The sequence below is a fragment of the Phyllobacterium brassicacearum genome, assembly GCF_003010955.1.
Classification (GTDB): domain Bacteria; phylum Pseudomonadota; class Alphaproteobacteria; order Rhizobiales; family Rhizobiaceae; genus Phyllobacterium; species Phyllobacterium brassicacearum.
Map to the genome: position 1 here is coordinate 1 of NZ_PGGO01000021.1, position 57,671 is coordinate 57,671.

The 57,671-nt window shown below is 57.3% G+C and carries 47 protein-coding genes and 6 pseudogenes (1 of these 53 running past the window's edge); 30 read left to right on the plus strand and 23 right to left on the minus strand.

Annotated features, from left to right (window positions below; genetic code table 11):
* Nucleotides 1-143 (plus strand): annotated as a pseudogene (locus CU102_RS22175) (homoserine dehydrogenase); the annotation flags it as partial.
* Nucleotides 144-376: 233 nt separating this feature from the next.
* Nucleotides 377-736: a hypothetical protein gene (locus CU102_RS22180; protein ID WP_106713280.1), complete on the plus strand. Its 360-nt coding sequence runs from the start codon at nucleotides 377-379 to the stop codon at nucleotides 734-736.
* Here the strand turns inward: CU102_RS22180 and kynA are convergent.
* From kynA to CU102_RS22195, 3 genes are read right to left on the minus strand one after another with little or no spacing between them, the layout of a single operon-like run.
* Complete coding sequence (kynA, locus tag CU102_RS22185) at nucleotides 733-1,572, minus strand: tryptophan 2,3-dioxygenase (RefSeq protein ID WP_106713281.1); 840 nt, start codon at nucleotides 1,570-1,572, stop codon at nucleotides 733-735. The two genes, CU102_RS22180 and kynA, sit on opposite strands and share 4 nt — an antisense overlap.
* Entirely contained in the window at nucleotides 1,569-2,816 is a 1,248-nt protein-coding gene (gene kynU, locus CU102_RS22190) for a kynureninase (protein ID WP_106713282.1), read from the minus strand. Before kynU ends, kynA begins: the two co-directional genes overlap by 4 nt.
* 18 nt (nucleotides 2,817-2,834) lie before the next feature.
* A complete protein-coding gene (locus CU102_RS22195; RefSeq protein WP_166648578.1) occupies nucleotides 2,835-3,578 on the minus strand; it encodes a GntR family transcriptional regulator in 744 nt (247 codons plus the stop codon).
* 107 nt (nucleotides 3,579-3,685) lie between these two features.
* Here CU102_RS22195 and CU102_RS22200 point away from each other — a divergent pair, with 107 nt between their 5' ends.
* From CU102_RS22200 to CU102_RS22215, 4 genes are all read left to right on the plus strand, one after another.
* Complete coding sequence (locus tag CU102_RS22200; RefSeq protein ID WP_106713284.1) at nucleotides 3,686-4,660, plus strand: ABC transporter substrate-binding protein; 975 nt, start codon at nucleotides 3,686-3,688, stop codon at nucleotides 4,658-4,660.
* Between the two features lie 110 nt (nucleotides 4,661-4,770).
* Nucleotides 4,771-5,553, plus strand: coding sequence for an ABC transporter ATP-binding protein (locus tag CU102_RS22205; RefSeq protein WP_106713346.1), 783 nt, complete (start codon nucleotides 4,771-4,773; stop codon nucleotides 5,551-5,553).
* A 2-nt stretch (nucleotides 5,554-5,555) separates the two neighbouring features.
* The gene (locus CU102_RS22210) at nucleotides 5,556-6,467 is read left to right on the plus strand and encodes an ABC transporter permease (protein ID WP_106713285.1); all 912 of its coding nucleotides are present in this window, start codon (nucleotides 5,556-5,558) and stop codon (nucleotides 6,465-6,467) included.
* A 28-nt stretch (nucleotides 6,468-6,495) separates the two neighbouring features.
* Nucleotides 6,496-7,332: an alpha/beta hydrolase gene (locus tag CU102_RS22215; protein WP_106713286.1), complete on the plus strand. Its 837-nt coding sequence runs from the start codon at nucleotides 6,496-6,498 to the stop codon at nucleotides 7,330-7,332.
* An 84-nt stretch (nucleotides 7,333-7,416) separates the two neighbouring features.
* On the opposite strand, the gene CU102_RS22220 is transcribed toward CU102_RS22215, so the two are convergent.
* The 3 genes from CU102_RS22220 to CU102_RS22230 all read right to left on the minus strand — a co-directional run bounded on the left by CU102_RS22220 (nucleotide 7,417) and on the right by CU102_RS22230 (nucleotide 9,540).
* Nucleotides 7,417-7,677: a helix-turn-helix domain-containing protein gene (locus CU102_RS22220; RefSeq protein ID WP_106713287.1), complete on the minus strand. Its 261-nt coding sequence runs from the start codon at nucleotides 7,675-7,677 to the stop codon at nucleotides 7,417-7,419.
* A 494-nt stretch (nucleotides 7,678-8,171) separates the two neighbouring features.
* On the minus strand, nucleotides 8,172-8,816 hold the full coding sequence (locus tag CU102_RS22225) for a 3-oxoacid CoA-transferase subunit B (protein ID WP_106713288.1): 645 nt from the start codon (nucleotides 8,814-8,816) through the stop codon (nucleotides 8,172-8,174).
* A gap of 1 nt (nucleotide 8,817) precedes the next feature.
* Nucleotides 8,818-9,540, minus strand: a complete 723-nt coding sequence (locus tag CU102_RS22230; RefSeq protein ID WP_106713289.1) for a CoA transferase subunit A — start codon at nucleotides 9,538-9,540, stop codon at nucleotides 8,818-8,820.
* Between the two features lie 80 nt (nucleotides 9,541-9,620).
* Between CU102_RS22230 and CU102_RS22235 the strand changes: the two genes are divergently transcribed.
* Nucleotides 9,621-10,208: a PAS and helix-turn-helix domain-containing protein gene (locus tag CU102_RS22235; protein ID WP_106713290.1), complete on the plus strand. Its 588-nt coding sequence runs from the start codon at nucleotides 9,621-9,623 to the stop codon at nucleotides 10,206-10,208.
* Between the two features lie 5 nt (nucleotides 10,209-10,213).
* Here the strand turns inward: CU102_RS22235 and CU102_RS22240 are convergent, their stop codons facing one another.
* On the minus strand, nucleotides 10,214-10,762 hold the full coding sequence (locus CU102_RS22240) for a cupin domain-containing protein (protein WP_106713347.1): 549 nt from the start codon (nucleotides 10,760-10,762) through the stop codon (nucleotides 10,214-10,216).
* Nucleotides 10,763-10,907: 145 nt separating this feature from the next.
* On the opposite strand from CU102_RS22240, the gene aptA reads away from it, so the two are divergent.
* On the plus strand, nucleotides 10,908-12,236 hold the full coding sequence (aptA, locus tag CU102_RS22245) for an omega-aminotransferase AptA (RefSeq protein ID WP_106713291.1): 1,329 nt from the start codon (nucleotides 10,908-10,910) through the stop codon (nucleotides 12,234-12,236).
* On the opposite strand, the gene CU102_RS22250 is transcribed toward aptA, so the two are convergent.
* Nucleotides 12,233-13,447: an ROK family transcriptional regulator gene (locus tag CU102_RS22250; protein ID WP_106713292.1), complete on the minus strand. Its 1,215-nt coding sequence runs from the start codon at nucleotides 13,445-13,447 to the stop codon at nucleotides 12,233-12,235. The genes aptA and CU102_RS22250 overlap by 4 nt on opposite strands.
* Before the next feature lie 221 nt (nucleotides 13,448-13,668).
* Between CU102_RS22250 and CU102_RS22255 the strand changes: the two genes are divergently transcribed.
* From CU102_RS22255 to CU102_RS22285, 7 genes are all read left to right on the plus strand, one after another.
* Nucleotides 13,669-14,907 (plus strand): extracellular solute-binding protein, encoded by a 1,239-nt coding sequence (locus CU102_RS22255; protein ID WP_106713293.1) that lies wholly within the window; start codon nucleotides 13,669-13,671, stop codon nucleotides 14,905-14,907.
* An 89-nt stretch (nucleotides 14,908-14,996) separates the two neighbouring features.
* Nucleotides 14,997-15,878, plus strand: a complete 882-nt coding sequence (locus CU102_RS22260; RefSeq protein ID WP_106713294.1) for a carbohydrate ABC transporter permease — start codon at nucleotides 14,997-14,999, stop codon at nucleotides 15,876-15,878.
* The gene (locus tag CU102_RS22265; RefSeq protein WP_106713295.1) at nucleotides 15,878-16,723 is read left to right on the plus strand and encodes a carbohydrate ABC transporter permease; all 846 of its coding nucleotides are present in this window, start codon (nucleotides 15,878-15,880) and stop codon (nucleotides 16,721-16,723) included. Before CU102_RS22260 ends, CU102_RS22265 begins: the two co-directional genes overlap by 1 nt.
* Entirely contained in the window at nucleotides 16,720-17,742 is a 1,023-nt protein-coding gene (locus CU102_RS22270; RefSeq protein WP_106713296.1) for an SIS domain-containing protein, read from the plus strand. The genes CU102_RS22265 and CU102_RS22270 overlap by 4 nt, the downstream gene beginning before the upstream one ends.
* A gap of 5 nt (nucleotides 17,743-17,747) precedes the next feature.
* Nucleotides 17,748-18,683, plus strand: coding sequence for a carbohydrate kinase family protein (locus CU102_RS22275; protein WP_106713297.1), 936 nt, complete (start codon nucleotides 17,748-17,750; stop codon nucleotides 18,681-18,683).
* A complete protein-coding gene (locus CU102_RS22280) occupies nucleotides 18,680-19,756 on the plus strand; it encodes an ABC transporter ATP-binding protein (RefSeq protein WP_106713298.1) in 1,077 nt (358 codons plus the stop codon). The genes CU102_RS22275 and CU102_RS22280 overlap by 4 nt, the downstream gene beginning before the upstream one ends.
* A gap of 91 nt (nucleotides 19,757-19,847) precedes the next feature.
* Nucleotides 19,848-20,942 (plus strand): nucleotidyltransferase family protein, encoded by a 1,095-nt coding sequence (locus CU102_RS22285; RefSeq protein WP_106713299.1) that lies wholly within the window; start codon nucleotides 19,848-19,850, stop codon nucleotides 20,940-20,942.
* Nucleotides 20,943-20,952: 10 nt separating this feature from the next.
* On the opposite strand, the gene CU102_RS22290 is transcribed toward CU102_RS22285, so the two are convergent.
* Nucleotides 20,953-21,327 (minus strand): YbaN family protein, encoded by a 375-nt coding sequence (locus CU102_RS22290; RefSeq protein ID WP_106713348.1) that lies wholly within the window; start codon nucleotides 21,325-21,327, stop codon nucleotides 20,953-20,955.
* A 1,318-nt stretch (nucleotides 21,328-22,645) separates the two neighbouring features.
* Between CU102_RS22290 and CU102_RS22300 the strand changes: the two genes are divergently transcribed.
* The 3 genes from CU102_RS22300 (at nucleotide 22,646) to CU102_RS30125 (ending at nucleotide 23,634) form a co-directional block, all read left to right on the plus strand.
* A complete protein-coding gene (locus tag CU102_RS22300; RefSeq protein WP_106713301.1) occupies nucleotides 22,646-22,837 on the plus strand; it encodes a hypothetical protein in 192 nt (63 codons plus the stop codon).
* Nucleotides 22,838-22,934: 97 nt separating this feature from the next.
* Entirely contained in the window at nucleotides 22,935-23,243 is a 309-nt protein-coding gene (locus tag CU102_RS22305; protein ID WP_106713302.1) for a hypothetical protein, read from the plus strand.
* Between the two features lie 157 nt (nucleotides 23,244-23,400).
* Nucleotides 23,401-23,634, plus strand: a complete 234-nt coding sequence (locus tag CU102_RS30125; RefSeq protein WP_208113898.1) for a hypothetical protein — start codon at nucleotides 23,401-23,403, stop codon at nucleotides 23,632-23,634.
* A gap of 641 nt (nucleotides 23,635-24,275) precedes the next feature.
* Here CU102_RS30125 and CU102_RS31160 read toward each other — a convergent pair.
* Complete coding sequence (locus CU102_RS31160) at nucleotides 24,276-24,437, minus strand: hypothetical protein (RefSeq protein WP_425351590.1); 162 nt, start codon at nucleotides 24,435-24,437, stop codon at nucleotides 24,276-24,278.
* A gap of 557 nt (nucleotides 24,438-24,994) precedes the next feature.
* On the opposite strand from CU102_RS31160, the gene CU102_RS22315 reads away from it, so the two are divergent.
* Entirely contained in the window at nucleotides 24,995-26,740 is a 1,746-nt protein-coding gene (locus CU102_RS22315; RefSeq protein ID WP_106713303.1) for a calcium-binding protein, read from the plus strand.
* A 433-nt stretch (nucleotides 26,741-27,173) separates the two neighbouring features.
* On the opposite strand, the gene CU102_RS22320 is transcribed toward CU102_RS22315, so the two are convergent.
* From CU102_RS22320 to CU102_RS22340, 5 genes and pseudogenes are all read right to left on the minus strand, one after another.
* Nucleotides 27,174-28,112 carry a transglutaminase-like domain-containing protein gene (locus CU102_RS22320; RefSeq protein ID WP_106713304.1) on the minus strand — a complete coding sequence of 313 codons (939 nt, stop codon included), beginning with the start codon at nucleotides 28,110-28,112 and terminating at the stop codon, nucleotides 27,174-27,176.
* Between the two features lie 669 nt (nucleotides 28,113-28,781).
* Nucleotides 28,782-30,029 carry an adenylate/guanylate cyclase domain-containing protein gene (locus CU102_RS22325; RefSeq protein WP_106713305.1) on the minus strand — a complete coding sequence of 416 codons (1,248 nt, stop codon included), beginning with the start codon at nucleotides 30,027-30,029 and terminating at the stop codon, nucleotides 28,782-28,784.
* Nucleotides 30,026-30,415: a response regulator gene (locus tag CU102_RS22330; protein WP_106713306.1), complete on the minus strand. Its 390-nt coding sequence runs from the start codon at nucleotides 30,413-30,415 to the stop codon at nucleotides 30,026-30,028. Before CU102_RS22330 ends, CU102_RS22325 begins: the two co-directional genes overlap by 4 nt.
* The gene (locus tag CU102_RS22335) at nucleotides 30,412-33,465 is read right to left on the minus strand and encodes a GAF domain-containing protein (RefSeq protein ID WP_245425476.1); all 3,054 of its coding nucleotides are present in this window, start codon (nucleotides 33,463-33,465) and stop codon (nucleotides 30,412-30,414) included. Before CU102_RS22335 ends, CU102_RS22330 begins: the two co-directional genes overlap by 4 nt.
* Before the next feature lie 193 nt (nucleotides 33,466-33,658).
* Nucleotides 33,659-34,100: pseudogene (locus CU102_RS22340) on the minus strand (IS6 family transposase); the annotation flags it as partial.
* Nucleotides 34,101-34,546: 446 nt separating this feature from the next.
* Between CU102_RS22340 and CU102_RS22350 the strand changes: the two are divergent.
* The 7 genes and pseudogenes from CU102_RS22350 to CU102_RS22380 all read left to right on the plus strand — a co-directional run bounded on the left by CU102_RS22350 (nucleotide 34,547) and on the right by CU102_RS22380 (nucleotide 43,143).
* Nucleotides 34,547-37,915, plus strand: a complete 3,369-nt coding sequence (locus CU102_RS22350; RefSeq protein WP_106713309.1) for an AAA family ATPase — start codon at nucleotides 34,547-34,549, stop codon at nucleotides 37,913-37,915.
* 120 nt (nucleotides 37,916-38,035) lie between these two features.
* A pseudogene (locus CU102_RS22355) lies at nucleotides 38,036-38,412 on the plus strand (IS6 family transposase); the annotation flags it as partial.
* Between the two features lie 705 nt (nucleotides 38,413-39,117).
* The gene (locus CU102_RS22360; RefSeq protein ID WP_133624710.1) at nucleotides 39,118-39,411 is read left to right on the plus strand and encodes a hypothetical protein; all 294 of its coding nucleotides are present in this window, start codon (nucleotides 39,118-39,120) and stop codon (nucleotides 39,409-39,411) included.
* A gap of 124 nt (nucleotides 39,412-39,535) precedes the next feature.
* Nucleotides 39,536-40,999, plus strand: coding sequence for an efflux RND transporter periplasmic adaptor subunit (locus CU102_RS22365; RefSeq protein WP_106713311.1), 1,464 nt, complete (start codon nucleotides 39,536-39,538; stop codon nucleotides 40,997-40,999).
* Between the two features lie 11 nt (nucleotides 41,000-41,010).
* Nucleotides 41,011-41,754, plus strand: coding sequence for an ABC transporter ATP-binding protein (locus CU102_RS22370; RefSeq protein WP_106713312.1), 744 nt, complete (start codon nucleotides 41,011-41,013; stop codon nucleotides 41,752-41,754).
* Between the two features lie 55 nt (nucleotides 41,755-41,809).
* Entirely contained in the window at nucleotides 41,810-42,970 is a 1,161-nt protein-coding gene (locus CU102_RS22375; protein ID WP_245425477.1) for an ABC transporter permease, read from the plus strand.
* A complete protein-coding gene (locus CU102_RS22380) occupies nucleotides 42,967-43,143 on the plus strand; it encodes a BREX system Lon protease-like protein BrxL (protein ID WP_280951918.1) in 177 nt (58 codons plus the stop codon). The genes CU102_RS22375 and CU102_RS22380 overlap by 4 nt, the downstream gene beginning before the upstream one ends.
* Nucleotides 43,144-43,177: 34 nt before the next feature.
* Here the strand turns inward: CU102_RS22380 and CU102_RS22385 are convergent.
* From CU102_RS22385 to CU102_RS30505, 5 genes and pseudogenes are all read right to left on the minus strand, one after another.
* Nucleotides 43,178-43,879 (minus strand): annotated as a pseudogene (locus CU102_RS22385) (IS6 family transposase); the annotation flags it as partial.
* A 525-nt stretch (nucleotides 43,880-44,404) separates the two neighbouring features.
* Complete coding sequence (locus CU102_RS22390; RefSeq protein WP_166648579.1) at nucleotides 44,405-44,713, minus strand: phosphoribosyltransferase family protein; 309 nt, start codon at nucleotides 44,711-44,713, stop codon at nucleotides 44,405-44,407.
* Nucleotides 44,714-44,822: 109 nt separating this feature from the next.
* Nucleotides 44,823-46,190, minus strand: a complete 1,368-nt coding sequence (locus CU102_RS22395; protein WP_106713315.1) for a LysR substrate-binding domain-containing protein — start codon at nucleotides 46,188-46,190, stop codon at nucleotides 44,823-44,825.
* A 340-nt stretch (nucleotides 46,191-46,530) separates the two neighbouring features.
* Nucleotides 46,531-48,289: pseudogene (locus CU102_RS22400) on the minus strand (tetratricopeptide repeat protein).
* Nucleotides 48,290-48,628: 339 nt separating this feature from the next.
* Nucleotides 48,629-49,304 (minus strand): annotated as a pseudogene (locus CU102_RS30505) (adenylate/guanylate cyclase domain-containing protein); the annotation flags it as partial.
* Between the two features lie 549 nt (nucleotides 49,305-49,853).
* On the opposite strand from CU102_RS30505, the gene CU102_RS22415 reads away from it, so the two are divergent.
* Nucleotides 49,854-51,254 carry a selenium-binding protein SBP56-related protein gene (locus tag CU102_RS22415; RefSeq protein ID WP_106713316.1) on the plus strand — a complete coding sequence of 467 codons (1,401 nt, stop codon included), beginning with the start codon at nucleotides 49,854-49,856 and terminating at the stop codon, nucleotides 51,252-51,254.
* A 24-nt stretch (nucleotides 51,255-51,278) separates the two neighbouring features.
* The gene (locus CU102_RS22420; protein ID WP_106713317.1) at nucleotides 51,279-51,947 is read left to right on the plus strand and encodes a hypothetical protein; all 669 of its coding nucleotides are present in this window, start codon (nucleotides 51,279-51,281) and stop codon (nucleotides 51,945-51,947) included.
* 153 nt (nucleotides 51,948-52,100) lie between these two features.
* Here CU102_RS22420 and CU102_RS30135 read toward each other — a convergent pair whose 3' ends face one another.
* Nucleotides 52,101-52,493, minus strand: a complete 393-nt coding sequence (locus CU102_RS30135; RefSeq protein ID WP_210204792.1) for a hypothetical protein — start codon at nucleotides 52,491-52,493, stop codon at nucleotides 52,101-52,103.
* Between the two features lie 741 nt (nucleotides 52,494-53,234).
* On the opposite strand from CU102_RS30135, the gene CU102_RS22430 reads away from it, so the two are divergent.
* The gene (locus tag CU102_RS22430; RefSeq protein ID WP_106713318.1) at nucleotides 53,235-54,056 is read left to right on the plus strand and encodes a nickel-binding protein; all 822 of its coding nucleotides are present in this window, start codon (nucleotides 53,235-53,237) and stop codon (nucleotides 54,054-54,056) included.
* Between the two features lie 548 nt (nucleotides 54,057-54,604).
* On the plus strand, nucleotides 54,605-55,132 hold the full coding sequence (locus CU102_RS22435; RefSeq protein ID WP_106713319.1) for a c-type cytochrome: 528 nt from the start codon (nucleotides 54,605-54,607) through the stop codon (nucleotides 55,130-55,132).
* 294 nt (nucleotides 55,133-55,426) lie between these two features.
* On the opposite strand, the gene CU102_RS22440 is transcribed toward CU102_RS22435, so the two are convergent.
* The gene (locus CU102_RS22440) at nucleotides 55,427-56,335 is read right to left on the minus strand and encodes a formylglycine-generating enzyme family protein (protein ID WP_106713320.1); all 909 of its coding nucleotides are present in this window, start codon (nucleotides 56,333-56,335) and stop codon (nucleotides 55,427-55,429) included.
* Between the two features lie 139 nt (nucleotides 56,336-56,474).
* A protein-coding gene (locus tag CU102_RS22445) for an arylsulfatase (protein ID WP_106713349.1) crosses the window boundary here: on the minus strand, nucleotides 56,475-57,671 show its 3' portion. 1,191 nt of this gene lie beyond the right edge of the window; only the last 1,197 of its 2,388 coding nucleotides appear in the window; its start codon lies off the right edge, out of view; it ends in the stop codon at nucleotides 56,475-56,477.

Below are 57,671 nucleotides of genomic sequence, written 5' to 3' on the forward strand. Positions count from 1 at the left end.
CCTGTGGCCTTTTGCAGGGCGGCAGCGTCACCGCCCCGATCAAGAAGGGCGAACTGATCACCAGCGCCAATGCCGCCCCCGCGCAAGGCTCGAAGATCGTCGAACTCAGGGCTCGCCAGGACAAGCTCGTCTACGGGCTGTAGGAAACGAAATCGGATATCGGGAATTAGCCGCCTGGCCATGCGAGAACAGTCGTTTATTTCGCGCGCGAAACGAGCTTGATTTGTGTCGTGATAACAACTTGTTAGAGAAACGCCAGGTACTCCACTGAACGCAAATTTATCTGTGCAAAACTATCTGCTCCTTGAAAAAGACTGGTTCGCCATCAATATTAATAAATGGTTAACGACCGAGTCTTTGATGACGGGAGCATGGTGTGCCAGCCTATCAAGTCAAGTTCGCTTATCTGACAAAGTATAAACAGACACGTCATCTGTTCCATCAGCTTGTTATTGCCGAAGACGAGGCAAGTGCGCTGGCACGCGGCAGGACGATGATGAGCAAACGTTCGCCCAACGCCCGTATCGTGCACGAATCCTGTGTACTGCGACCAGACAGTTCCGAGGTCGAAAGTGCGACGGCGCAAGGATGGACACTCAACGACAATTGGTGGTCCCGTCCTATCAAACCGGATGATGATCTCGCTGCCATCGCCAAGCATGGCTTTGCGCACAGTAACCACATCCATGCCAAATCTGCCATGGATTGCGTTGCAATCGACAAACGAGCGGCTTAAAGATCCGTCCTTACGTTCCACAATTCAGGAAACAGTACGACGTCAAGCATCTTGCGCAGATAATTGACGCCTGATGTTCCGCCGGTACCAGTCTTGAAACCGATAATGCGCTCCACCGTCGTGACATGGTTGAAACGCCAGCGGCGGAAATAGTCTTCAAAGTCCACCAGTTTTTCCGCCAGTTCGTAAAGAGGCCAGTGTGCTTCTGGATTGCGGTAGATTGTCAACCATGCATCACGTACGCTGTCATTGGCGTGATAGGGCAGCGCGCAGTTGCGGTCGGTTACGGATTTGTCGATGGCAAAACCCTTGCGGACCAAAAGCCGGATCGACTGGTCGTAAATGCTGGGCGCCTGCAGGATTTCCTTGAGCCATGCGTGAATAGCCGGCCTGTGTTCGTGTGGGCGCATCATTGCCGCATTCTTGTTGCCGGCAAGAAATTCGATCGCTCGATATTGGAATGACTGGAAACCCGACGACATGCCGAGCGCTTCGCGAAATGTTGTGTATTCGCTTGGCGTCATTGTCCTCAAGACATCCCATGCTGAATTCAACTGGTCGAGGATGCGCGAAACGCGCGCCAGCATTTTGAAGGACGGGGCCAGATCATCCCTTGCAATGTGATCGCAGACCGATGTGAGCTCGTGGATGACCAGCCGCATCCAGATTTCCGATGCCTGATGCTGTACGATGAAAAGCATCTCGTCATGAGCAGCCGAAAGGGGAGATTGTGCGGTCAGAATCTTGTCCAGATGCAGATAATCCCCATAGGACATATGATCGTCGAACGACATCTGCGCGCCTTCAGCTTCCGGATCATAGGGTGTACGTGTCATGTGACGGCTCCCCTCACTTGAAATTCGGGTGCGTCCCAGGCGCGCGTCTCAAGGATATCCCTGAGTATCGCCGCCGCCTGTTTCACCTCTGCAAATTTCAGGTAGAGCGGCGTCATGCCGAAGCGAATAATGTCCGGTGCACGGAAATCACCGACGACGCCGCGGGCAATCAAGGCTTGCATGATGGCGTAGCCATTATCGCAGGAATAGGACACCTGACTGCCGCGCCGGTCCGCATCGCGGGGTGTCACCAGCTTCAATCCGAATTCATCGGCAAAGCTGTCGACTTCCTGAATGAATAGATCGCACAGGGTTACAGATTTTGCCCGCACCGCCGTCATGTCGACATCGTCCCAAAGCGACATCGCCTCATCCATGGCCACCATGGCGAGCACTGGAGGAGTTCCGCAGAGGTACTGCTCGATGTTGCTTGACGGTGCGTAGGACGGGTCAAAGTCGAACGGAGCGCGGTGCCCGAACCAGCCCGAAAGTGGCTGGCGGAACCCACCCATATGGCGCGGATTAACATAAAGAAACGCCGGTGCACCCGGGCCGCCGTTCAGGTATTTGTAACCGCAGCCAATGGCGAAATCGGCGCCTGCGCCCGTGAGGTCGACGGGCATGGCACCGGCCGTATGGCACAGATCCCAGATGACCAGGATGCCCTTGTCATGCGCCATCTTGGTGAGCGCTGCCATGTCGTGGCGGTAGCCGTTTCGATAATTGACATGGGTTAGCATCAGTACCGCCGCATCTTCATCCAGCATGTCCGGAATATCTGACGGCGCGTCAGACAGGACCAGGCGATGGCCCTTGCCGATCTGCTTTGCAACGCCCTGCGCAATGTAAAGATCGGTTGGGAAGTTATCCCGTTCGGAAATGATCTTGCTGCGGCCCGGATTGAGATCGAGCGCGGCGGACAGGACCTTGAACAGATTGATTGAGGTACTGTCTGCGGTAACAACAGACCCATCTCCTGCGCCAATCAAGTTGGCGATCTTCCGACCGACCCGCTGGGGAAGATGCACCCAGTCGGCAGTGTTCCAGCTGCGTATCAGTTGTTCACCCCACTCCTCGCTGATTGTCTTCGCCACCCGCTGCCGGACCGTTTTCGGCAAGGCACCAAGGGAATTCCCGTCAAGGTAGAGCACGCCATCAGGCAGGTCGAACCTGTCGCGGTAACTGCGCAATGGATCGGTGAAGTCCGCTTGCTCGGCGTCGATCTTGGTTATGGTGCTGTGCATTTGTTTCCTCTTTTCAGATCAGGCAGCCGCGTCGAATCCCGATATGCCGCCGGCCTTGGCGAGCTTCAGAAAAGCCTCCTTCGCAAGGCGCACATGATCCACCATCAGGGCTTCCGCCTTTATCTTGTCGCGATCGAGCGCCGCTTGCATGAGTGCGGTATGTGCATCGATCCCCAACGCCTCCCTTGACAACACGCCGAGTACGTGGCCGCCCTTTTGTTCAGCGGCGCGATTTAGGTGATCGATACGCAGGATGATGTGGCGGCGATAGCGCTGCAACTGCGCATTGATCTGCTGCGCGAAATTCATCAGCCAGATCGAGGAAGCGCCAGCGATCAACGCAAAGTGAAACTCCGTGTGCGCGGCGTCCCAAAGGTCTATCGCTTCCGACTGGGAAAATGAGTTGGGTACCTGACACTTGGACAAGCGATAATGCGCACCGACCAGATTGACTTCCCAATTACCGTCACCCTTTTCAATGGAGCGCACGAGAAGTTGGGTTTCTATAGCCGAGCGCGCCGATTCAAGATCTTCAAGCTCTTCAAGTGTTACGGTCGCGACCCGAAAGCCCTTGTTGGCTTCGGTTGTAACAAAGTTTTCAGCGTGCAGGCGGTTTAAGGCTTCCCGCACAGGAGTTGCACTGCTGCCAAGCTCCTGGGCGAGCGCGCGCAAGCGCAGCGATTGGCCCGGTCGCAACCCTCCGTTGAGAATGCGGGATCGCAGCGCCGCATAAAGGCTTTCAGATTTTACGCTCTCGGCCATCGTTTCCCCTTCGGCCTTGTGGCATTTAGTATTGTATATCATTTCACGCTTGTTATATTATTTTCAAGCCTCTGGAGGCGGGACAATCAAAAAAGGGAGAAATATCGATGATCGGCGCAAAGCATATGGTGCGCACAGCGCTCGCCGCGGCACTTGGAATAGGCCTCGGCCTCGGAACAGCCTTTGCTGAAACGAAGATCGGCGTTGCTCAATTTGGCAAGCACCCGCAGCTGGACGAAACAGTCGCTGCTTTCAAGGCGGAGCTTGCAAAGCTTGGCGTCGCTGATGCCGTCTACGACGAGCTGCAGGTCAATTTTGACGCGACGCTTATCCCGCAGATGGTCACCAAGCTCGTTTCCGGGAGTCCGAAGCTTATCCTTGCTGTGACGACACCGGTCGCTCAGGGCGCCCGGCAGATCGTTGGCAACTCCGGCACGCCGGTTGTATTTGCGGCTGTGACCGACCCGGTTGCGGCCAAACTGACACCTTCCTGGGAAGCCGGCGATACCGGCATGACCGGCGCGTCCGACCTGCAGGACGTCGGCTCGGTGGTAAAATTCATCAGGAAGCTGCTGCCGGACGCAAAACGGCTCGCCTATCTCTATAATCCCGGCGAAGACAATGACGTTGCAGTGCTGAAGCTGATCAAGGAGGCTACTGCCGCCGAAGGAATGGAGCTGGTGGAGGTCGGTATCGATAACACAAATGATATTCCGATCCGTGTCAGCTCGCTCGCCGGCAAGGCGGATGTGATCTATGTGCCGGGTTCGAATCTGGTTCAGCCAGCTGTTCCTGCTGTTGCTGCCGCGGCCTTCAACGTCAATATCCCGATTGTCAATGCCTCCGCCCAGGCCGTCCGTGATGGTCTCGTCGCCGCTGCTTTCGAGGTTTCCTACACGAAGGTCGGCCAGAATGCTGCCAAGCTCGCTTCCGAGATCATTGCAGGCAAGTCTCCGGCAAGCCTTGCCCCGATCAAGCCGACTTACGAGGATCACACGGCACTGATCAACGAGGCTGTTCTGGCGAAAACTGGTCAGAAAGTCCCCGATAGCCTCAAAGATTGCGAGTGTTTCGTCAAATAAGCCTTCTACTTTTGTCTACAAGCATATAGTTCCTGCGCCAGCGAAGGCGCAGGAACTTTTGTTACGGGGCTCATTGCTCTGGTTTACGAGGCTTATACATGACGACAGATATGCTAGCCGTAACTGGCGGCACCAAGATTTTCTATCGCGGCACGCAGGATGAGCGCCGGGCGCTTGACGGTCTTGATATCGCACTGAAGCCGGCAGATTTCTGCATCGTTATCGGTAGCAATGGTGCGGGCAAGTCGAGTTTTCTCAATGCGGTGTCCGGCAAGCTGCCGCTGGATTCCGGCCGCATCTCCATCGATGGCCAGGATGTCACAAAACTCAACGCCCATCGTCGCGCGCAGTTCATTGCCCGGGTGTTCCAGGATCCGATGATCGGCACGGCGCCGACGATGACCATCGGCGAAAACATGCTACTGGCGGAACTGCGCGGCAAACGACGCGGTTTTTCCTATGGCCTCACCGCCGCACGCCGCGCCAGATACAGCGACCAGCTTGCCGAACTCAACCTCGGCCTTGAAAAGCGGCTGGATATGGCGGTTGGACTCCTCTCCGGCGGCCAGCGCCAGTCGCTGTCACTCGTCATGGCCGTATCGACGCAGCCAAAGCTCATGCTGCTCGACGAGCATACGGCAGCCCTTGATCCCCGAACGGCAAAGCTTGTCATGGATACAACCGTCCGGGCTGTGGAAGAACTGCAGCTGACAACGCTGATGGTCACCCACAACATGGAGCACGCAATCAAATACGGCAACAAAATCGTCATGATGGATGCAGGCAAGGTTCTGGTCGAAATCGGTCAGGAGGAAAAACGGGGGATCACCGTGTCCGACCTGATTGACCGCTTCCATACCAAATCTGATGCCATAGCACTGCAGGGGAGTTGATCATGGACGTTTTCAGCAGTTTCTACGGTCTGATCCCGGTCACAATTGCACAGAGCCTGATCGTCTCCTTCGTCGTTCTTGGCGTCATGTTGCCATTTCGCATCCTGAACTTTCCCGATCTGACATCGGAAGGGGCATTTCCGCTCGGAGGATGCGTGTGCGGTACGCTGATCACCGCTGGAATTAATCCCTTCCTGGCTTGTGCTGTTGCATTGGTTTGCGGCTTTGCAGCCGGATGCACTACGGCCTTCATCCACCTGCGTTTCAAGATCAATACTCTGCTCGCAGGCATTCTCGTCATGACGATGCTATACAGCATCAATCTGCGCATTATGGGCCGCACCAATATTCCTCTGTTCACCTATGACGCAGTGTTCACTATCCTGGCCGGAGCCTCCGCCAATTTTCCTTCCGTCAAGATTCTGATCGTCGGGCTGCTTATCGCCCTGGTCGTGGCCGGGATGCTCTATTTCTTCATGTCGGAAAAAGGCACGTCCATGCGGGCTGTCGGTGCAAGCCCGGATATGGCGGAAGCGCAGGGGATCAATGTCGGCACAGCCACGATTATCGGCGTTGGCGCCGCCAGCGCACTGTCGGCGACCGGCGGCAGTATCATGGTGCAAACGCAGGGCTTCGCTGACGTCAACATGGGGTTTGGTATCCTGATCAATGGCCTTGCTGCACTGATCATCGGCGAGGCCATCACTGGTCGCCAGACAATTCTGCGGCAGGTCCTTGCCCCAGTTGTTGGCTCGCTGGTCTATTACCAGCTGATCTCGTTCTGTCTTACGCTTGGCCTCGCCCCCGCTGATTTGAAATTTGCAACAGGGGCGTTCGTGCTGCTGATGCTTGCCCTGCCAAATCTGCGCAAATCCGGTGGCGGGGTTCAAATACGGGAAAAAGTCAGGGAGTAGATTGGAGCGGCTGCACGGGGAGAGAGTCATGAACAATGCTGACGCTACGGACTGGGACGACGCCTACTCGAATTTTGCCTACATTCCGGGCGGTCATGAATATCCGGCCAGGTGGCTCGCGCTCGCTGCGCAATTCCGCGAGGAGATGAACGACAAAGGTCTTCTGAAACCGGATCTGAGTTACGGCCCGCATAGACGCAACCGGCTCGATCTGTTCATGCCCCTGGAAGAATTGAACGGTCTCGTTGTCTTTGTCCACGGTGGCTATTGGATGGAAGATTTCGACAAATCTGCCTGGTCGCATCTGGCGAAGGGTGCGCTCGCCCATCGTTACGCAGTTGCCGTGCCATCCTATGCGCTTTGCCCGGAAGTGCGCGTCAGCGATATCACGGTCCAGGTTGGCCTGGCGATCACTCGAGCGGCAAGCGAAATAGCGGGTCCCGTCCATCTAACGGGACATTCTGCGGGCGGACATCTGGTCGCTCGCATGGTGACGTCGACATCGCCTTTGGCGCAAGCTGTCCGGCAGCGCATCCGCAAGACTGTGCCGATCTCCCCTCTTGTCGATCTGCGACCGCTGATGAGAACCGAGATGAATAAAACACTGCAGCTCGATGCAGTCGAAGCGCGACTGGAGAGCCCTGCTCTTCTGGAGCCACAGGAAGGCGTCGAGGTGACAGCCTGGGTTGGCGCCGCCGAGCGACCGGAATTCGTGCGGCAGAACTCTCTGCTTGCAAATATCTGGTCGGGTTTTGATTGTCGTATCGATGCGGTCAAGGAACTCGGCAAGCATCATGCGAACATTATTGAGGGGCTGATGGAACCTGATCATCCGCTGACACGGAGGCTGTTGTGCCTGCAATGAGAAACTCCGGACAAACAAAAAGCTGCCAGCGCTGGGATTTCGCACTGGCAGCTTTTTGAATACCGATTTATTAATTTATTGATTTCAGGCGCTTAGGCGCTTCGACTCTTCAATTGTCATTGCATTGCTCGGAAGACCGAGCGCATGAGCAATACGTTCCAGTTTGCCAGGATCTGAATTCTGACCGCTTTCGATTGTTTCGATTTCAAGGCTGGTCAGACCACATGCAACGGCCAGATCCTCGACGGAATATCCGAATTGTTCGCGAAATGCCCTTACAATATTTGTACCATTGGCTAGCGCCGTGGAAATTGCTTCTGGCAATGAATAGTCGCTGTTGTTCATCGCTTTGCTCCTAACGTGAAAGGTTTGGTTAACAAATCGGAAGGCCGAACTTATACGTCCATCGCGCACGATCAAGCCTTTTATGACGCTTCACAAAAAACGTGAACGGAAAACCCGTTATGCACCTGCCATATTGTGGTGCCAGATTTCATTAGAGTGTCGACGTTGCGGATTGTTAACGCGACCAATTACTGAAGAATATCAGTGGATTGTTACGCTACTGTGTCACTGGTAACAGGCTATATATAGGAGCGAAGCCAAAAAAATGAAACATCACTCCAGGAATTATTTTACCACCTTTTTTCTGGTAATTGTAACATTTGCTTCGATACTTTCCGGCTGCGCGCGGGTTTATTATGGCAGTTTCCGCTATGATGCTGCTTGTGTGGACTCCGATCCTCGTTACCCGGGCGAGAGTCCGGTCTGTGTCATCAAAAAGACGCGATAGGGGACCGGCGACGCGCTGATGTCGCCAGTTCCGATGTTTATTCCAGCTACTGGACCGCGATATCGAAAGCCGCCAGCGTTTTTGCCTTGATTTCATCGACCGTGACGCCTGGCGCGATCTCGATCAGCGTCATCTTCGGATCGCCGCGGCGCTCGATTGCAAAGACACCGAGGTCAGTGATTACCAGATCGGTGACCCGCTGCCCGGTCAATGGTAACGTGCATTGCTCCAGGAGCTTTGCTTCGCCCTTGGCCTCGTGTTCCATGACAACGACAACCTTCTTTACGCCGGCAACCAGGTCCATCGCACCGCCCATGCCCTTGACCATCTTGCCTGGCACCATCCAGTTGGCAAGGTCGCCGTTGCGCGCCACCTGCATCGCGCCCAGGATCGACAAGTCGATATGGCCGCCGCGGATCATCCCAAAACTGTCGGCGCCGGAGAAATAGCTTGTCGTTGGAAGCTCGGTAATGGTCTGCTTGCCGGCATTGATGAGATCGGCGTCTTCCTCGCCCTCGTAAGGGAAAGGTCCCATGCCTAGCATGCCATTTTCGCTCTGCAGCTGCACGCTCATGCCGGTGGGAATATAGTTGGCAACCAATGTCGGAATTCCAATGCCGAGATTGACATAGAAACCGTCCTGCAGCTCCTGCGCGGCCCGTTCGGCCATCTGATCACGTGTCCAGGCCATCTCAGTTCACCTCACTTGCAGCGATGATGCGCGGACGAGTGGTCCGCTGTTCGATATGTTTGGTTGGATTGGGAACGTGTACGATCCGCTTGACGAAAATGCCCGGTGTATGGACCTGATCGGGATCGATATTGCCTGCATCCACCAGATGCTCGACTTCAGCCACTGTGATCCTGGCAGCTGTTGCCATGATCGGGTTAAAGTTGCGTGCTGTCTTGCGGTACACAAGATTGCCTTCAGTATCGCCCTTGAAGGCATGAACGATGGAAAGATCGGCGAACAGGCCGCGCTCCATTACGTAGGATTCGCCATCGAACTCGCGAACATCTTTGCCATCAGCAATGATCGTTCCGACACCCGTCTTGGTGTAGAAGGCCGGGACGCCTGCTCCACCCGCACGGATGCGCTCTGCCAGCGTGCCCTGCGGGTTGAACTCCAATTCGAGCTCGCCGGAGAGATATTGCTGGGCGAACAGCTTGTTCTCGCCGACATAGGACGAAACCATCTTGCGGATTTGACGTGTCTCAAGCAGGACACCAAGGCCGATGCCATCGACACCCGCATTGTTGGAAATCACGGTCAGGTCTTTTACGCCGGAATCGCGGATTGCGTAGATCAGCGCCTCGGGAATGCCGCAGAGACCGAAACCGCCAGCCATGATGGTCATGCCATCGAACAGCAGGCCGTCCAGCGCCGCACTTACCTTTGAATGAACTTTTCTCAAGGAAAACCTCCCATTTCTCCATCCTCTGCGTTCAACGGTATGGCTTGTCAGAGGCGCACAGGTAGTCGTATTAATACTGCATGAAAGCACCGGAGTTTTCTAAGCCCGACATCGAAAGTTCTGGAAGCGTAAAACGCTTCCAATTGAGCGATCTGCCGGTGCCCATGGTCTATGCCACGCATCGTATCATACGCGATTGCAATTCAGAATTCGCGGAAGAGTTCGGATACGAGCGCGAAGAATTGATCGATCAGAGTTTCAGCCGACTTTATCCGAAGATACGGGACTTCGTTCGCACCGGCGAAATGTGGCGAACGAATTTCGCCGGTGGCAAGGTATATTATGACGAACGTGTCATGCGCCGCCGTGACGGTTCAGGTTTCTGGTGCCGCGTGCGCGGTCGAAGCCGCAATCAGGCAGATCCGTTTGCCGAAGCGCTCTATTGTTTCGAGCCGATGAACCGTGTGGTCGCTGTCAATGCCAGTCTCATTTCCGACCGGCAGAAACAGGTGCTGACGCTGGTCTCTCAGGGAAAGACCAATGCACAGATCGCAGAGGAGATAGGCCTGTCGAAGCGAACCATCGAAGCGCATCGAGCCCGCCTGATGCGCGCCTACGGCTTGCGCAATAGTGCTGAGCTGATCTCCTGGTTCTCGTCACTGCGATAGTACATTCAGAATGTCGGCGGCGTGCAGGCGCTGACCACCTCACACGGGTTCGGGCCGATACACCGAAAGCGATGCGGTCGCCGGCTCTCGAAATAATAGGCATCGCCCGGCCCGAGAATGCGCCGTTCATCGTCGACAGTCACCTCGATCCGGCCGCTGATCACAACGCCGCCCTCCTCCCCCTCATGGACCAGAGGGATCTTGCCAGTATCCCCGCCGGGTTCGTAGCGTTCCTTCAGGATTTGCAGCGCCCGGCCGAACAGGTTCTCACCGATCTGTCGGTAAGAGATATTGCCCTTGCCGATCTCGACCAGTTCGCGCGCCTCATAGAAAACCTTCTGCCGTCTATCGGGTTCCAGTGCGAAGAACTCCGCAAGCCCGATGGGAATGCCATCGAGAATGCGTTTCAATGCCCCAACCGAAGGGTTTGTCTGATTAGACTCAATCAGTGAAATTGTGGAGTTTGTCACACCCGCGCGCTTGGCAAGTTCACGCTGGGACAATCCGTGGCGCTCGCGTAGAAAGCGCAGGCGTCCGCCAAGGTCGATGCTCAAGACGCGCGCTCCACATGTTTCATGTGTTTCATATACGGCAACTTTCCGTTTGGATATCAATAATATCAATAGCTTGAATGTATGCAGAAAAGGACTTGTTGGTCAATGCAAAGCATGGCTGTTTGATTGAAAAGAGGAGCTTCCCATGCTGATGTCCAACACCCCATCGCTCGAAAATTACTGGATGCCGTTTACCGCCAACCGGCAGTTCAAGACCGCCCCGCGCCTGCTCGCTGCTGCCAAGGGCATGTATTACACCGATGTCGATGGTGGCCAGGTGCTCGACGGCACCGCCGGTCTCTGGTGCGTCAATGCCGGTCATGGCCGCGAGAAGATCGCTGACGCAGTGGCGCGGCAGCTGATGACCATGGATTATGCGCCATCGTTTCAGATGGGGCATCCGATGGTTTTCGACTTTGCCGAGAAACTGGCGGCGCGAGCGCCTGGTGGCAAGCAGTCCGGACTGACGAAGGTGTTCTTCACCGGCTCCGGATCCGAGTCGGTCGATACCGCTTTGAAGATCGCCATCGCCTATCAGCGTTCCATCGGCCAGGGCACCCGCACGCGTGTCATCGGCCGTGAGAGGGGTTACCATGGCGTCGGCTTTGGCGGCATCTCGGTTGGCGGCCTTGTCAACAACCGCCGTGCCTTCCCGCTTCTTCCCGGCGTCGATCATCTGCGTCATACGCACGATCCAGTGCGCAATTCGTTCGTCAAAGGGCTGCCAGAGTATGGCGCTGATCTGGCCGATGATCTCGAACGTCTGGTTGCGCTACACGGAGCCGAAACGATCGCTGCGGTGATTGTTGAACCGGTTGCCGGTTCGACGGGCGTACTCCTGCCGCCAAAAGGTTATCTCGAACGTCTCCGTACCATCAGCAAGAAGCATGGCATCCTGTTGATTTTTGACGAGGTCATTACCGGTTTCGGCCGCCTCGGAACGCCGTTTGCCGTCGATTACTTTGGCGTCGTCCCGGATCTTGTGACAACGGCAAAGGGGCTCACCAACGGTGCGTTGCCGATGGGCGCTGTCTTCGCCAGTGAAACCATCTACGACGCGTTGATGAACGGACCGGAGAGTCAGATAGAGCTCTTCCATGGCTACACCTACTCGGGTCACCCTGCCGCTTGCGCTGCTGGTCTGGCGACATTGGAGATCTATGAGGAAGAAGGGCTGCTGACCCGTGCTGGCGAGCTTGCAGATCACTGGCAGGATGCGATGCACAGCCTGAAGGGTCTTGCCAACATTATAGATATTCGCACGATCGGCCTCGTTGCGGGTATCGAGCTGTCTTCACGTCCTGATGCTGTGGGCGCCCGCGGATACGATATCTTCGTCGATTGCTTCAAAAGGGGCCTGCTGGTCCGTGTTACCGGCGATACTATCGCTCTTTCGCCGCCGTTGATCGTGGAAAAGGATCAGATCGACATGTTGGTTTCCATGCTTGGTGATGCCATTAAGCGAGCAGCCTAGGCGGTCTTCAGGATTGCCGAAAAGCGCGGATCGAAGGTCCGCGCGATCGGTTCCGCCGCGGCGCCCAAAGCAACTGACCAGGGGTCGGCCAGACCCGCCTGAAGCCTTGCTTCCGGGTATCGGCTTGCCCGGTCGGCGATTGACGGGAGCAACGGTTGTATCTCCGCAACCAGCCGGTCTATCAAAGTGCGTGGGGCTCCGCCGCACAGGATGATCGTTTGTGGATCAAATATCGATTCCAGCGCCTGTACCGTCCGTCGCAGCCGCTGGGCGACATTGCCGATCCATTCGTCCAGTTTCGGACCACCGTGCATCAGGGCGTCTGTGACCTGCCCGAAGAGCTCGGGCTCAGATGGATCGAGATTAAGTAATTTGCATAGTGCCGCCATGGAGGCGTAATGCTCCAGGGGTTCGACGTCGAGACCGTCACCCGGCACAAGAGCGAGAATCATACCGATCTCGCCGGCATTGGAATGCGCGCCGCCATAGAGTTCGCCGTTGAGGATCAAGCCCGTCCCGAGTCCGTAGCCGAAGTAGATGCAGATTGCGTGGTCGAGCCCATGTGCTGCGCCAAGCAAGCGTTCGGCAGTCGCTGCGGCCGCCGCGTCGTTCTGCAACGCAACTTCGAGCCCCGTTCCTTCGGCGATCCTGTCTATGAGCGGGAAGTTCTGCCACGCCGTCATCATCCAGGGGTCGTCGTAGAGCGTATTGATGCCAAATGGTCCCGGCATGGCAACTCCGAGACCGACAAGCCGCTTTTCTGCCTCTGGTGCCTGTGCCGCCAGCGCTTTGCGCGCCTTCCTGATCAGGTCGAGAATAACCACAACGCCTTGCGTTGGTCCTCCGGGTGGCAGTTTCGCCTCCATCTGAATCAGCACGTCGCCGACCAGATTGACGATGACCGTGCGCGTTACGTGCCGGTCAATCTGCAGACCGATTGCAAAGGCGCCTTCCGCCACCAACTGATAGGGCGTGGCTGGCTGCCCCCGCCCCCTTCGGACGCTTGCCTGGGAGCGGACCAGTCCGTCCAGCGCGAGTTCTTCGATGATGTTCGAGACCGCTTGAGGCGTGAGGCCGGTTGCGCGAGCAAGGTCGGCGCGAGATAGCGCACCATTGACGCGCAGCGCATCGATCATGATGCGGCGGTTGTGTGCGCTTGCGCCGCCCAGATTGGTTCCACTTTTGGCCCGTATCGATCTTCTTCTGTCCATCTACGACCCCTCTTGACTCCAGAAGAATATTCATCAACAAATAAGTCAAGTGAATTGATTTAATAAGAGACCACAAGAGTCTTTAGGGGAACGTGAGTGCTGGCTGAGCGTGATTGCGTCACGGGCCGGTCCTTGTTGAAGCTCTCGGACTGAAACGACAAACCGGTCTCTGCCCATGATGGTCAGCACCGCAAACTGCCAAGGCGAAATAGGAGGTAACAATGTTGAAATCCATGCAGACAGCGCTTCTCTGCGCCACACTTCTCGGAGCGGCGCTCGCTTCGCCCGCCCACGCCGAAACCAGGATCAATGCGCTGTTCATGGCGCAGGCTGCCTACAGCGAGGCGGATGTTCGTGCGATGACGGATGCCTTCACCAAGGCCAATCCCGACGTGACCGTCAATCTGGAGTTCGTTCCATATGAAGGCCTGCACGACAAGACGGTACTTGCTCAAGGGTCGGGCGGCGGGTATGACGTCGTCCTCTTTGACGTGATCTGGCCAGCCGAATATGCAACCAACAAGGTCCTTGTGGATGTAACCGACAAGATTACACCCGAGATGACGTCCGGTGTACTTCCCGGCGCTTGGACCACGGTCGAATATGATGGCAAACGCTATGGCATGCCGTGGATCCTCGATACGAAGTATTTGTTCTACAACAAGGAAATCCTGGAGAAGGCCGGCATCAAGGCCCCGCCGAAGACGTGGGCCGAACTTGCCGAACAGGCCAAGACCATCAAGGACAAGGGTTTGCTCGCAACGCCGATCGCCTGGAGCTGGTCGCAGGCCGAAGCGGCAATTTGCGATTACACGACCCTGGTAAGCGCCTATGGTGGCAGTTTCATCAAAGACGGCAAGCCGGTTTTCCAGACCGGCGGCGGTCTCGATGCGTTGAACTACATGGTCGACAGCTACAAATCTGGCCTGACAAATCCGAATTCCAAGGAATTCCTGGAGGAAGACGTTCGCCGAATCTTCCAGAATGGCGAAGCTGCCTTCGCCCTGAACTGGACCTACATGTACAACATGGCCAATGACCCGAAAGACAGCAAGGTTGCTGGCAAGGTGGGTGTCGTCCCCGCTCCGGGTGTCGATGGCAAGAGCACGGTTTCTGCTGTGAACGGCTCGATGGGACTTGGCGTTACATCTACCAGCAAGCATCCGGATGAAGCCTGGAAATACATCACCTTCATGACTTCGCAGGCAACGCAGAATGAATATGCCAAGCTCAGCCTGCCAATATGGGCAACTTCCTATGACGACCCGGCGGTGTCCAAGGGGCAGGAGGAACTGATTGCCGCCGCCAAGGTTGGACTTGCAGCCATGTATCCGCGCCCGACCACCCCGAAATATCAGGAGTTGTCGACAGCATTGCAACAGGCTGTGCAGGAGTCGCTGCTTGGGCAAGCCAAGCCCGAGGATGCTCTAAAGACAGCTGCTGAAAACAGCGGCCTGTGATGCAAACATGCAGGCGGTCGGCCTCGTCTTCCGCCTGTATTTTTCTCAATGATTGATATTGTGGAATTGATCGTAGCGAGCACCTTTTCATGACGAGTAACTGGCTTACGACACGCGCATGGTTCTTGATGCTGCCGCTTCTGATCGTCATGATCGCGATCATCGGATGGCCACTCGTCGATACTGTGCGCCTGTCGTTCACCGATGCCAGGCTTGTGGGCACTGAAGGCAGCTTTGTCGGTTTCGACAACTATGTGAAGATCTTGTCCGGGACCAACTTCCAGCGAACGCTCGTCACCACCTTCTGGTTTGCCGTGTTGTCTGTGGCGCTAGAGATGGTCATCGGTGTTCTGGCTGCGCTACTTCTTAATCAACAATTCTACGGACGCTCCGTCTTGCGCGCCCTCATGATCCTGCCGTGGGCCCTGCCGACGGTGGTCAATGCCACACTGTGGCGGCTGATCTACAACCCGGAATATGGCGCACTGAACGCAATGCTGATGCAGTTCGGCATGATCGAGGGCTATCGCTCCTGGCTGGGTGAACCCGGCACGGCATTGGCCTCGTTGATCATTGCCGATTGCTGGAAGAATTTCCCGCTCGTCGCGCTGATTGCATTGGCCGCCTTGCAGGCGGTTCCTCGCGATATCACCGCTGCGTCCATGGTCGACGGTGCCGGTGCCTGGTCGCGCTTCCGATTCGTCATCATGCCCTATCTCGCCGGGCCCTTGATGGTGGCGCTGGTCCTGCGCACTATCGAGGCATTCAAGGTCTTCGACATCATCTGGGTCATGACGCGCGGCGGTCCGGCCAACAGCACACGCACATTGTCGATCCTCGTCTACCAGGAGGCGTTTTCCTTCCAGCGAGCAGGTTCCGGGGCGTCCCTTGCGCTGATTGTCACCCTGCTGGTGACGGTACTGGCCGTAGCTTATGCCGCCTTGATCCGCAAAAGCGCGGGAGCGTCATAATGGAACGCCGCAGCCTCACCGCAACGATTTTGGTACATTTGGCAGCGCTGGTTCTTCTCGTCGTGATCCTCGCGCCTGTCGTGTGGCTCTTCGTCATGAGCATTTCCTCAACGCCGGATCTTATCGCCAAGCCCTTGCACTGGTGGCCCGATACGGTCGACCTGTCTCGCTACGGTGTCCTGCTTTCTTCGGTGGCGAACAGCGCCGGCGAAGCCTTCGTCGCCTCGCTGTTCAACAGCATCAAGGTTGCCGGCATGGCGACTGTGGTGGCGCTAATCGTAGCCGTCCCCTCCGCTTGGGCCGTATCGCGCACACCTTCGGTTGGCTGGTCGCTCTACGCAGTTATCGCCACTTACATGCTGCCACCGGTTGCGCTGGCGGTACCGCTCTACATGACGCTTGCCTGGGCAGGCCTCCTCAACAATGTTTTTGGTCTGGCCTTGGTCTATCTTACAATCCTCGCGCCGTTCACCACATGGCTGATAAAATCGGGCTTCGATTCGATCCCGCGCGAGATTGAAAGCGCCGCGACGTTGGACGGTGCGCGCCTCGACCAGATCCTGCGGCTCATTACGCTGCCGCTCGCCGCACCCGTCATGGCGACTGCCGCACTGTTCGCGTTCCTGCTTGCCTGGGACGAATTCTTCTATGCCCTGTTGTTCACTTCGGACCAGCGGGCCAAAACCTTGACCGTGGCGATCGCCGATCTCGCTGGCGGACGCGTCTCGGATTACGGACTGATTGCCACAGCGGGTGTGCTTGCCGCCCTACCCCCGCTACTCGTCGGTCTCTTCATGCAGCGCGCCCTGATCGCGGGCCTGACAAGCGGCGGCGTCAAAGGATGAGCATGTCTTCGCAAATGAACAAACCTATCGGTCTTATCGCCATCGAGAAAGAAATGGCGCGGCAGAATGCCGATGCGATTTCCTCGTTCGAGGCGGCTACTTCACTTGCCGTGACCATTGCCCAATCCCTGCGTATGACCGGGCGTCTGCTGCTGCTCGGCATGGGTGGTTCGCACGCGGTTGGCCGTGCGGTCGAACCGCTGTATCGCAGCCTTGGTATCGATGCCGTGGCACTGCCGCTGTCGGAACAACTCGGTCAACCGATATCATTAGTCGGCAAAACAATTCTTGTGACTTCGCAGTCGGGTGAAAGCGCCGAAATCCTGCGCTGGTTTGCGGAGGTTGGCGTGCGGGCCGATACCTTTGGCCTGACGCTCGAAGGCGGGTCCACCCTTGCCCGCACTGTCCCTTCACTGGTCGGTGCCGGCGGAACCGAAAATGCCTTCGCGGCAACGCGCAGTCTTACTGTCAGTTTTGCCCTGCATCTCGCCGTTCTCAGTGCGCTTGGCGAGGATCCGGCTGAAGCGCTCACTATCTTGCATTCGGAGAGCAAGCCGAATGTCGATGCTGCAGTCGCCGCATTGTCGGTCGTATCGGCTGTCGTAACCTCCGGTCGCCTCATGCAGGGTGTCGCGGAGGCGATTGCGCTCGGCCTCACCGAACTTTCACGCATCCCGTGCTTCTCGCTCGAAGGTGGACAATTGCGTCACGGACCGATGGAAATGCTCGGACCCAAGGTCGGTGTTGTCCTGTTCCGCGCCAAGGATGCAACGTCGGAATTGGTCGCCCGGATAGCGGCCTCGGCTCTGGAAGCGGGATCGTCGGTTGTGGTGTTCGATGCATCCGGGGAAGCGCCGCTCAAAGGTACCGCTACGATCGATGTTGGTGTAGCGAGTGGCATAGCGGCCGTTTTTGCGCTCCTGCCCGCCGCCCAGCACTTCATGCTCGGTTTTGCCGGCGCGCGCGTTGCCGATCTCGGCACGCCTGTGCGCTCGACCAAGATCACGCGGGACGAGTGAGAGCGATGCAGCCACTCGCCGTCATCGGAAACGTCAATGTCGATTTGATCCTCGGCCCGGCCGATCCATGGCCGACGCCCGGAACCGAGATCATGGTGGACTACGACGAATTGCGCGTCGGCGGTTCGGCCGGCAATGCCGCGCTGACCTGGGACGGCCTTGGGTTCGATTTCCAGATCGCCGCCAACCTTGGCAATGACCAGTTCGGCGAATGGCTACGGCAGGGTTTCGGCAAGCATTCGGCGCGCTGGCCGGTCGCACCCATGGGCACGACACTCTCGGTCGGCATTACCCATCCGAATGGCGAGCGTACTTTCTTTACGACGCGCGGTCACATCGCGGCGTTGTCCTGGCTCGACGTCATCACGTCGCTCGACACCGAGCGGCTAAAGGGCGGCACCGCCATCCTTTGCGGCTCGTTCCTGACCGATGCTCTGGTTGTGCAATATGATAAGTTGTTCGATTGGGCCGATGCCAATGATATCCGCATCGCGCTTGATACCGGCTGGCCGATCGACGGCTGGACCGAGACCAACCGCATCAAAGCACGCGGGTGGCTGGCACGCTGCCACATCGCCCTGTTTAATGAGGTCGAGACGACGCGCCTCGCCAACAGCGCCGAGCCTGCCGAAGCCGCGCACAGGCTCAAGGCATTGATGCCGAGGGATGCCATCGTTGTCGTTAAGCGGGGTCCCGATGGGGCGTTGGCAGTCGGCTCCGATGACAGTCTTGTGTCGGTAAATGCTCCCCTGGTACAGGTTGCCGATACGATCGGTGCCGGTGACGTGTTCAACGCCGCCTTCCTCGCCGCGCTGGCAAACGACCAAACGCTCGGGACAAGCCTTGCAGCTGGTGTTCGCGTTGCGTCCAAAGCCATCTCCACAATTCCGCGCCGCTACGATGGCGAGGATACGCAAACACCACCGGAGGAAGCTCTATGAGTGCGCTTGAGCTTATCAATGTTCGCAAGCGTTATGGCACCGTGGAAACGCTGAAGGGCATCGATCTGTCGCTTTCCAGTGGCGAATTCCTCGTCTTGCTCGGTCCCTCCGGCTGCGGCAAGTCCACGCTCCTCAACATCATCGCCGGTCTCGCCGAGGCAACCGAAGGTGACGTTCGTATCGGCGACCGTTCAGTGACCGGTGTCCATCCGAAAGACCGTGATATCGCCATGGTGTTCCAATCCTATGCGCTTTATCCGAACATGTCCGTGGCGCGAAACATCGGCTTCGGCCTTGAAATGCGCAATGTTCCGGCAGCGAAACGAACGGAAGCGGTCCAGAAAACCGCCAGAATGCTGCAAATCGAAAATCTCCTGACGCGCAAACCATCCGAGCTTTCCGGTGGCCAGCGCCAGCGCGTCGCGATCGGCCGGGCGCTTGTTCGCGATCCGCAGATCTTTCTTTTTGACGAGCCCCTTTCCAATCTCGATGCAAAACTGCGCATGGAGACACGCACGGAACTGAAACGCCTGCACCAGATACTCGGCACCACGATCGTCTATGTGACGCATGATCAAATAGAAGCGATGACATTGGCCACTCGCATTGCTGTTATGCGCGATGGCCATATTGAACAGCTTGCTGCGCCAGACGAAATCTATAATCGTCCCGCAACCCGCTACGTGGCGAGTTTCGTTGGCTCGCCGCCAATGAACATGCTGAATGCGACGGTCATCGATGGTGTCGCCCGAATAGACGGATCGCTCGACGGCGTCCCCCTCCCCCCGGAGCTGCGGAAGCGCGCGGTGGGAGCGCGCAGTGTTATTGTGGGTATTCGTCCGGAAAATTTGTCATTGGCGCCAACAGACGACAGCGGCTTTAACATTGAGGCGAAGGTTGAGGTCGTTGAACTGACCGGACCGGAGTTGGTTGTTACATCGACGATCGGGAGCCAGCGCCTGACGGCGAGCTTGCCGCCGAAATCGAAGGTGACGGTTGGGGCGTCTCAACGCTTCGGCATTGATGCAAGTGCCCTGCATGTATTCGACAAGGCGACGGAGAAGAGAATTTAGGGCCTTTGCTATTACCATTTCTGTGAAAGTGGTAATAGATTTTGGCTCCGACCTGTGTTATTACCACTTCCGCATCATTGGTAATAACGACATGCAGCGCATCGATACCACCTACCAGGTTCTTTATTCCGAGCTTGCCCAGCGCACGCTCGACGCTTCGTTCACGAGTGATTTTCCCATAGACGGCCGTTTCATAACCATGGAAAGCCGTGGCAGGCGATATTGGTATTTCGACACGGCAAAAGAGGGCGGCGGAAAAAACCGTCGATATGTCGGTCCCGTCGACGACGAGGACATCACGCGAAGGGTCGAGAATTTCAAAGACCTGAAATCAGATGCGCGTGCCCGGCGCAAGATCGTGTCCACACTCGTACGCGAGGCATATCTCCCTCGCCCGGAAGCACTTGTCGGCGAAATTGTGCAGACATTGGCGACAGCCGGCTTCTTTCGCCTGCGCGGGGTCCTCGTCGGGACTGTCGCTTTTCAATGCTATCCAGCGCTCCTTGGAGTGCGTCTGCCGAATATCGCCCTGCAGACAGCAGATGCCGACTTTGCGCAGTTCCATTCTATTTCAGTTGCCGTTGGAGACGCCCTGCCCCCGGTGTTGGACCTGTTGCGCAAAGTCGATCCAACATTCCGGGAGGTGCCGCATCAAGCCGACAGCCGCAAATCGACGAAGTTCACAAATCGCTCCGGATACGCAGTAGAGTTTCTCACACCAAACCTCGGATCAGTGGACAACGGCAATCGCCCGGCACCGATGCCAGCCCTCGGCGGTGCTTCGGCTCAACCGCTAAGATTTCTGGACTTCTTGATTCATCAGCCGGTCCGCGCAGTCATGCTCCACGCGGCAGGTATTCCGGTCCTTGTCCCCACTCCAGAGAGATACGCCATTCACAAACTCATAGTGGGATCACGGCGCAGAATTGATGCGGATGGCACGGGCAAGAGCCGGAAGGATCGGTTGCAATCCAGAACATTGATGGAAGCAATGCTGGGGTCCCGGCAAGGCGACGCATTGGCCGATGCATATATGGAAGCATGGGACAGGGGAAACGCCTGGAAGGAGGCGATCACGGAGAGCATGCGCTCCTACGAAGAATCCACGCGGGTTTTATTGCGGGTTCAGTTGGCAGAAGCGGTCGCAAGTTTGGGTGCGAAGCCAAAAGACTACGGGCTGTCCTAGAGCAAAGTGCCTAGGTCATCAGGCTCGGACGGGTCAGGACGTAAGCAGCACAAGCAATGAAAAACAGCGCAACAACCACGCTGAGCAATGGCGTTGGCCGGGCGATGTAGAAAAATGTCCCGTAGCCGAACGCCATACCGCTGCAGGCAATCCATTTTACGCGCCTTGGCACCGCGCCATGTCTGCGCCATTGCGCCAGCGTTGGGCCGAAAACCGGATGCTCCAGCAACCATTTTTCAAAGCGGGGCGACGAGCGACCAAAGCACCAGGCAGCGAGGATGAGGAAGATCGTCGTTGGCATGATTGGTAGCATTACGCCGACAAAGCCGAGTGCCACCATCACCCAGCCAAGCACGAAATAAACTGTCCGCTTTGTTCCGTTCATGCCAGCATTCCTCATGGCGACGCGAGACGGGTTTACATGGTTGAGTGTAAAATGTCAGCCCGCGATCTGTAGGTGACGGTGACAAGGAAACGCCCGGCTTGAAAGAATCCAACCCGGGCGTTTAGGAAGTCGTTAGTTCATTCGGGCATGTGCAGGATTATTCGGCCTTCAGGCGGGTGTTGCAGGCGCTCCAATACTGTGGCCAGGTCATGCCGCGCGTTTTATTGATTGCCTTTGCCTGCTGCCATTGTTCACCGCACTCGCTGATACGCGCGCGGAATGCGATCTGACCCGGCGAAAGCGGCTTGCCGGAAACGCCAGTTCAGAGCATTGCCCGAAGCAATCGCCTGGAAGGCGCACGTCGCTTGCGGCTGAAAAGGTTTGGAGTTTAGAAATTCGGCATCCGAATGGCGCGTAGGAATAACCATTGTCAGCGATCGTGGCATTGCGCGGGTAGCATGGCTTGTTGATCTTTTGATTGCAAGCGCGTACGCAGCACCACGCTACGTGTTCGGCTCCCTGGGCATTTGTACATCGACTGGTCTTCCCAAGCAGGTTTTTCCGCTAGCGATTTCCACCGTTATAATGAACGTGGATATAGAGAAGGATCGACTGCGTAATGCGTTGATAAATCGTTAGTTACTCGCTCAAACGGAAATCAACAGCGCCTTAATTTCCATTGCGTGGACTCTGTCGGAAAATTCATTGGAGGCTAATGCGGTCTTTGTTGCCAGCTATACTGGACTTGTTGATCTGTCAACGATGTCACGTCTGTGGAAGATCGTCAACGTTCCATACGCGAATTATGCAGTATTGCAATGGCCCTGCCCCCTGCCCTGTTCGTTCCTGTGGGAAGCTCTAATCCGGCATGCCTGTACCGACTACCATGGGCCCGCTTCAGCCAGGATAAACATGTTACGTTCCTAACGAAAAGCGTACAACCATCTGCTAAAGCCGTGCATGAGTCCTCGATAATGGAACAGAAACGCGACGCAGAACGGTGGCGTTTCACGCGCAAGGTATCTGATCTGAACACACTCACCATGAAAGTTCTCAGCTGAGAACTTTCGGTTCTGAAACGGTGGGCCGGGATAATCAAGCATCACCGGCAGGAGTGCTCGTTAATGGCGGGTCGAGAGATTATCAATGCGACGCAGAATACGGCATTTTTACACGCGAATAATAAGATCGGTTAATAGTGCCCGCTATGGAAGTTCTCAGCTGAGAACTCTGTGGGCTCATGCAAACGTTCGCGGCTGTCGGAACGACTGCGAGTTCTCAGCGGAGAACTTTGGTTCCGCCATAGTGAAGCGGGCCGATGTCTGCGAATCAGGCCAGTCCGCAAATCTACGAAGAAGAACCCTCCCAAATCCACTCGCTGGAGAGCATGGCATGTTCGGGTTGGCCAGCGATCCAGCTGCATGACCGGTTTGCGGATTTGACGGCGGGGGTCGTGGCGGCGAGGGAACCGGGTATTTCCGCCCCGGCGGCCAGCGGGAGTGGGCTCTGACCAAATTTCCTCGCCCATTCTCGCGCTCAGTTTTGGCGATGGCGCCCTTGAAAGCCGGCATGTCTTCAACCATGCCAATGCTTGATCGAAAGCAGAAATGCAGCCAGACAGCTTCGTCGAACGTTTCGGCCGGAAAGCAATGCCAAACAGTAAAGAGATGAACGGTGTCGTCATCCCTGACCATCTCCATTGCGCTTCAGTTAAGGTAACAGCGCCCTTCGGCGAGAAGAGTGCTACTCTGCTCATTTACCTGCTGCCAAAGCAGGGGAGGGGAGTTCTCCGTTCGGTCGATGCCGATGGCGGCCCGGAAGCCAAACTGGCGCATATACAAGCTGGTGGAGGCGACATGACGAGCTTGCGTCGGGAGGGTCTTGCGGCACTTTCGATAGGCTGGATTGTGGAATAGCTGACCGCCAGTACTATGCCTACGCAGATTGATCGCATAGAAATGCAGCGCAATCACTACTTTTTCCAGCCGTGACCTCAATCAGGACGTCGACTGTGCCACGGGGCCGCCAACAAACGCCGAGTGTCCATCACTGATAGCGGCAGCGCATGTCCTGATGAGCATTGAGGAATACAGTCGCCTTATGTGCAGCGTCAAAAAGACAGCGGACTTCCGCGATGTGCCCGGCATCGCCGACGTTGAACTCGAGAGTTCTGAACTTCGAACGCTCGTTAATCTCCCCTGGATGCACATCCCCAATACCAATGTGGTCTCCGAGCCGCGCAGTACAGTGGCTATGTGGGCCCGTGATGCGTTGCAGCACGTAGACGAAAAACTCCGGGCCCGGTGACGAACTTATTGTTGAGTGTCCTCATCTGGCGAGATTAACTGGATCAGGGCAAAGCAGCGCGCCCTCAGTCTGTTTGTAGATGCTACTGAAAGGTTCGTCCGGACGCCTTGGGTGTCAGAGACACGAATTAAGGATGCGTCCACCTCTGGTAGCGAAATTCAATGTCATTACGGTAGCGAGCCGAAATTCCTTGATGCTTGACCGAGGACGTTTCCCCGGCGTGAGGACCCGTGGGTGTTTTTGTGTATCGCCCGAATTGTTTCGCGATGTCGCGAAACGTCGGGTCCGGGCTGGCACTGGCAACACCTGCAGCATTTATCAGCCGAACTCTGGGTGTGGCGGGTTGAGGGCTTGTCGGTCCTGGATCCGCCGGGTCTACGCGCCTGTCGAGAAATCGACCGACCAATTTTTTTGTGCCTACGGTTGAGAACATGCGCCATTTCCTGCATTGGACACTCCGGCCGTATACCCTGTACGATTGGTGATCACGTCGCCATTGGTCAAAGATCGGAGAGACGGCTGCGTTCTCGTGCCCATGACGCCTTGTCAAGTACGTCAGGCGCCCGTGGCTTGCTTGATCGGATAGGAGGCCGAGCAGTGTGGGGTTGATGTATTGCTTCTCGCGGCCCGACTTGAATCTCTCAGTAGCTCTTCAGCACATTCAGACAAATGGAGGCGGTTTGCCGCTTGGCAATCCCGCCGTACGCAAGGGACCCGAGTTGGCAAAACGGAATGACGAAGATGAGTTCCGCAAGTTTGCGGGAATAGGATTTCGGCGGTTGCGCGAGCGTGCCGTCCTGCACCAACCAGTTCGCGAAAGGGGGAGCTGATCAGGAATCCCTGGGGAATGAGTTGGCCTGAAAAGCGAAGTTCTGCCAGCATTCGATATGTCGATGAAATTGCGTTAAAACGACATATTCGAGGAAGCACGTGCCGGATGTGCGTAGTCATGGATAAACGGTCGTTTGAAAATGCCGATAATAGGAGAAGCGGGCTTCTCCACAGGCGACAGAACGCCCGAAATACAAGGAAATCGGGCGTTTGGGCGCCGCGGGAAGCGCATTGCATGTTGTGGTGGAGTTCGACTGTATCAACCTGTATGGCCGTGCCCAGCTTGTTGCATTTAGAGTCCGAAGAGATGAAGCGAAGCGGCACTTAGGTGCAATTTGGCAAAAAATATTAACGTAAACAATATGTTAAGTCCAAGTGCTTTGCAAAGCAGAAAATTCAAATCGAGTAAGTGGGGCAGATTTCGGGTGTGGCAACCGCGACATACATGCTACCTTAAACAATCAACACACATGGCATCGCAATTCCCCATCGACATAAAATCCAGGTTTTGGCCAAAGGAGAATGAGCAATGGTCGCTTTGCCGAAGAATTCCCCGTCGACAGATTTTTACTTGCTGGACCCCAATCCGATTGATGATCGTTGGTGGGAAGCACACATACGGCATTCATCCGTTCTTACTGCGACAGATAAGGTCACCTTGGCTACAGTTATCGACGGCACCGAGGGGGATGATGATCTGGTTGGCACTGCGGACGAGGACACCATCAACGGCCTTGGTGGCGATGACTTCCTGGATGGTGGTGCGGGGTCCGATAGTCTTTATGGCGGTGATGGAGACGACTGGCTCACGGGCGGCCGCAACAATGACGAGGATCGCGATCTGCTCGACGGCGGCGATGGCGACGATACCCTCATCGCCGGTTATGGCATGCTGCAGGGCGGTGCCGGCAACGACACCCTGATCAGCGGACAGACGGCCCTGACCGGCGGGTATCTCCCAAGCAATAGCCAGGGCAGCGACCTGTCGGGAGACGATGGCAACGACCTCCTGATCGGAACCGCCGTCAATGACGTGCTCGTCGGCGGGACAGGTGATGACATTCTGCTTGGCGGTATCGGATATGACAAACTGGAAGGGGGGGCTGGCGCCGACGTACTGGACGGCGGAATAGGCGATAATGATCGCGCCATCTACGAGAATTCGTCGGCGGGTGTGCGGGTCGATCTGGCTGCCGGCTTTGGCAAAGGGGGTGAAGCCGAGGGCGACATTCTCCGCAACATCGAGCGGGTGCTTGGCAGCGAACTCGATGACACACTGATCGGCAACGACAAAGGTGTGGTTCTGGATGGTGGCCACGGCAACGACGCCATAAGAGGCGGAGCTGGCGATGATGGCCTCTACGGCTCTTACGGCGACGATGTCCTTGAAGCCGGGGCGGGTGACGATCATCTGGATCCGGGTGTAGGAAGTGACCAGATCGACGGCGGAGGCGGCAGCGATACGATCCGGCTTCTGGGATTCTACACTTTGCCTGGGGATGAGACACTCCAACATGGAGGCGTGACGGTCGACCTTGCAGCGGGCACCGTCTTGCGCGGCGATTTCCTGGAAGACACGATCAGCAACATCGAGAACGTCGATGCAACGGAGTATGCTGATACGCTGATCGGCGATGCCAACGACAATACGTTCTGGGGCGGAGAAGGTGGCGATTACATAAAGGGCGGCGCGGGAATGGATACGGTTCTATACTCCGGCGACTCCTATAATGAGCGAGGCGTAGTGGTCAATCTCAATAGCGGCCTCACACAAGGGGCTGATGCGACGGGTGATAAACTCATCGGCATCGAGAACGCGATCGGAAGCCCTTTTGATGGCGACGCTCTGGTGGGCACCGACGGTGTCAATCATCTCTCGGGCAATCGCGGCTCTGACAAGCTGGCGGGGCTTGCCGGAGATGACACTCTGGAAGATCGCGATGGTGGCGACGAGCTTTACGGTGGCGATGGGGCCGATACCTTTGTCTTCGCGTACAGTAACGAAAGCTTCAGTTCAATTCGGGATTTTGATACGGCCGGGGGCGACAAGATCGATCTCAGCGGCTTTTACGGAGATTATGCCAATGCTGAGCCACTTGACCTGACATTCATTGGCTATCGAAATCTCACTGGCAAGGCCGGAGAGGTGGGCCTTGTTCTCGAGAACGACATGACCCGAGTGCTCATCGATGAAAATGGCGACGGAGCGGCGGATTTCCGCGTTGCCCTGTATGGTGTCGCTTCTCCCCTTGACGAGGGTGATTTTATCTTCTGACAATTGCCTCACACTTTGAGGAAGACCTTGGTTAACTGCAGCGCGACAAAGGAGCTTTTCGCGTTTCAAATCAAATGGACGGTCTGTCCTCCACTGTTGTTGGCACAGGAGTTTTCTGCATTCTGACATCGCAAGCAAATCGGCATCTAAGTGCTCACGGTTTCGGGAATGAGATCGCCAAAGTCATCGCAGCGGGGCGCTGCCGTCGGAAAAATTGAAGTGACCTAAGAGTGATAGTTCTGATCTGGGATCGACGGGGCATACGACGTGTAGCTCTTGAGCGCAGCCACTCGAATTGCTGGCGAAAGCGCTGGAACCATATGTGTCCTTTATTGGTTCACCTCGAAGTGAAAGGAGGGGATAATGGACGACAACAGACCTTCTAAAACTCTCGACTGGCGTCTGCATTCCCGACACGACCCCGCGCTCCACCTCAGCCCTCAAATACTCTCTCCTCGCGTTGACGAAGTGCATTGAAGACTTTTGCAGGCACCCGCACCCGCACATCCTCTGCAAAACGCTGCTTCAAGGCGTCAAAATTCGCATCCGGATCGGCCGTTAACAAGGCGATTTCATCGAAGAAATCGAGTTCCTCGTCCGAAAGCGTTGCATCGGGCGCCGGTTGTACGCCCCACACGTCCCATGGCAGGATTTCCTGGCCATTGAGGGTGGCGAGATCGCGGATCAGGCTGCCAGCGATGAACCAGAGGCCGCGAAGCTGAGAAAACTCGATACCAAACAGATTTGGATTCAGTTCGCCGCCGCGGCATCTGCGCCAGGCCTCGGACGCCGTCAAAAACTGCGCGCGGGGGACGTCAAGAACATCATGGTGGATCGCGAGATTGCGGACGAAAACATCGTCGAACTGGCTATCCAGCAGTGCCCAGCGGCACTCTTCCGCCTTCCAGTATTCGCAGACCCAGTGATCCTCGAACTTGCCTGGATTGAAGTAGGCGCCGAAGCCACCGCGGCCTCTCGCGGGCACACCGTGATGGCGAAAGATCGCGAGCGAAAGCAGCATAAAATGGCGGCAGATGCCGACCAGGCGCTTTTCCGGTGGTCGGCCGATGTGGAGCGGGCGATCATCGAGTTCGAGTAGCGCATCGATGATCTGCTCCATCGGCCGGATATGGCTCTCGCCGCGACGTGCGTCAGGAATTGGATAGCCATAGAAGGGCTCCGCCACGTGCTCGTAAATCAGCAACCCCTGCACCGTGCGCGCGACGCTCGCGGGATCGAACGGCAGCGCATCAAGGAGGGCGGCATGGCGGCCGGGCGTGCTGAAGGGCGAGTGACTTGCATAATGGTCGAGCACGCGCTGGGATGCGCCGCGACCATTCTCGCGATGGGCAGAGAGAGCGGTGGCGTTCATGTCAGTCTCCTTCAGTTAAAAGGACTATTCGCCACTTTTTGCGCCAGGATTTGATGCTTCGCTTGATCTTGTTTGCAGGAATGGGACGACGACAAGATTTGTTCCCAAATCATACGATAACGGCGCATTTTTAGAGAAAAAGAAGCACAGAAGGCTTATTTTTCTCTAAAACCCTAAGGAGCGGTCGGGATTCTCCCCCCATCCCATCCAGGGGTAACTATTTGTAAAAGCCTATGAATCTGGTTGGTGCATGATTTGGAACAAATCTTGTCGTCGCCCCTTGCTGGATTTCGACCGCGCAGCGCAATGCATCGACCACACTGTGAAACTCGACCAGGATCCCGTCGCCGATGAGAATCTTATATTGTGGAGAGCGTTTATCCCCATTGAACATCGCCACTATTGAGCGCTAAACCGCCCGATGTTCTCAGTATGTGCTCCGAAAATCGCATAATGGCTCATCCGGAACCGCAGCCTCTCGTGCTGAATTTTGGAGAGTTGATCGTTCGAATCTATTCAAGGCGGACGTGATGGCTGCTTCTGGCTCGCGATGCTCCAGATCGACCACAATAGTGCGTAGTTCCAGGCTTTGCGCCAACGCCCCGCCCGCATTGTTACGTTTATGTACAGTGCGACAATGGTTAGACCTCGCCGATCCGGCTGGGGATTTCAAATGGCGATTGTCGTGCTGATCTCGCCGTTTAGCAGGCGCTTCAGATGAAAGCTGGTAAGCCGGTCCTCAGCATTGCGACCGACCAGCGCGGCGAACGAAGCAATCGCACCAGGATCGCAGGCTTCCAGTTTTTTGAAGGCCTCAATGTAGGCCTGTGTCTCTGGACTGGCACATCTATTGGTGTCAAGTGGCTCGAATGCGCGGATCGGCTCGGACCGGCCTCTAAGGAGGAGGTCGCCCACGGGTCGGCCGCAGAAACCCCGAGCTTTCGCGGCCACGCTGCCACTCACACATATACGGGTGCCTAACGTTTTGTTGGCTGCTTCCAGACGCGCGGCAACATTGATGGTGTCGCCATAGGCGCTGTAGTCGAAAAATCTTCCTCCCCCGAAATTGCCGACCACAGCCGTGCCGGCATGCGCACCGATCCGAGTGTGGCCGAGTGGTATTCCCTTCCTGCTCCAGTGTTCACGGAAAGACCCCGCGAACGCGTCAAGCGCGAGCGAACAGGCGACCGCGCGACTGGCATGGTCCGGCTGATCGGAAGGTGCCCCGAAAAGCACGTGGAGCGCGTCACCGATGATCTTTGCGACTGTACCGTCATGGGCGAACACGATGTCGGTCATGCCAACGATGTAATCATTGAGGAGCGGCCCGAGCACCTTCGGCTCGATCGTCTCCACCAGCGTAGTGAAACCTGTCAGATCGGTAAAGAGCGAGGCAACCTCTCGGCGCGTGCCGCCAAGGTCGAGGACATTGGCACTGCTGGCCAAGCGTTCGGCGAGATTGGGCGAAAAGTAACGGGAAAGCGACGCGCGCGCCTGCTCGGCCGCCGTCTGCCGGCGCTGCGCTTCGCGCAGTGCCTCCACGTGGTGGATCGTCTTGTCGATCGTCGCCTCCAGATCGGGAAAATCGATCGGTTTCGTCACGAAATCATAGGCGCCGCGATTCATCGCCGTGCGGATGTTGGCCATATCGCTGTAGGCGGAGACGATGATCGTGGACAGGTCCTGGTCCCTCTCCTGAAGCTTCGCCAGCAGCGACAAACCGTCCATGCGTGGCATGTTGATGTCGCTCAGCACCATGTCCACGTCTTGGTTGGCCGCAAGCACGGCCAAAGCCTCGACCCCGTCGTGAGCGAACAGAAAACGCAGCGTGCCCTCGCGGATTTGCTTGCGGAATTTCTGGATGAGAAGGATTTCCAAGTCCGTTTCGTCATCGACAACAAGGATACTGGTGCTCATGTGCTGCGCCCAACTCGCATGTCGATTTCTTCTCGCAGGGAGACGAAGTCGATCGGCTTAGTGAGCAGCGCTTCCGCGCCGCTTTCCATGGCTCTCCGTTTCGTTTCCGCATCACCATAAGCGGTGATCATGATTACCGGCACGTCAGGTCGAATGCTCCTCGCCTTCGGGAGGAGTTCGAGTCCGCTCATCCCTGGCATGTTGACATCCGACAGTATGAGAATGAGCGTGACGTCGGCCGCATCGGCGATACGTTCGAGTGCGGAAGGCGCCGATTGTGCGAACTCCATGACGTAGCGGCCAGCGCGCAGGTCATGGCGGAATTGCTGGCGAAAAAGGAACTCGATATCCGGCTCATCATCGACCACCAGGATAAGAAGGCTCATGATCTGCCCTCCGGCTTTGCGACGACAGCGGCCATCCGCGGCAATTGGATGCGAAACTCGGTGTAGTGACCGAGTTCTGTGTCCACCTCGATCGAACCGGCATGCTGCTTCACAATGATATCGTGGCTGAGGGAAAGGCCGAGACCCGTGCCCTCGCCAGCAGGCTTGGTGGTGAAGAATGGGTTGAACATTTTCTCCCTCACCTCCGGCGGGATGCCGGGGCCGTTGTCGCGGATAATGATCTCAACGCTGTCGCCGAGGTTCCTGGTTGCTGCGGCCAACGTCGGCTCATAACTGTCGCCGGGCTCGGAAGCCGCGCGCTTGCTCGTCGCATAGAAGCCGTTGGAGATGAGGTTGAGCAGCACGCGCGTGATCTCCTGCGGGTACAGGTCAACCTCTCCGGCCGTCGGATCGAGCGACTTTTCGAGCGTGACGTTGAATCCTTGCTTCTCGGCGCGGGCACCATGATAGGCGAGATTGAGGCTTTCCTCGACGATGGCGTTGATATCGGCCGGCCGATGCTCGCCGGCCCCCTGGCGCGAGTGCAGGAGCATGTTCTTGACGATCGAGTCGGCGCGCTTGCCGTGCAGAACGATCTTTTCGAGATTGCCCTTGAGCATCGCAGCCAGCTCGTCGATCTGGGCGCGCGTCACGCCATCGGCGAGGGCGCCGTCAAGTGCCTGCTGCAACTCATCAATCAATTCGACGGATAGCGCCGAGAAATTATTGACGAAGTTCAAGGGGTTCTTGATCTCGTGCGCGATCCCGGCTGTCAGTTGCCCGAGCGAGGCGAGCTTCTCCGTCTGGACCAACCTGTCCTGCGCGGTCCTCAGATCATTGAGCGATCGTGATAGCTCCTCGGTTCTCGCCTGCACCTCCTGAAATAGACGCACATTTTCGATGGCGATCACTGCCTGGTCGGCAAAGGTAGACGCCAACTCGATCTGTTTTTCCGAGAAAGGGCGCACGGTCGAGCGGGTTAATGCCAGCACGCCGATCGGGCTACCTTCGCGCAAGAGCGGCACCCCGAGTACAGTCCGAAACCCGCCAAGTCTTTGTCCCTCGCGCATCTCGTACTCCGGATCATCGAGAACGTCGGCGACCTGAACCGGCCGAATTTCGAGCAGGGTTCGGCCAACGATAGTGCCGCGCCCCGGCTCCAGGGGAAGAGCCCGAAGATACTGGCCGAATTTTTGCGACAAGCCGTAGCTGGAGACAGGATAGTGCGCGTCACCCATAGGACGGGTCATGGTTGCCATGTCCGCATCGCAAAGGCGGGCAGCGGAAGTTACGAGGGTGTCGAGGACCCCTTGCAGATCGAATGCGGACCGGCTGATAACCTTCAGCACCTCAGCCGTCGCAGTCTGCTGCTCAAGCGCTTCCGTCAGCTCGCCAGTCCGCGCGTTGACCTCGTCGAACAGGCGCACGTTCTCGATCGCTATGACCGCCTGGTCGGCAAAAGTCTGGACAAGCTCGATTTGCTTTTCGGTGAACGGTCTACATTCAGTCCGACGAATGACTATACCGCCAATTGCTTCCCACTGCCGCAGGAGAGGTGCTGCCAAAATGGTGCGGTGCCCCATCCGCGTGGCCATGGCCTGGCCGTCCGGAAACTCGTTGGGCGTGGCGGTCAGATCAGGCACATGGATCGGCCTTCGGTCGACAACGGCGCGCCCCGTAACCCAATCGCGAGACACCGGCCAGCCAGGAAAATCGATCGGAATAGGCCCGTGATGTGCTCTCAGATGGAGCATATCTCCGTCCTTCAGGAATATTGCCGCATCGTGAGCCTCGCACAGTCGCCCGGCGGACTCCACGAGGGTGTCAAGGACGGCCTGAAGGTTGAACGCCGACCGGCTAATGATCTTAAGAACATCCGCTGTGGCAGTCTGCTGCTGTAGAGATTCTTTCAGCTCGAGGTTGCGTGTCTCCAGATCGGTGAACAGCCGAACATTCTCGATCGCTATCCCCGCTTGGTCGGCGAAGGTCTTCAGGAGTTCGACTTGGCGATCGGGGAATACTCCTTGCTCGGTCCGCGCGACAACAATGGTTCCGATCGGATTGCCGTCGCGCATGATCGGCACGGCGACCAGGCTTCGGTAGTCCGCGGATTGAGCGCTAAGGGTGGTGTGGGCCGTATATTCAGAATCGACAAGCCGGTCCGGTATCTGTTCCACCGATCGGCTAAGGATAGACCGTCCGGCGGCACTGCCTCGATTGGGTGGGGACGGAAACAGTGCGCGCACAGCTTCGACGCCTTCCGGTTCCTGCCTGTGAAACGCCACGAAGTGGAGGAGTTCGCCGTCATGGCGAAACACGTGGCAGAACTGGGCGCCACATAGTCGGGCGGCGCGCAGCGCGATCGTGTCAAACACGGGCTGCACGTCGGTAGGTGAGGTTGAGATGACGCGCAGAATTTCGCTTGTTGCCGTCTGTTGCTCGAGCGCCTCTGTCATCTCGCGATTGCGTGCCTGCGCTTCCTTGAACAAGCGAACGTTCTCGATGGCAATTACCGCTTGATCGGCGAACGTTTGCAGTAAATCGACCTGCCGCTTCGGAAAGAACCCGACTGCGCGTCGAGTGACGGCGATTGATCCAATCGGACTTCCCTTCCGTACCAGCGGAATGCCGATGGCGCTGCGATAGGACACGATTTTTGCCAGCAAGCGCATCTGGTAATCAGGGTCGGCAAACACGTCGGGTATCTGCTCGATGACACCGCTGATAAAGGCGCGTCCCGTTACATTGCCCCGATTTGGCTTCTGCGGAAAATTGGCACGCACCGCGTCGATGCCTTCGCGCGCGATGCCATGATACGCGGCTGGATGGAGAAGCTCTCCGTCGAACCGAAAGACAAAGCAGAATTCGGCCCCGCACAGCGTCGCTGCGTTTTCCGCTATCGCATCGAAGACGGGCTGCACGTCGCTCGGTGAGATCGAAATTACGCGCAGGATTTCGCTCGTCGCAGTCTGCTGTTCGATCGCCCCCTCGAGCTCCTTCTTCAGCAGCTCGACCTGGCGATAGAGACCGACGCTCGATTCTTCCACCACGCCCCCCTCCACCGAAGAGCCTGGCGACCAACCCGCCGTGGCCCCTCCCGGGCGCCGATGGCCGGTGACCGGCAGATCAGAGAGAATACAATATCTGATGTTCCGTCGCAAATTTTGAAATGGCCGAGGAAAATGGCCGGAGGCCGGCCGATTGCTCCGCTTCATCCGATAAGGCAACAGGCCGCGGCCGTCCGATCTGCCTATTGGCCGCCGCATATGACTTCAGCTTGTCTGTGACCATGACACGGGGTGCAAAGCCGTTGGCTGTGAGTAGTTTGCAGATGAATCGCTTCGCGGCCCGGTATCACGGCGTTTCTGGACAAGTACTTCCAATACGAAGCCATCCTGATCAACAGCACGCCACAGCCAATGTTTGCAGCCATTGGTCGTGATGACAACTTCATCAGGTGCCACTTGTCGCCAGGGCGACGACGTATCTTGTTGGCATAAGCGCGACCGAACTTTTCCGCCCATTCTCGCACGGTCTTATGCGTGACGATGATGCCTTTGTACGCCAGCATGTCTTCAACCATGCGAAAGCTTAACGGAAAGCGGAAATACAGCCAGACAGCTTCGTCGATGATTTCAGGCGGAAAACGGTGACGACGGTAAAGGGATGGACGGGTATCGGTCATCCCTGACCATCACCATACAAAATTACGCTTCAGTTAAGGTAACGGTGCCTCACAGAGCGATCAAAATGGCGTCCCTTGAACATGTCGTGCCTCCGGAAATGATGGAGAGCACATACCTCCAATCGGGTTATAAAACAGTTTGCGACAGAACCTTTCGTTTCGCTGTGGAACGTGAAGGGAGGATGATCGGGATTGTCGATACTCAGATCAGACTGGGCACAGCATTTCCGATGCTTTCACTCCCGCTCCGGGAATTTAGCTTCACGCGGGCTAATCGTGAACCCGGACGAGCCTTCAGGAAAGGCGTTGGTGGTCGACCGCTTGCTGCTCGTGGGACTGAATTGATGAGGACTGATCAGGGCGACAGGTGTAAGCTGTATATCCTCGACTCGTGGGAAAGCGCCTCAGAGCAATCCGAATTCGACCATGTCAGAGGATGCTAGGTCATGCCCGACATCGGAGACTGGCTCGCCAGCATCAGGCTTGAGCGGTATCGCCAAACCTTCTTGAAGAACGGCATCGATCTCGATGTCGTCGACGATCTCACCGATGCCGACCTCAAGGAGCTCGGACTGTCCCTTGGTGACCGCAAGCGTTTTCTCAGGGCGGCCGCGACTCTGGCTCAGCAGTCGCCGCCGCCCACGGGGGCACTACGTCCCTCCGTGTCACCGATCCACAGCGAGGCGGAACGGCGACAGCTTACGGTGATGTTCTGCGATCTTGTTGGATCGACAGCACTCTCCGCCCGCCTCGATCCAGAAGACCTACGGCGGTCGATCATTGCGTACCGTGCTTGCGCCACCGAGATCGTCGGCCGGTACGACGGTTTTGTTGCCAAGTATATGGGCGACGGCGTCCTCGTATACTTCGGCTATCCCCAGGCTCACGAGGAAGATGCCGAGCGGGCCGTGAGGGCCGGCCTCGCGGTCGTTGAGGCCGTCGACCGGCTGGATGCGGCAGGCGAGCACCTGGCTGTTCGGATCGGAATCGCCACTGGCCTGGTCGTGGTGGGTGACATCATCGGCACCGGCGAGGCCGAGGAATGCAGCGTCGTAGGTGAAACGCCGAACCTGGCGGCCCGCCTACAGGAGTTGGCCGGATCCGGCACAGTGGTCATTGCCGAAGCAACGCGCGCACTGCTGCGGGGCCAGTTCAAGCTCGAAAGCATCGGACTGCGGCCGATCAAAGGTTTTTCCGGGGCGGCTGAAGCGTTTCGGGTGCTCGGCGAAGTGCGTAGCGACGACCGCTTCGAGGCCGGTCACGCGACCGTGCTGCCGTTGGTCGGCCGTGACCCGGAACTCGCATTGTTGGTCGATCGCTGGACTCAGGCCAAGGCCAAGGAAGGTCAGGTCGTCCTGCTCGAGGGTGAGGCCGGAATCGGCAAGTCGCGTCTCGCCCTGGCCCTTCGCGAGCGTCTCCTTCGAGAACCACACAGGTTGCGCCGCTACTTCGCCTCGCCATACCACATCAACAGCGCGCTTCGTCCGGTGATTGGCCAGCTTGAACAGGAAGCGGGATTTGAACGCGAGGATTCATCGGTCGTGAAGCTCGCCAAACTCCAGGCGCTGATCGCGGAACAGGTGGGTGAGGTGAGCGAAGCGCTCCCATTGTTGGCCGAGCTTCTCGGAATTCCAGGCACTGGCCGCTGTCCAATACTGGATCTCGCGCCCCAACAGCGTAAGAACCGAACCTTCGACGTGCTCATCGCCCAGCTTGGCAGACTGGCTGCGAAGCAGCCGGTGCTCCTGGTGCTTGAGGACGCTCACTGGCTGGACGCGAGTAGCCTTGAGCTGTTCGGTTTGTTCGTGAACCACATCCGGCAGCTCCCGGTGCTGCTGGTCATTACCCACAGGCCCGAGTTCGTCCCGCCTTGGCGTAGTTACCGGCACGTGACAAAGGTGGTCCTGAATCGCCTCGACCGGGTGCACGCTCAATCGCTGGTCGAACGGCTGACCGGCGGAAAGGCACTGCCTGCCGGAGTGCTCGATTACATCCTGGCCAACACCGATGGCGTACCGCTGTACCTTGAGGAGTTGACCAAAACCATGCTCGAATCTGGTCTCCTGGGAGTGGCCGGCGATCAGTTTGGACTGGCTGCACATATGCCGCCGCTGGCGATCCCGGTAACGCTATACGACTCGCTGATGGCCCGCCTCGACCGCCTCGGCAGGGCCAAGGTGGTGGCCCAGATCGGCGCCTGCATTGGGCGCGAGTTCTCCTATGAGCTGATTGCGGCGTTAGCAGTGCTCGATGAGCATGAGCTGCAGCGGAGCCTTGATCAACTGGTTGCTACTGAGCTAGTTTTTCGGCGCGGAAGCCCCCCTAACGCGATCTACAGCTTCAAGCACGCGCTCGTCCGAGATGCCGCATATCAGTCGCTCCTCAAGAGCCGCCGCCGGGAACTACATCGCCGTATTGCGCAGGTCTTCGAAGAACTCGCCCCACATGTCGTGTCCGCTCAGCCGGAGCTCCTGGCCCATCATCTGACGGAGGCAGGAGAGCTGCCGCAAGCCGTCGTGTTCTGGCACCGGGCCGCCGAGCACGCAAACGAGCGGGCGGCGAATGCCGAGGCCGTCGGCCATTTGGCCAAGGCACTCGACCTGCTCGCCCAGATGCCCGAGAATCCGGAGCACCTCGAGCTTGAGCTGACGTTGTTGATCACCATGGGACGAGTGCTTACCGCCGCAAAGGGCTATGGCCACCCGGAGGTCGAGCGCGTCTACAACCGTGCTCTCAACCTGGCGGAGCGGATCCAGGAAACGCCCAGGCTGTTCCCGGTGCTCCTCGGTCTCACCATTCATCATGCGGTGCGGTCCGAGCTTTCCGCGGCGCGGGACCTCGGCGAACGGCTTCTGAGGTTGGCGCAGCAGATCTCGGATCCTGTGCTCGTGGTGGAAGCGTCCTATGCTTTGGGCATTACCTGCTCCTGGCGTGGCGAATTCGCCTCGGCATGGAAGCACTTCGAGCACGGGATCAGCCAATACGACATCGCCCAGCACCGGGCCCATCTAGCGCTCTATGGACAGGATGGAGGACCGATCTGCCTGTGCCGTGGCGGCATGGCGCTGTGGTATCTCGGCCACGATGACCGGGCGCTGGAACTGATGGACGAGGCGCTCGCCATGACCGCGAGCCTCAGGCATTTGTTCAGCCGTGCCTATGTACTGACATGGGCGGCGATTTTGCAGGTGCATCGACGCGACATCGCCAAGGCGCAAGAGGCGGCGGAGTTGGCGTTGGCGTTCGCGGCCGAACACGAATTTCCATTCTGGCACACCCAGGGAGTCTTCCTGCAGGGGTGGGTGCTGGCGGAGCGGGGCCTGATCGTGGAAGGCATCGAGCGGTTGCGAGACGGGTTGGCTGGCATGCAGGCGATCGGGTCAGGAATGACGGCGCCTTGGGCGATGGGCTTACTCGCGGAGGCGCATGGAAAGGCTGATCGTTTTGCCGAGGGTAGCACCTTGATTGACGAGGCGCTTACCATTGTCGCACGCACTGGCAACCGCTGGTGCGAGGCGGAGCTGCATCGGCTCAAGGGCGAACTCATATCATCGAGCTCAGAGTGCGATCCTGCCGAAATCGAGGCGTGCTTCCGCCGTGCGCTCGACGTCGCCCGCATGCAGGATGCGAAGATGTGGGAACTGCGCTCGGCGGTGAGTTTGGCCCGGCTTTGGCGAGCACAGGGTCTTGGAGCGCAGGCCTGCGAGCTGCTCATGCCGCTCCTCGGCTGTCTCTCTAACGGCCACGGGACGCTCGATCTTCAGGATGCTCAAGCGGTCCTTGAGAGCTGCGGAGGTAGTAAATTGAGCACCTGAACACTTGCTCCGCTGCAACGACTTTGTCGTAACTCCCGATGGAGCGATGATGGTTCTGTCGCAAACTGTTTTATAACCCGATTGGAGGTATGTGCTCTCCATCATTTCCGGAGGCACGACATGTTCAAGGGACGCCATTTTGATCGCTCTGTGATCCTACTGTGCGTGCGGTGGTATCTGGCATACGGGTTAATCCTTCGCGATTTGGAAGAAATGATGGCGGAACGCGGTATTAGCGTTGATCATTCGACGGTGCATCGCTGGGTGACCCACTTCTCACCCCAACTGCTTGAGCGGTTCAACAGCGCAAGCGTGCTGTGACCAGGAAATGGCAGGTGGATGAAACTTACGTCAAAGCCCGCGGTCGTTGGATGTATCTCTACCGCGCCATCGATAGTGTTGGCGACACGGTAGAGTTCTGGTTCAGCGAACATCGCGATCTGCCGGCCGCGAAGCAGTTCTTCAGGAAAGCGCTAACGCGCCATGGGCGACCAGACTGACCGCTTTCAGATCGGTGCTTTTTGATCGCAGTTTGCTTTTATTCGATGTTGCCTCGTTGTTGGAGTTGATCTTCGTGGGGGCAGAATATTGGGGTCTGGACAAGGCTCGTGGCGAATTGTCCAAATCAAAAGCAAGATGAGCCGCCAGGTGGTCCAGGTAGACGACTTCGCGAGTCGGTGCCAACTGGGATGGCGGCTTCGTTTTCCGCAGGCGGAGGGCAGGGGTAAACACCTAGTTCTTTGTGGGTATAAGTATAAATCATAGCATTTACCCTTCGATATCGTAGTGCTTAATAGATGGATAAAATATAAACGCTAGAGTCAATTACAGCAAAAACCGATTGCACTAGACATACAAATAGTTAATACTTTATTAGTGGTGAGAAGCTTGGTTCTATCGACCGTCTTGCCAGTTGGTTAGTAATGGGGACTTAAGCAATGGGGACGGTTACGTTGCCATTGCTTTACGATCGTTTGCGGCGCTGCTGAGAGGCAGCCATCCAGAAGAGACTCCGCAGACGCGGCGGCATAATACGCTGCCGGCTGCCTTATGTTCGTCAACCTAAAAAAGCCCAGGCTTCCACTGAACGGCTGATCAAAGATCGGCAGGCAATTTTTGCCTTGCGCTGCTGACCGGTGCCAGAGGTGGCCTGTGCAGCGCGTTTTGCGACTTTGGCTCTGGCAAAACAATGGGAGGATCACATGTCTAGACATGCATTAATTTTGGCGGCTGCGACCGCATTCATAGGCAGTGCATTAGTGCTCGGCACGGGTGCAGCTTTCGCAGCTTCTGGATCGGAACAGGAATGCGTCGCCGGCGGCGGGACGTACACCAAGGACGGTCCGAATTCTATCTGCGTTTTCCCCGAAACCACCAAAGATGTGAACGGCAACGCCAACGGAACCGCGACGCAAGATACGACGACCGGCCACGGCAACCTCGGCAACGACCCCGTCGACACATGCACGGGCAATCCGGGGCACTGCAAGCAGTAACAGGCCCCATTGAGGTGCCGCCCCATGGCGGCACCTCAATGGCTTCAGACATGCAGCAGGCGGGAGCGTCGACCACGCTTCGCCTGCTGTCCGATCAACCCTGCGTCTCCAAAAGGTTCGGCAGATGACGCGCATTGTATTGCTAGCAACGGCGTTCCTGGGCGCGGCAGCGATGCCATCGAGCCAAGCGCCGCCGGCGCCGTCCTCAGCACACAGCCCGTTGCCATCAGGACTTCATCAGCTGGCAGATTTTTTTTCTTCCTCCTCCGGCGTCGTAGACGCACACTCCTACCGCACAACATCCGTGGAGCGGGGCGACATTGTCACAACCGTCCAGGCCGCTGGCACGCTGAACGCGTTGGTAGTGGTCGAGGTGGGCTCGCAAATATCCGGCCTGGTCAAAGAACTTTATGCCGATTTCAACTCCAGCGTGACGGAAGGCCAGGTCATCGCTCGGGTGGAGCCGGACATTTATGAAGCGCGGGTGACGCAAACCAAAGCCGAGTTGGAAATGGCCGAGACACTGGTGTCGGTCCAGCGTGCTCAGATTGCGCGCTTCCGCGCCGAACTGGACAATGCCCAGGCCAAGTTTGCCTCGGCAAGTGCGCAGACCACACGCGCCGAAGTGGCAGTCGACAGCGCGGCTCAGGAATTGGAGCGCAAGCGCCCGCTTGCCGAACGCAAAGTTATATCAGCAGGCGAATGGGAGCATGACAGGACTGCCCACAAGTCGGCCGAGGCGCAGGTGACGGCCGCACGTGCCGATGAGGTCTCGCAAGCGGCGACCATCCGCGCTGCGCAGGCAACGCTTAGCATGGCGGAGGCGCAGCTTGCCAACACTCTGGCGCAGGTGACGCAGAAGCAGGCAATCTTGCGTCAGGCACAGATTGATCTTGAGCGCACCTATATTCGCTCGCCAGTCACCGGCACTGTGGTCAACCGCGCCGTCAGTGGTGGCCAGACATTGGCGGCCAGCCTCCAAAGTCCGGTCCTGTTCACGATCGCACAGGACCTCACGCAAATGCAGGTCGAAGCCTCAGTTGTGGAGGCGGATATCAGCCGCTTCTCCATGGGGCAGCCGGTCACGTTTACAGTCGATGCCTACCCCGAGCGCATCTTCACCGGCTCCGTAAAGCAGATCCGCAAAGCACCGAAGATCGTGCAGAACATCGTCACATACATAGTGGTGATCGCTGCCGAGAACCCCGACGAGTTGCTGCTGCCCGGCATGACTGCCAATTTGGAGGTGGTGGTAGCACAGCGGAGAAACGTCTTGAAAGTGCCAAACGCCGCTCTGCGCTTCCGTCCAGGGCGAGAGGGCCCAGACGGGATTCCGATTGAGGCTACCCTGAAAAAGTCACCTGGAAATGGCACCACGCGAACGGGATCGATCGGGCATGCGTTTGTGCTCGGAGCAAGTGGCGAACCGCAACCGGTCACTGTTCGAATTGGCATCACCGACGGACGAATGAGCGAGATTCTGACTGGGGACCTGACCGAGGGACAGCCGGTTATTACCGGAGTCGCCGCCGCACCAGGACGGAATGCCGAGGCATCTTCTGTCCTCGTGCGGTTCCGGTTGCAGTGAGGTCGCCGACGATGGCTCTGATCGAAGTCGAGGCTTTGCGTTACAGCTACCGCACCGGTGGCGGACTGGTATGGGCGCTCGACGGCGTGAACCTTAGTATTGAGAAAGGCGATTTTGTCGCTGTGATGGGGCCTTCTGGCTCCGGCAAGTCAACCCTCCTGAATATCTTGGGATGCCTCGACAGACCAACCGAGGGCAATTATCGCCTAGATGGTGTCGATGTCGGCCGCCTCCATCACGCTGCTCTTGCGGCTATCCGCAACCGCAGCGCCGGCTTCGTATTTCAGTCTTTCAATCTGCTGCCGCGCACCAGTGCGCTGGAAAATGTGGAATTGCCGCTCATCTATCGTCACATGCGCGCGTCCGAGCGACGTCGCCGCGCGCTCTCCTTGCTCGACAAGCTCGGCCTGGCCTACCGAGCGTGCCATACACCGGCGGAGTTGTCGGGCGGTCAGCAGCAGCGTGTTGCCATTGCCCGCGCTCTGGTTACCGAGCCTTTGGTCCTACTTGCCGACGAGCCAACCGGAGCGCTCGACAGTCAGACCGGACAAGAGATCATGGCGATTTTTCGTCGTCTCAATGGTGAAGGGCTGACCATTGTGCTGGTCACCCACGACGCGGAGGTCGCCGCCAATGCCGGTCGCATTGTGACCTTCCGTGACGGGCGCATGGTGTCCGACCATCCTACAATGCAGCACGCCTGGCATTCGGGCTCCACGAGCCGTCCGTCGCTGGTCTACGACAATGCCCGGTAGCGCCAGAGTCGCTCTGCGATCGCTGCGAGCCCACCGCCTGCGCAGTGCCCTCACCATGCTAGGCATCATCATCGGTGTCGCCGCTGTTGTGGTAATGATGTCTATCGGCAATGGTGCCCGCGAACGCATCGCGGCCCAGATCCGCAGCCTCGGCACGAACCTCATCAGCGTCACCCCCGGCAGCGCCCGCATGGGCAGCGTTCAGCTTGGCAGCGGGGCAGCTCCCCAGCTGACGGAAGCCGACGCAGTAGCGATCGAATCGGAAATCCCGGGTGTCATTCTTGCGACGCCGCTCCTGTACAGCCGGGCTCAGTTGACGGTCGGGAGCTCGAACTGGCAGGGTGTTATTCGCGGTGTCACGCCAAGCTATTTTACCGCGCGCGAATGGCCCGTCACGGCCGGACGGGAAATGATATGGGACGATAACAGGCGCGCCGCCAATGTGGTGCTTCTTGGGACCACAATGCGGGACAAGCTGTTCGGCCAGGCCGACGCCATCGACGCACCGCTGCGCATACGTGATGTGCCGTTCACGGTCATCGGCGTGCTCGAACGCAAGGGCCAGAGCGTGTGGGGCGACGATCAGGATGATGTTGCACTGGTTCCAATCACGTCAGCTCGGCGTCAATTCGTTGGCACCAGCCGCGCTAGTCCCTGGCAGGTGCACAATATCACGGTCAAATTGGCCGAAGGCGTGTCGGCGGAGAACACCATGGCAACCATTCATGACCTGTTGCGTCAACGGCATCGGTTGCAGCCTGGCCAGGAAGAAACGTTTATGGTCAGCAATCTGGCTGAGGCGGCGTCGGTTGAGGAGACTTCGGCGCGGGTGGTGTCACTGCTTCTTTTCGCGGTCGCGTCAGTGTCTCTGGTGGTGGGCGGTATCGGAATCATGAACATCATGCTTGTGACGGTTACGGAACGCACGCGCGAGATCGGGCTGCGGCTCGCGGTGGGCGCGCGCCAGAGAGATATCCTTGCTCAGTTTCTCGTCGAGGCCATCACTCTCGCTCTGTTGGGCGGCATCCTCGGTGTATCTATCGGGATCGTGGCGGCGGCCGCCATTGGCACATTCGCTCAATGGCCGGTCGTCATCGATCTCAGCGCGGTGCTGCTTGCCGTCAGCTTCGCTGTCTGCGTGGGTGTCTTCTTCGGCTATTATCCCGCCCGCAAGGCTGCACGGCTCCAGCCTATCGAAGCCCTGCGCACTGAATGACCCACCTTTTCGCGCCGATGCCCGATACCATTCGCGACGATATGGCGTTCATCGATCGACAACATTTCTATCTCCCGGGCTGGGAAATTCAACAGATGCGGAATGAGCTGTTCACAGACCACTATGGGTTTGTCGTTGATTATCTCGCTGAAGGGCGCTGTCACATTGTTTGAAGTATAGGTGTGCAAACCGCAAGCGCCCTTTCCAGGCAATCTGACCGCTCACTGCTTTCCATTCGTCCATGGCATGCAGGCGGTGATTTCGGATCTGAAATGCTGAGCGATTTATACGGGATGGAACGAAGAGATTGCGAACGGCAGAGAAGAGCGAAAGGAAATGCTGCAAGCTCCCGATCGACCGGAAGCCTTGACGCATTTGCTCCCGTTTTCGAAACGGAACATGCGAATTCTCCGCCCGATTGTTCAAGCCTTTGTGAGAGCGATGCTCGATGTCTGGAACGACCTGACGCTTCGCCGCGCCATAGGATCGCAATTTATCAGTCACCATCCGTTTTGGCGGCAGGGCCTTGCTTGCTCAGAAGACGGATCAATAATCGTCTGGCAGCCTTGGTATAGCGGCGAACCTGCACGATTTCGTCAAGAACATACCCATCCTGATCAACCGCCCGCCATAACCAGCATTTCTTGCAGTTGACGCACACCGCGACTTCATCGAGGTGCCAGACATCATTGCTGGAAGGTGGCTTTCGGCGAATGCGCCGGGCATATTCGGGCCATGTTTTCTGCCCCATCGGCGGATTATCTCATAGGAGACAGCGATCCCTCGTTCGAACAGCATTTCTTCAACATGGCGCAGGCTCAACGGAAACCGATAATAGAGCCAAACGGCACGGGCGATGATCTCTGGCGCGAAACGGTGGTTCTTGTAATTCGCAATGGGCTGGTTCATGCCGAACCGTCTATCGACAATCTATTAAGCCAAAAACAATGTGACATGCCCCTCGGCACCGGAGGCCCAGTCGAGGGGCGCGTCGAGCGCAAACGCCCGCGCTGTGAAGAGCAGGGCAATGATGAGGATCTTGTATCGCATGGCGCACATCTGCAGCCTTGTTGCTTGTTGAAATTCAAGCATTCGCCCGCGGACATGATGCAGGCTACACCAATCCATAGTGCGCAACGACGATGTCATTCACAGCAGTGGACTTTCGGGGGACGGCCGGAATTGCCAGGCAAAACTGTGCCGGAACACAGGAATCGATATCACTTCATGTCGCCAGCCGCCTAATATTCTCTCGTGTCACAACGTCGCCGAGCGTGTATGTACAATTGCGGGGGCTGCAGCAAACGTTCGTTTGAAAATGCCGATAGTAGCGGATTTTGATTGGTGCCAATTTTTCTACAATGAGCGTTGGCGGCGCGGAAGTGGACGAGCGTTTCACAAGCTCGCACAGTTGCTGGCTGTAGCTGCAAGCACCTACTGAGGCGTCCGACTCCGCTTCAGGATCTCGATAACCTCTTCATCAGTCAGCTGCGGAAAATCGCCATAATGGAAGCCGATTGCTTCCAGCGTTGCAGGCTCTACAAGACAGATGACCTCATCAATGTCGTGTCTCAGCGTTTCCATCGTGTCATTTGCCCCAAGCGGAACGGCGAGGATAATCTTTCGTGGCTTGCGCTGCTGCAATCCCAGGATTGCGACGCGAGCGGTTGCACCGGTTGCGATGCCGTCATCGACGAGGATCACTGTGCGGCCAGCAATATCGATCGGGATCCTGTTTCCCAAATACAATGCACGGCGACGTTCGATTTCTTGGAGCGCTTCGGTGCATTCCCTTTGAAACTCCTCTTCCCTCGTTAAAAAACAACAGATCGCCGGCGATGAACGCACGCAATTAGACTACTGCCCGCGCCATGTCGCGCTTGACCTCTTCCAGAATCCATTCTCTGAACGCGTGAATCTTGCGCGAATTCTGGTGGTCCTCCGGATAGACGAGCCAAAAGCTAGACCCGATACCGGCGACGATACTAAATGGCTGGATCAAACGGCCGGTGGCGATCTCAGCGGCGAAGAAAGCGGGCGTCAGGATGGCGATACCTTGTCCCGCCATCGCGGCTTGGCTGATCGCCAGCTGCGTTTTGAGTTGAACCGACGGGCGAATTGCCGGTTCGGGGTTTGTGATACCAGAGAGTTTGAACCACTCTCTCCACCAGTCGTCACTGATGCTCCAGCTGAGCAGCGGCATCTGCAAGAGATCGATGGGGGCGGCGATGTTGCCGGCGCGGGCGAGGAACTCCGGGCTGCAGAGCGGCGTAAACTCGACCGGCATCAGCATATGCGACTTGAGGCCGGGCCAATTGCCATGACCCTCGCGAATACCAACGTCGAAAGCCTCGTGTGCAAAGTCGACCACCCGGCCCATAATCTCGAGTCGCAAGGCGATGTCTGGATGCACTAGTTGGAAAGAACCCAGACGCGGCACCAGCCAATTGGTGGCGAAAGTCTCGGCTGCCGTGATCGACAGCACGCCCTGTGTCGCTTCACTTGTCAGCACTCGATAGACATGCACAGGCTTGGCTATGTTCTTTACCCGTTGCTCCCCAAGATCCAGGTATTGCAATGGCAATTTTTGCTCAACATGCTCGTGAATATTGCCCGATAGGCATATGCCGCCAGGTTCAGCCAGCGTCTCTAAACGCACTGCCACGTTCACGCCAGCGCCATAGAGGTTGCTGCCGTCGACAATCACGTCACCGAGGTTGATGCCAATTCGAAATTTCATCTGGTGGCCCTCAGCTAAGTCGAGACGTCGTTCAGCTAGATCATTTTGGATGTCGATCGCGGCCCGCACAGCCTCGACAGGACTCGCGAACTCAGCCAACACGCTGTCGCCGGCGCCGGCAAAAATCCGGCCGCGATGCTTGGCGACAAGTCCTGCAATAGCGGTGTGGCAAGTACTGAACGCGGCGTGTGTACGCTCCTCATCGACCTCCATGAGACGGCTGAATCCAACAACGTCGGCAGCAAGTATGACGGTTAAGCGGCGGTCCACAGCAATCTTCGCCCTGCTCGGCAGAATAGGATCACGATAAGAGTTTCGCAAAAATGTACGGTACTTTGGGCGAATAGAAAACAGGGGCGGCTTCATCGGGACCGACCCCGCTTCCATGCAATGCATATCCATGGCGGGCCGTTTGCCAAAGCCCGCTGCGAGTGCAGCCTTGATCTGACCTGGCCCAGGCTCTGCCATGTAGGTAATCATCAGGCGCAATCTGACTGGCTACATCACCACGGATCGAAACAAACGCAAGTTTTTCGGCGTTGTTAACGCGATGGAGCCGAGCACACATTAGAGACATACCCTGACTAACTGCAGCGTGACGAATATTCAGTTAACTGCGCGGTTCTTCAAATATGCTCAGCGATAATGTTCTCGTTCGGTGCTTCGAAAATCGCATAAGGTCTCGTCTGGAACCACATCCTAGAATTGCCGCATGCGTGAGTCTGCGGTTCTAATAATCACACCGTTTCTATGTGTCGCACGATTGTCGACAGCATCATCGGCCGGCCGAGAGCGGACCTCGCATGTCCTTGAACGGCAATCAGCGTTCGGGCAAGCCTGCTTGCCGCAAACCCTCGGCCATTTGATCTTCCCACTGCGGTATGTTTTGAAACCAGGGCAGCGCTCGATACCACTCGATTGTAAAGCCTGGCTCGGCCGCCAATAGCTTCTGCGCGGCCCATCGGGCGGTCTCCAAGTCTCCGCTCATCGCCGACCAGGCGGCGAGGTGGCGATAGGACCAGGTCACGTCAGGATAGCTGTTGATGACCTCCTGGGCTATCGCGATGGCCTGTGAAAGAGAACCTTCCATGGCCAAGGAAAAGGCCATCCCTAATCTCATGTTGAATGCGAGCGGATCTCTTGGGCTCAGGGTCATCCCACGCTGGAAGCGTTCCGGTGCGCGGGTGGCTTCGCCCTTGTAGATCGCGATCCAGCCCAGGCGCGCCCATGCCCAGGCATTGTTTGGATCAAGCGCAAGCGCCTTTTCGATAAAGGTGGTGGCGCGCTCCTGGTCGCCGCAGATGCTCATTGCCGCGCCGGCGGCAGTCAGCGCGGCTGGATCATCGCTGATCGAGCCTGTAGCTTCAACCGCTGCGCGCGCCTTTTCCAGCTCAGGTTCCGGTTGTTCGGTCCATAGGTAGGAGGCGTTTGAGGCGTGGCACCACGCCAAAAGTGCATGCGCGCGGCCATAGCCCGGATCGACGGCGATCGCTTGCCGAAGCAGTTCGATCGCCTGGTTGTTGGTATCCTTGCGGCGGCCCCAAAGGTTCGGGTAGGCGCGCAAAACGAGATCATAGGCCCGCAGACTGGTCGGCGGCTTGCGCTTGGCCAGCTCGATCTCGGCATCGCGGATGGCCGGATGAATGGCACCTGCCACCTGCGCCGCAATCCGATCCTGGAACTCGAAAATATCTTCGACTGCGCCCTCGTAACGATCGGACCAGATCTGGGTCCTTGTCTCCGCATCGACCAGTTGCACGGAAATGCGCAGTCGGTCGCCGCCCCGGCGAACGGTGCCTTCGACCACATAATTGACGCCGAGTTCCCTGCCGACTTCACGCACGTCGACGAAGCGTCCCTTGTAGGTGAATGCGGACTGTCGCGCGATTACAAAGAAATCCCGAACGCGCGAGAGCGCGGCGGTGATCTCCTCTACAACGCCGTCCACGAAATATTCGTCGCCCTGACCGCTGAGGTTGTCGAAGGGCATGACGACGATCGACGGCTGGTCCTTGCCACGGCGGACCGCAAGTGATGGCGCGGACGCGATACCGCCTCCGACAGGCGTCTCTTGCTGCCAATCGACCCGAAAGACGAAAATTGGACGGGGGATATTCTTCAAGCTCCGCTCGCCGAGGCTGGTCAGCGCGAACGGCACCTTGCCGTCGAGATGCTCGCGCACCGATGCGGAAATGCAGATGCCTGACGGAGTGGCGATCTCCTGCACGCGTGCCGCGATATTGACGCCGTCGCCGAGCAGATCGTCTCCCGACACAACGACGTCACCCAGATTGACGCCGATGCGGAATTCCAGGCGGCGATCGGGTGGGACATCTTCTGAGAGACTGAAAAGACGGCGCTGGATTTCTACTGAGCACCGGACGGCCTGAACAGCGCTTGGGAACTCGGCGACAAGGCCGTCACCTGCGCTACCGAAGATACGGCCGCCATGCTCGCTAACCAATTCGGCAATCCGACCGCGGCATAGATCGAGTGCGCGAACCGTACCCTCCTCGTCCAGCAAGGCGGCTGAAGCCGGCAACATCGGCCGAAAGGATGGCTGCAAGCTTTCGATCCATAGCGGTGACTGCTCCTAGGGCGCACGATATCGTTGGGCTTAATATGCGCCCATTTTCCCACATTCACAGATGTTTGTCGCCAGATCGGATGAAAGACCGTTTTTGGCATGGTCATGTCGTCCCCGCAGCCATGCTGCATGACACTGATCGGACCGCGTCTGCGCGCACGGTCAACCGCATGCTGGCAACCGGACGCCCGGATTCCGTCCGCCGCAAAAACAGACAGCCATGACCGATGACATCAAAGATTGAATTGCGCCTCCTCTCATATCCGCGCACCAACGCCGTAAGAATACAGTCGCGGATATCACTGCAACGAGGTGAAGTTGGTCATGGCCCGGACGCTTCCGACTGCTTGATCCGCTCATTGATATCGCCGATGAAGTCGAGACCACGATCGATCTGGATGCGGTCGTGGCGAGACGTTCACCTCAGCAAGCTGGATGCGGCCAGCCTTGCCGAACAGGTCGACGATCTTCTTCAACTGCGCCGTCTGCTCCGGGTAGCGATCAAAGACCGCCACGATCCGGTTCTTTGTCATCGTGCGCAGCCGCACGTAGAACATCCGTTCACGGAGGGCCACGCGCAACTCCCGGGCCTTGTCTCTAGGAGCCCAGGCTTCGGGAACGAGATCGGCTCTGAGCAGATGCGCCAGCTGATCGGAAGGTGCCCCGAAAAGGACGTGGAGCGCGTCACCGATGATCTTTGCGACTGTACCGTCATGGGCGAACACGATGTCGGTCATGCCAACGATATAATCATTGAGGAGCGGCCCGTGCACCTTCGGTTCGATCGCCTCCATGAGCGTAGTGAAGCCAGCCAGATCGGTAAAGAGCGAGGCAACCTCTCGGCGCGTGCCGCCAAGGTCGAGGACATTGGCGCTGCTGGCCAAGCGTTCTGCGAGATTGGGCAAAAAGTAACGGGAAAGCGACGCGCGCGCCTGCTCGGCCGCCGTCTGCCGGCGCTGCGCTTCGCGTAGTGCCTCCACGTGGTGGATCGTCTTGGCGATCGCCAGGCCGAATGCTCCTCGCCTTCAGGAGGAGTTCGAGTCCGCTCATCCCTGGAATGTTGACATCCGACAGTATGAGATTGTTCCGAACACGTCTGCGAGCAGTTTGGGACGGCGAGCGGCATTGTGTTTGTTGTTCGGCATGAGATCACGATCGAGATGAGAACTGCTCCTCTGTCTATCTCGAGACCGTTCAGAAGTTATCTTCGCACCAACGCCGGATGGGCATGAACCAGCCTGCCGTGTATTATGAGCGCCATCGTTATCCACCCATCATCGCTTATGCAGTGTGGCTGTATTACCGTTCCCGTTAAGCTTGCGCCCTCGTCAAGGAAATGCTTTTGGGTGCGGGTAACGCGCATGTCGCTCACAGAGCCTTTCGGCGAAACAAATCGAGATTGCAGTTCTCCAAAATCCGTGAGATTCTTCAAAGTCGCATGAAAATAGCGTGCGAACAACAAAGAGTCTCGACGTTTTCGGCGGGCATCCAAACGCATCACAGGTCGTGCCCCTGATTGTCTGACGGGCTGCTTAACCCGCCAAGGGAGGACGACAATGACTGTACGGCCAGACCGGACTTTCCACGCGACTGCCAAGCTCGCAATGCAGGCGCCAGTCGAAAATTTTGCCTACACTTTGATGTTGAGTCCCGACTTCTCTCAGCCTGATGGACTAGCAATCGTTGACGTAAACCCGAAGTCAAAGGACTACGGCAAGGTCGTCCATAGCGTGATAATGCCGAACAAGGGCGACGAGTTTCACCATTTCGGCTGGAACGCGTGCTCTTCGGCCCTTTCGCCGTTGAACGGTCACCCGTTTCTCGAGCGCCGGTTTCTGATCATCCCCGGTATTCGATCTTCGCGCATCTACGTAATAGACACCAAGGGCGGACCGACCAAAGCTAAAATCCACAAGGTCATCGAGCCAGAAGAAGTGTTTGCCAAGACGGGCTATTCCAGGCCTCATACGATTCACTGCGGTCCTGAAGGTATTTATGTCTCGACGCTTGGAGGCGGTGGCCCTGACGGCACCGACGGACCTCCCGGCATCTTTGTCATGGATTGCGAGACGTTCGATGTCATCGGGCGCTATGAGATCGATCGTGGGCCACAGGACAAGCAGTATGATTTCTGGTGGAACCTGCCACGCGACTACATGGTGTCGAGCGAATGGGCACTTCCGCCCCAGTTCGAGAAGGGCATCGTCCCGGAAGATCTCCTGTCGAACAAATACGGACACCGGGTGCATTTCTGGGATTTGCGCGAACGCAGGAACGTGCAGACCATTGATCTGGGAGCCAATCACCAGATGGCACTGGAAGTCCGCCCCGCCCATGACCCGGTCAAGGAATACGGTTTCCTTGGAGTGGTCGTTGACACGACAAGCCTTGAGGGATCGATCTGGACATGGTGGCGCGAAGACGGCAAATTTCATTGCGAAAAGACGGCGACTATCCCGCCCGAAGCAGCTGCGAAAGATGACCTGCCCCCGCTTCTGCGGGGCTTCGAGGCGGTCCCGCCGCTGGTAACCGACATAGACCTATCGCTCGATGACCGCTTCCTCTACGTAGCCTGCTGGGGGACCGGTGAGATGCGCCAATATGACGTGACCGATCCGATGAAGCCTAAGCTTGCAGGGTCCGTCCATATTGGCGGCATCACGCGCAAGACCAAGCATCCCGGCGGCGGCGACTACAGGGGCGGACCGCAGATGGTCGAGATCAGCCGCGATGGCAAACGCGTTTACTGGACCAACTCCCTGTATTCGACCTGGGACGACCAGTTCTATCCCGATGGTGTCCCGGCAGCCATGGTCAAGGCCAGTGTCGGCGAGAACGGCGGGATCATCCTGGACAAGGACTTTTATGTCAAGTTCCCCGAGGGGTATCGCTCGCACCAGATTCGTCTGGAAGGCGGCGATTGCTCGACGGATTCATTTTGCTATCCGTCGGTGTAACCGACTGCTCGGGTCAATGAAGCGATGAGCGAGTGGACGACGGCCGGGTATCTCTGGTTGGCCGTCATCGCCAGTGGCATTTATCACGGCGTCAACCCCGGCATGGGCTGGCCGTTGGCCGTCTCGGCCGGACTGTTAGACAGACGTGCCAGCGAATTGTTCCGGGCGCTCGGCCTTTTGGCAATGGGCCACTTTGTGGCGATGATTGGCATCCTGCTGCCCTTCGGCGCCATGATGACGCTGATTGTCTGGGAACAACAGATCCGCATCGCGGCGGGGTTTATCGTGATCGCAGCCGGGATCTATCTCTTGATCAACCGGCGCCACCCGCGTGTTCTTGCCCGTATCCCGCCGGCGCAACTGGCCTTGTGGTCCTTCGCGGCTGCCACCGCGCATGGCGCCGGGCTGATGCTGGTGCCGATTTATCTGGGCCTGTGCCAGGCAGGGGAACTGGATGTCGGACACCAAGCGGCTGCCACGCTCATGACTGGTAATCTGATCACCGCCGCCGCCGTCTCCGTGGTCCACGCGGCCGCCATGGTTGCAAGTGGCGGCGTTATCGCCATTGCCGTCTATCGATGGCTCGGACCCAAGTTCATCTCACAAAGCTGGTTCAATCTCGACATCGTGTGGGCCGCGAGCCTGATCGTGGTGGGGGGAATTGGGATCGTGAGTATCGGATTAGCTCAGTAGCCGCGAACAGTTCAAACGGTGCTGCCACGTTGTTTTGGCTTAAGAGATTGTCTCTAGACGGCTCGGCAAGAAACAGCCCATGATCAATAGCGACTACTCGTTAAGCCAAAAACAAGGTGACAGCACCCGATGAGGGGCTAAATCACGCTGGCATCATCCGGGACTCTTGGCCTCTTCTAAAAGCTTTATGAGTTCCTCCAATTTCCGGATTTCCTCATATTCCCTAGCAATGAGTTGCCTATTCATCTCAATGTCACCGCTGTCATCCTGAATAGTTTTTAGCTCATTTATTATCATCTCTGACGCGGCGATGTTCTGAAGATGCACGTTAATCCGGGCGTTATACGAGGCAATAGTCTCCTCAAGAGAATAGCAGAAATTCGGACGGTAGAATTGGGGGGACTTTTCGATTGTGGAAGAGCCGAACTGCCGCTCGACATGCTGGATGCGATGCAGGTCGTCGGTGGGCTGAGCGATGTGCACACGGTAGCCCCGCTTGTCCAACGCGAGATAGATGTCATTGGTGATAGAGAGTGCGCGAAGCAAAGCAGGTTCTGATGAAATCAGATCCGGCAGGATCCTCTTGTAGGGTCGGAGGAATTCACCACTTTTAACATCCCGTGTCTTTCGCAGGTGTTCTTCGACACCAAACAGCAGCGAATGACGAGCCGGACGATGAGGTTTCGGTACGGCCCTGGTCTTGCGCGCAGGGCCTTCTTCCAGCGCTCTTTTTTGTCGTGGTTTCGGGACTGACGGCGTTATCTCGATGGTGTCATCAGATGCCTCGGGGAGCGTTGGCAGCTCTGCCTGAAGCCCAAGGGATTTGCGGGTCCAGTATCCGGATCCGGGGTAGGGTACCCGATATTGCTTGCAGATGGCGGCCAGTGCCGTGCCGGAGATGCCGAGATCCGGGGCGACTTTACTCAGCGGCCTATCGCAGACTGTTGATAGAGCTCGAGACGTGTCAGTTGCATAGCGAAGGCGCCCAATTTCAAGTGTGACCGATATCGCACCACCGGGATACGGCGGGCAATATATTCCTCATGGTTCCCTGATTTATCAGCGCCTTAGACATCTTAATGACGGCGAAGCCGGTGATGACTAAAGACGACGCAGCAGGGCGGAGACCTGCGCCTCTCCAAGTTTGGCTCCTCGTTTGCTGATGGCTGCTTGTGTAGTACAATAACTTTTAGCCGGCGGAAGATCTTGACGGCTGAGCGATCACGAGGTGGCCGCATCATGTTTCGGTCGCCTGTATTATTGCGGCGAATCCAGTGGGAAGCGACAATGGCCATATTTATGGACCGACATGATCTCAAGGGAGTTACTGCGGCCGAGATTGCAGAAGCGCATCGCAAGGATCTGGAAGTTCAGGACCGCTATGGTGTAAAATTCCTGACATATTGGTTTGATGAACAGCGAGGCACAACTTTCTGCCTTATTGATGCGCCGGACCAAAGCACCGTGCAGTGCGTGCATCGGGAGGCGCATGGACATGTTCCGGGAGAAATCGTGGAAGTCGCCCTTTCTGCGGTGGAGGCATTCCTCGGCCGAATTCAGGATCCAGATCCGCCATCCGGCCGCTTCTCCGCAGGAGTGGATTCAGGACACCGAGCGATCATGTTCACCGACATGGTGGGGTCAACAGAGATGACTGAGCGTCTTGGCGATCGCAGAGCCACCGAGCTGGTTCGCGCTCATGATGCCATCGTGCGCAGGTGCCTGAGACATTCAGGCGGGCGCGAAATAAAGCACACCGGCGACGGTATTATGGCTTCCTTTGCATCTACACCTGAGGCTATTGGCTGCGCTACTGCGATCCAGCAACAATTTCTGCAGTTTAATAGCGGCAACTCAGAGCCGATTCATATTCGGATCGGCCTTGATTGCGGCGAACCGGTTGAGGACAGCAACGACCTTTTCGGCTCCACGGTCCAACTTGCCGCCCGCTTATGCTCGGCCGCCTCGGCCGACCAGATTCTCGTTTCCGAAAATATACGCCGGGAATGCGGACACCCGGATATCTTTAAAATGACAGAGCCACTGCGCCTCAAGGGTTTTGCTAGCCCTGTCTCTGCATTTGCATGCGTTTGGAATAATCGCGTGTAGCGTCCCTATTCATGCATCGTGGCTTGGCATTCGCTCATGGAAGCCGTCTGCAAACGCCGCGTTTGGACGTGCTCGGAGATCGTTGGGAGGCGACTTTCTATAAAAGACCGGACCGGCGCCGGCTGCGCTGATGAGCCTCAACATGCTGATCGAGACGGAAGGGCGAAACTACACACGAGCCGAATACTCGGCGTGGCTCGAGGAAGCCGGTTTCCGGCACATATTAAGGTTGTGGGGGCCGAGACTTCGCCATGTATAAGAAATGTCCGGATTGGCGGGGCAGTAGCATGATGAGCGTCAGTGCCGGATGCTCAAACCAAATGCCCGCCCGGAAGGGAATAGATTTTGATTGCTGAGATCCCGTCCCTGGAATCAGTAATTATCAATGCAATGACCAGATGCACGGCTATCCGGCGGACTCAAGCCTGAAAAACATCCAAGCCGTATGTGATGTGATCAACATCCCGTACGCTTATTGCAGAAGTCAAAAGCTACGCGGGCGCAAACGCATTGTGAAGCACGCGGGCTAAAATAGGAGGGAGAAAACGATGTTTCAAATCCCAATTCGATTTGCATTCTTAACCGCATCGGGCCTGGGGTTGCTATCGTTTGCGGCCATGGCCGACGACGCACAGATTACGCGGGGCGAATACCTCGTCACGATAAGCGGATGCAACGACTGCCACACGCCGGGTTACTTCTTCGGAAAGCCAGACCTGTCACGCTTTCTTGGCGGCTCGGATGTGGGCTTCGAGATTCCCGGTGTCGGTGTTGTTGTCGGCCCAAACATCACGCCTGACAAGGAGACCGGCATTGGTGGCTGGAGCCTCGAGCAAATTGTCACTGCTCTTCAGACTGGTCAACGGCCAGATGGTCGCCTCCTCGCCCCAATCATGCCTTGGCACGCTTTTGCGCATCTCACCAAGGATGACGCCATGGCGATCGCGGCATTTCTCCAAAGCGTGAAGCCGGTCAAAAACAAGATTCCCGACCCGGTTAAACCCGGCGAAAAGGTATCGACCTTTATGTTCCGGATCTTGCCGCCCGGCGAAACCGCAGCGGCGGCACCGAAATAGGGACAAGATTTGATCGCTTTGCGGCTGGAGCACCGGGCTCCGATCGCGATTTTTGCATGTGACCGAGCTCGGCAAAAAACCATGATGGCTCGTGATACTTGTCGGAAAAACCCGCGACCGCGTGGCGTTTTATCCGCATGCAACTGTGAGTATCGCACTACGGAGTATATTCCATCCGTCGTCGCAACCTACGAGCACGAACCGCCTTAGGTTCGCCTTTTGTGCTTCGAAAGTCGCATAATGACTCATGTGGAACCGCACCCTAACTCTATCGCCCGGGTCTGTTTGAAGTTGTCAGGATTGCCGCACGATGCAGCGGAATCCCACGTGGCACGTGGATGTATCGACAGGCTGCGCCATTCGGGCTGCGGGACGATAGCGCTGGCAATAATTCGGAGCGCAGAGAAACGAGCCGCCCTTCATGACTTTGCGAGGAATGGTGATCTCAGGTTGACGCGGATCAATGCTCTCTTCCCTCTTTCCACCTCGTGGGTTCTGAAGGGTGCAGCAGGGGCTGTCGATCTTGTTGTGCTCTTGATACCAGTCGGCGGTCCACTGCCAAACGTTGCCGGCCATGTCGTACAGGCCATAGCCATTTGGGGGAAAAGCGGTGACCGGCGATGTCCACTCATAACCGTCTTCAACCTTGTTCTGCGAGGGAAACTCGCCCTGAAAGGTATTCGCCACATGCTTGCCACCGGGCGCGAGTTCATCTCCCCAGACGAATTCTGCACCATCCAGTCCTCCACGCGCGGCAAATTCCCACTCGGCCTCGCTCGGCAATTCCTTGCCTGCCCATTTCGCGTAGGCCTCTGCATCCTCATACGCAACGTGCACGACAGGATGATCCGACCGCCCCTTGATCGAACTTGCAGGACCCCGTGGATGCCGCCAATCCGCGCCGCGCACATATGCCCACCAGTTGTAGTGATTGCTGAGATCAACACGAGTTTTGGGCTTGATGAACACCACCGAAGATGGTGCAAGCAATTCCGGCTTTGCGCCGGGATAGTCATCCGGATTTACCGCGCGCTCGGCCAAGGTGACATATCCGGTCGCCTCGACGAAGCCGGCAAATTCACGGTTGGTCACGGTGCACGCGTCCATCCAGAAACCGTCCACCTCCACCTTGTGGGCTGGTGCCTCTTCCGGATAGTGATGATCCGACCCCATGAGAAACGTGCCGCCAGGAACCCGCACCATATTTTTGAACGGAGGCTCCGCCGCTTCCACTCCTCGACCACCGATTGATCGATCCACTGCTTGAGCGTCGGCGACGGCAATAACAGGGCTATCCATCGCTCAACGCGCCTCCTCGAAGTCACTGCGTCCGGCCCGGTGCCTATGGCTGCAGCGCCACCTCCAGCTTCGCAATTTTGCCGTTAAACGGGAACGGCACCTGGTAATCCGTGTCCTCGACGCCTGTCCTTGTATCGACCCCCACGTCGAAGGTCTCATCCCACGGCATGAGGGCTGGAATCGTGTGCGGAATTTTCTCGTTAGCAACCTCATTACCGTCCACCTTAAGGATGCCAGTGCCGCCCTTGCCGAAACCGGGACCGTCGGACTTGAAGTCGAACATAATGGTATGCTTGCCGGGAGCCAAGGCGTCCGGGCCCTCCCAGCGGAAACGTTCCAAGTCAACGAAATTATAGAGGAAGACGGGCTTCCCCTTGAGCAGATAGAAACCATATCCACCAAAGCGGCCGCCCGTTGTGACCAGCATGCCTTCGCCACCATCCTGCGGTACGTCTACTTCCGCGGTGATTGTGTAGGATTTATTCACGATGCTCGGGGCATTGCTCGACGGAATGCCCGCGACCACGCCAGAATAGGTGAAGTCGTTGCGTCCGGCAGTCGTACTTGGCCGTGGTGTGAGGAGGCGCTCCAGGATCGAGTTATCCAGTGGGAAAACATTGTATTTCGCCGCCTCCATAAGAAACAGTTCCTGCATCTGATGCAGCTTGTCCGGCATCGTGGCAGCAAGGTCGTTGTTCTGCGAGAAATCCTCTGTGAGGTTGTACAGTTCCCATTTGTAGCCATCAACAACATCGGGCATCTTGGAGGTACCCATCAACCAGGGCGCAGCGGGCGGCGTGGTGCAGGCATACCAGCCGTCACTGTAGATGCCGCGATTGCCGAACATCTCGAAATACTGTGTCGTGCGTGCCGATGGAGCCTGGGTGTTGTTCCAGCTATAGGTCATGCTGACGCCTTCGATCGGTTTTTGCGCAACGCCGTTCACCATCACCGGGGTGGATATTCCGGCTGCCTCAAGAATAGTCGGAACGATATCGATCACGTGATGGAACTGACTGCGTATGCCGCCAGCCTCCTTGATCCGTGCCGGCCAGGCCATTGCCATGCCCTGCCTCGTGCCGCCGAAATGCGAAGCAACCTGTTTCGTCCACTTGAACGGGGTATCAAAAGCCCATGACCATGCCACGGACATATGAGGATAGGTCTTGTCGGAGCCCCAGACATCATAAAACTTCAACTGATCAGCGACCGGGATCTGCATGCCCTCGATGGTGATCAA

What these genes read in the sequence shown, in the direction of transcription:
- CU102_RS22235 (WP_106713290.1), top strand. Translation starts at nt 9,621, where the DNA reads ATGAAAGCACCGGAGTTTTCTAAGCCCGACATCGAAAGTTCTGGAAGC.
- CU102_RS22300 (WP_106713301.1), top strand. Translation starts at nt 22,646, where the DNA reads ATGTCTGCGAATCAGGCCAGTCCGCAAATCTACGAAGAAGAACCCTCC.
- CU102_RS22280 (WP_106713298.1), top strand. Translation starts at nt 18,680, where the DNA reads ATGAGTGCGCTTGAGCTTATCAATGTTCGCAAGCGTTATGGCACCGTG.
- CU102_RS22210 (WP_106713285.1), top strand. Translation starts at nt 5,556, where the DNA reads ATGGACGTTTTCAGCAGTTTCTACGGTCTGATCCCGGTCACAATTGCA.
- CU102_RS22330 (WP_106713306.1), bottom strand. Translation starts at nt 30,415, where the DNA reads ATGAGCCTTCTTATCCTGGTGGTCGATGATGAGCCGGATATCGAGTTC.
- CU102_RS22290 (WP_106713348.1), bottom strand. Translation starts at nt 21,327, where the DNA reads ATGAACGGAACAAAGCGGACAGTTTATTTCGTGCTTGGCTGGGTGATG.
- CU102_RS22255 (WP_106713293.1), top strand. Translation starts at nt 13,669, where the DNA reads ATGTTGAAATCCATGCAGACAGCGCTTCTCTGCGCCACACTTCTCGGA.
- CU102_RS22360 (WP_133624710.1), top strand. Translation starts at nt 39,118, where the DNA reads ATGTCTAGACATGCATTAATTTTGGCGGCTGCGACCGCATTCATAGGC.
- CU102_RS22420 (WP_106713317.1), top strand. Translation starts at nt 51,279, where the DNA reads ATGAGCGAGTGGACGACGGCCGGGTATCTCTGGTTGGCCGTCATCGCC.
- CU102_RS22430 (WP_106713318.1), top strand. Translation starts at nt 53,235, where the DNA reads ATGGCCATATTTATGGACCGACATGATCTCAAGGGAGTTACTGCGGCC.
- CU102_RS22395 (WP_106713315.1), bottom strand. Translation starts at nt 46,190, where the DNA reads ATGATTACCTACATGGCAGAGCCTGGGCCAGGTCAGATCAAGGCTGCA.
- CU102_RS22350 (WP_106713309.1), top strand. Translation starts at nt 34,547, where the DNA reads ATGCCCGACATCGGAGACTGGCTCGCCAGCATCAGGCTTGAGCGGTAT.
- CU102_RS22260 (WP_106713294.1), top strand. Translation starts at nt 14,997, where the DNA reads ATGACGAGTAACTGGCTTACGACACGCGCATGGTTCTTGATGCTGCCG.
- CU102_RS22195 (WP_166648578.1), bottom strand. Translation starts at nt 3,578, where the DNA reads ATGGCCGAGAGCGTAAAATCTGAAAGCCTTTATGCGGCGCTGCGATCC.
- aptA (WP_106713291.1), top strand. Translation starts at nt 10,908, where the DNA reads ATGCTGATGTCCAACACCCCATCGCTCGAAAATTACTGGATGCCGTTT.
- CU102_RS22285 (WP_106713299.1), top strand. Translation starts at nt 19,848, where the DNA reads ATGCAGCGCATCGATACCACCTACCAGGTTCTTTATTCCGAGCTTGCC.
- CU102_RS22320 (WP_106713304.1), bottom strand. Translation starts at nt 28,112, where the DNA reads ATGAACGCCACCGCTCTCTCTGCCCATCGCGAGAATGGTCGCGGCGCA.
- CU102_RS22305 (WP_106713302.1), top strand. Translation starts at nt 22,935, where the DNA reads ATGCAGCCAGACAGCTTCGTCGAACGTTTCGGCCGGAAAGCAATGCCA.
- CU102_RS30125 (WP_208113898.1), top strand. Translation starts at nt 23,401, where the DNA reads ATGAGCATTGAGGAATACAGTCGCCTTATGTGCAGCGTCAAAAAGACA.
- CU102_RS22250 (WP_106713292.1), bottom strand. Translation starts at nt 13,447, where the DNA reads ATGGACAGAAGAAGATCGATACGGGCCAAAAGTGGAACCAATCTGGGC.
- CU102_RS22380 (WP_280951918.1), top strand. Translation starts at nt 42,967, where the DNA reads ATGACCCACCTTTTCGCGCCGATGCCCGATACCATTCGCGACGATATG.
- CU102_RS22270 (WP_106713296.1), top strand. Translation starts at nt 16,720, where the DNA reads ATGAGCATGTCTTCGCAAATGAACAAACCTATCGGTCTTATCGCCATC.
- CU102_RS22275 (WP_106713297.1), top strand. Translation starts at nt 17,748, where the DNA reads ATGCAGCCACTCGCCGTCATCGGAAACGTCAATGTCGATTTGATCCTC.
- CU102_RS22205 (WP_106713346.1), top strand. Translation starts at nt 4,771, where the DNA reads ATGCTAGCCGTAACTGGCGGCACCAAGATTTTCTATCGCGGCACGCAG.
- CU102_RS22215 (WP_106713286.1), top strand. Translation starts at nt 6,496, where the DNA reads ATGAACAATGCTGACGCTACGGACTGGGACGACGCCTACTCGAATTTT.
- CU102_RS22435 (WP_106713319.1), top strand. Translation starts at nt 54,605, where the DNA reads ATGTTTCAAATCCCAATTCGATTTGCATTCTTAACCGCATCGGGCCTG.
- CU102_RS22315 (WP_106713303.1), top strand. Translation starts at nt 24,995, where the DNA reads ATGGTCGCTTTGCCGAAGAATTCCCCGTCGACAGATTTTTACTTGCTG.
- CU102_RS22220 (WP_106713287.1), bottom strand. Translation starts at nt 7,677, where the DNA reads ATGAACAACAGCGACTATTCATTGCCAGAAGCAATTTCCACGGCGCTA.
- CU102_RS22265 (WP_106713295.1), top strand. Translation starts at nt 15,878, where the DNA reads ATGGAACGCCGCAGCCTCACCGCAACGATTTTGGTACATTTGGCAGCG.
- CU102_RS22440 (WP_106713320.1), bottom strand. Translation starts at nt 56,335, where the DNA reads ATGGTGCGGGTTCCTGGCGGCACGTTTCTCATGGGGTCGGATCATCAC.
- CU102_RS22325 (WP_106713305.1), bottom strand. Translation starts at nt 30,029, where the DNA reads ATGAGCACCAGTATCCTTGTTGTCGATGACGAAACGGACTTGGAAATC.
- kynA (WP_106713281.1), bottom strand. Translation starts at nt 1,572, where the DNA reads ATGACACGTACACCCTATGATCCGGAAGCTGAAGGCGCGCAGATGTCG.
- kynU (WP_106713282.1), bottom strand. Translation starts at nt 2,816, where the DNA reads ATGCACAGCACCATAACCAAGATCGACGCCGAGCAAGCGGACTTCACC.
- CU102_RS22225 (WP_106713288.1), bottom strand. Translation starts at nt 8,816, where the DNA reads ATGGCCTGGACACGTGATCAGATGGCCGAACGGGCCGCGCAGGAGCTG.
- CU102_RS22370 (WP_106713312.1), top strand. Translation starts at nt 41,011, where the DNA reads ATGGCTCTGATCGAAGTCGAGGCTTTGCGTTACAGCTACCGCACCGGT.
- CU102_RS22365 (WP_106713311.1), top strand. Translation starts at nt 39,536, where the DNA reads ATGACGCGCATTGTATTGCTAGCAACGGCGTTCCTGGGCGCGGCAGCG.
- CU102_RS22415 (WP_106713316.1), top strand. Translation starts at nt 49,854, where the DNA reads ATGACTGTACGGCCAGACCGGACTTTCCACGCGACTGCCAAGCTCGCA.
- CU102_RS22200 (WP_106713284.1), top strand. Translation starts at nt 3,686, where the DNA reads ATGATCGGCGCAAAGCATATGGTGCGCACAGCGCTCGCCGCGGCACTT.
- CU102_RS22375 (WP_245425477.1), top strand. Translation starts at nt 41,810, where the DNA reads ATGCTAGGCATCATCATCGGTGTCGCCGCTGTTGTGGTAATGATGTCT.